At 44.5% G+C, this 56,184-nt stretch carries 63 protein-coding genes, 3 tRNA genes and 1 pseudogene (2 of these 67 only partly in view); 44 read left to right on the top strand and 23 right to left on the bottom strand.

Going from position 1 to position 56,184, the window contains the following annotated elements:
* The 4 genes in view from BOQ04_RS03225 to ftsB are tightly spaced (at most 33 nt apart) and all read left to right on the top strand, a layout consistent with a single transcriptional unit that may run on beyond the window.
* On the top strand, positions 1-141 hold the end of the coding sequence (locus BOQ04_RS03225) for a CTP synthase (RefSeq protein WP_076023335.1). 1,521 nt of this gene lie to the left of the window's left edge; the window shows 141 of its 1,662 coding nt (coding positions 1,522-1,662); its start codon lies beyond the left edge, outside the window; the stop codon is at positions 139-141.
* Between the two features lie 6 nt (positions 142-147).
* Complete coding sequence (gene kdsA / locus BOQ04_RS03230) at positions 148-1,011, top strand: 3-deoxy-8-phosphooctulonate synthase (protein ID WP_076023336.1); 864 nt, start codon at positions 148-150, stop codon at positions 1,009-1,011.
* A 33-nt stretch (positions 1,012-1,044) separates the two neighbouring features.
* The gene (gene eno, locus BOQ04_RS03235) at positions 1,045-2,337 is read left to right on the top strand and encodes a phosphopyruvate hydratase (protein ID WP_076023337.1); all 1,293 of its coding nucleotides are present in this window, start codon (positions 1,045-1,047) and stop codon (positions 2,335-2,337) included.
* A 20-nt stretch (positions 2,338-2,357) separates the two neighbouring features.
* Positions 2,358-2,690: a cell division protein FtsB gene (ftsB, locus tag BOQ04_RS03240; RefSeq protein WP_076023338.1), complete on the top strand. Its 333-nt coding sequence runs from the start codon at positions 2,358-2,360 to the stop codon at positions 2,688-2,690.
* Positions 2,691-2,706: 16 nt separating this feature from the next.
* Here ftsB and hslO read toward each other — a convergent pair whose 3' ends face one another.
* Complete coding sequence (gene hslO / locus BOQ04_RS03245) at positions 2,707-3,672, bottom strand: Hsp33 family molecular chaperone HslO (RefSeq protein ID WP_076023339.1); 966 nt, start codon at positions 3,670-3,672, stop codon at positions 2,707-2,709.
* Between the two features lie 56 nt (positions 3,673-3,728).
* Between hslO and gltX the strand changes: the two are divergent.
* The 4 genes and pseudogenes from gltX to BOQ04_RS03265 all read left to right on the top strand — a co-directional run bounded on the left by gltX (position 3,729) and on the right by BOQ04_RS03265 (position 5,530).
* Positions 3,729-5,136: pseudogene (gene gltX / locus BOQ04_RS03250) on the top strand (glutamate--tRNA ligase).
* Between the two features lie 78 nt (positions 5,137-5,214).
* Positions 5,215-5,290 (top strand) — tRNA-Ala (locus BOQ04_RS03255).
* A gap of 36 nt (positions 5,291-5,326) precedes the next feature.
* Positions 5,327-5,402: transfer RNA gene (locus BOQ04_RS03260), tRNA-Glu, on the top strand.
* A gap of 51 nt (positions 5,403-5,453) precedes the next feature.
* A tRNA-Asp gene (locus BOQ04_RS03265) sits at positions 5,454-5,530 on the top strand.
* Positions 5,531-5,594: 64 nt separating this feature from the next.
* Here BOQ04_RS03265 and BOQ04_RS03270 read toward each other — a convergent pair.
* Complete coding sequence (locus BOQ04_RS03270; RefSeq protein WP_083657498.1) at positions 5,595-6,473, bottom strand: alpha/beta hydrolase; 879 nt, start codon at positions 6,471-6,473, stop codon at positions 5,595-5,597.
* Positions 6,474-6,524: 51 nt separating this feature from the next.
* Between BOQ04_RS03270 and BOQ04_RS03275 the strand changes: the two genes are divergently transcribed.
* Together BOQ04_RS03275 and BOQ04_RS03280 are read left to right on the top strand one after the other, a co-directional pair.
* Complete coding sequence (locus BOQ04_RS03275) at positions 6,525-6,983, top strand: DUF4118 domain-containing protein (protein ID WP_076023340.1); 459 nt, start codon at positions 6,525-6,527, stop codon at positions 6,981-6,983.
* 62 nt (positions 6,984-7,045) lie between these two features.
* A complete protein-coding gene (locus BOQ04_RS03280; protein ID WP_076023341.1) occupies positions 7,046-8,515 on the top strand; it encodes an MmgE/PrpD family protein in 1,470 nt (489 codons plus the stop codon).
* A 34-nt stretch (positions 8,516-8,549) separates the two neighbouring features.
* Here the strand turns inward: BOQ04_RS03280 and BOQ04_RS03285 are convergent, their stop codons facing one another.
* The 3 genes from BOQ04_RS03285 to BOQ04_RS03295 all read right to left on the bottom strand — a co-directional run bounded on the left by BOQ04_RS03285 (position 8,550) and on the right by BOQ04_RS03295 (position 10,271).
* Positions 8,550-9,287, bottom strand: coding sequence for a sterol desaturase family protein (locus tag BOQ04_RS03285; protein ID WP_076023342.1), 738 nt, complete (start codon positions 9,285-9,287; stop codon positions 8,550-8,552).
* A 15-nt stretch (positions 9,288-9,302) separates the two neighbouring features.
* Entirely contained in the window at positions 9,303-9,437 is a 135-nt protein-coding gene (locus tag BOQ04_RS10985) for a hypothetical protein (RefSeq protein ID WP_269844382.1), read from the bottom strand.
* Positions 9,438-9,683: 246 nt separating this feature from the next.
* Positions 9,684-10,271, bottom strand: a complete 588-nt coding sequence (locus BOQ04_RS03295) for a hypothetical protein (protein WP_076023344.1) — start codon at positions 10,269-10,271, stop codon at positions 9,684-9,686.
* A 150-nt stretch (positions 10,272-10,421) separates the two neighbouring features.
* Here BOQ04_RS03295 and hyi point away from each other — a divergent pair, with 150 nt between their 5' ends.
* The 3 genes from hyi to BOQ04_RS03310 all read left to right on the top strand — a co-directional run bounded on the left by hyi (position 10,422) and on the right by BOQ04_RS03310 (position 12,777).
* Entirely contained in the window at positions 10,422-11,198 is a 777-nt protein-coding gene (gene hyi / locus BOQ04_RS03300; RefSeq protein ID WP_076023345.1) for a hydroxypyruvate isomerase, read from the top strand.
* Between the two features lie 15 nt (positions 11,199-11,213).
* Positions 11,214-11,801, top strand: a complete 588-nt coding sequence (locus BOQ04_RS03305; protein ID WP_083657499.1) for a YqiA/YcfP family alpha/beta fold hydrolase — start codon at positions 11,214-11,216, stop codon at positions 11,799-11,801.
* Positions 11,802-11,976: 175 nt separating this feature from the next.
* Positions 11,977-12,777, top strand: coding sequence for a DUF3108 domain-containing protein (locus tag BOQ04_RS03310; protein ID WP_233126619.1), 801 nt, complete (start codon positions 11,977-11,979; stop codon positions 12,775-12,777).
* Between the two features lie 8 nt (positions 12,778-12,785).
* Here the strand turns inward: BOQ04_RS03310 and BOQ04_RS03315 are convergent, their stop codons facing one another.
* Positions 12,786-13,340, bottom strand: a complete 555-nt coding sequence (locus BOQ04_RS03315; RefSeq protein WP_076023432.1) for a phasin family protein — start codon at positions 13,338-13,340, stop codon at positions 12,786-12,788.
* 193 nt (positions 13,341-13,533) lie between these two features.
* Between BOQ04_RS03315 and BOQ04_RS03320 the strand changes: the two genes are divergently transcribed.
* Together BOQ04_RS03320 and BOQ04_RS03325 are read left to right on the top strand one after the other, a co-directional pair.
* Positions 13,534-14,421, top strand: coding sequence for a DMT family transporter (locus tag BOQ04_RS03320; protein ID WP_076023347.1), 888 nt, complete (start codon positions 13,534-13,536; stop codon positions 14,419-14,421).
* An 88-nt stretch (positions 14,422-14,509) separates the two neighbouring features.
* A complete protein-coding gene (locus tag BOQ04_RS03325) occupies positions 14,510-15,532 on the top strand; it encodes a serine hydrolase (RefSeq protein ID WP_076023348.1) in 1,023 nt (340 codons plus the stop codon).
* A gap of 3 nt (positions 15,533-15,535) precedes the next feature.
* Here BOQ04_RS03325 and BOQ04_RS03330 read toward each other — a convergent pair whose 3' ends face one another.
* From BOQ04_RS03330 to BOQ04_RS03390, 13 genes are all read right to left on the bottom strand, one after another.
* Complete coding sequence (locus BOQ04_RS03330; protein ID WP_076023433.1) at positions 15,536-16,354, bottom strand: IclR family transcriptional regulator; 819 nt, start codon at positions 16,352-16,354, stop codon at positions 15,536-15,538.
* Positions 16,355-16,429: 75 nt separating this feature from the next.
* On the bottom strand, positions 16,430-17,458 hold the full coding sequence (locus BOQ04_RS03335; RefSeq protein ID WP_076023349.1) for a quinone-dependent dihydroorotate dehydrogenase: 1,029 nt from the start codon (positions 17,456-17,458) through the stop codon (positions 16,430-16,432).
* Between the two features lie 8 nt (positions 17,459-17,466).
* Positions 17,467-18,213, bottom strand: a complete 747-nt coding sequence (locus tag BOQ04_RS03340) for an arginyltransferase (protein WP_076023350.1) — start codon at positions 18,211-18,213, stop codon at positions 17,467-17,469.
* Positions 18,210-18,947, bottom strand: coding sequence for a leucyl/phenylalanyl-tRNA--protein transferase (aat, locus tag BOQ04_RS03345; protein ID WP_076023351.1), 738 nt, complete (start codon positions 18,945-18,947; stop codon positions 18,210-18,212). Before aat ends, BOQ04_RS03340 begins: the two co-directional genes overlap by 4 nt.
* 14 nt (positions 18,948-18,961) lie before the next feature.
* Positions 18,962-19,522: an NUDIX hydrolase gene (locus BOQ04_RS03350; protein WP_076023352.1), complete on the bottom strand. Its 561-nt coding sequence runs from the start codon at positions 19,520-19,522 to the stop codon at positions 18,962-18,964.
* Positions 19,523-19,529: 7 nt separating this feature from the next.
* Entirely contained in the window at positions 19,530-21,362 is a 1,833-nt protein-coding gene (locus tag BOQ04_RS03355; protein ID WP_076023353.1) for a bifunctional chorismate-binding protein/class IV aminotransferase, read from the bottom strand.
* A 21-nt stretch (positions 21,363-21,383) separates the two neighbouring features.
* Positions 21,384-21,953 carry a peptidylprolyl isomerase gene (locus tag BOQ04_RS03360; RefSeq protein ID WP_076023354.1) on the bottom strand — a complete coding sequence of 190 codons (570 nt, stop codon included), beginning with the start codon at positions 21,951-21,953 and terminating at the stop codon, positions 21,384-21,386.
* Positions 21,954-21,990: 37 nt separating this feature from the next.
* Positions 21,991-22,623 (bottom strand): 2-hydroxychromene-2-carboxylate isomerase, encoded by a 633-nt coding sequence (locus tag BOQ04_RS03365; protein ID WP_076023355.1) that lies wholly within the window; start codon positions 22,621-22,623, stop codon positions 21,991-21,993.
* Complete coding sequence (locus tag BOQ04_RS03370) at positions 22,620-23,933, bottom strand: replication-associated recombination protein A (protein ID WP_076023356.1); 1,314 nt, start codon at positions 23,931-23,933, stop codon at positions 22,620-22,622. Before BOQ04_RS03370 ends, BOQ04_RS03365 begins: the two co-directional genes overlap by 4 nt.
* A 7-nt stretch (positions 23,934-23,940) precedes the next feature.
* The gene (locus tag BOQ04_RS03375) at positions 23,941-24,420 is read right to left on the bottom strand and encodes a DUF3429 domain-containing protein (protein ID WP_076023357.1); all 480 of its coding nucleotides are present in this window, start codon (positions 24,418-24,420) and stop codon (positions 23,941-23,943) included.
* 35 nt (positions 24,421-24,455) lie between these two features.
* Positions 24,456-25,310: a 3-hydroxybutyryl-CoA dehydrogenase gene (locus BOQ04_RS03380; protein WP_076023358.1), complete on the bottom strand. Its 855-nt coding sequence runs from the start codon at positions 25,308-25,310 to the stop codon at positions 24,456-24,458.
* Position 25,311: 1 nt separating this feature from the next.
* A complete protein-coding gene (locus BOQ04_RS03385) occupies positions 25,312-26,052 on the bottom strand; it encodes a glutathione binding-like protein (protein ID WP_076023359.1) in 741 nt (246 codons plus the stop codon).
* Between the two features lie 6 nt (positions 26,053-26,058).
* A complete protein-coding gene (locus BOQ04_RS03390; protein ID WP_076023360.1) occupies positions 26,059-27,252 on the bottom strand; it encodes a pyridoxal phosphate-dependent aminotransferase in 1,194 nt (397 codons plus the stop codon).
* Between the two features lie 66 nt (positions 27,253-27,318).
* On the opposite strand from BOQ04_RS03390, the gene yaaA reads away from it, so the two are divergent.
* Positions 27,319-28,095, top strand: coding sequence for a peroxide stress protein YaaA (gene yaaA, locus BOQ04_RS03395; RefSeq protein WP_076023361.1), 777 nt, complete (start codon positions 27,319-27,321; stop codon positions 28,093-28,095).
* A 2-nt stretch (positions 28,096-28,097) separates the two neighbouring features.
* On the top strand, positions 28,098-29,309 hold the full coding sequence (locus BOQ04_RS03400) for a DUF2863 family protein (RefSeq protein WP_076023362.1): 1,212 nt from the start codon (positions 28,098-28,100) through the stop codon (positions 29,307-29,309).
* A gap of 67 nt (positions 29,310-29,376) precedes the next feature.
* Here BOQ04_RS03400 and BOQ04_RS03405 read toward each other — a convergent pair whose 3' ends face one another.
* Together BOQ04_RS03405 and BOQ04_RS03410 are read right to left on the bottom strand one after the other, a co-directional pair.
* Positions 29,377-29,745 carry a hypothetical protein gene (locus BOQ04_RS03405; RefSeq protein WP_076023363.1) on the bottom strand — a complete coding sequence of 123 codons (369 nt, stop codon included), beginning with the start codon at positions 29,743-29,745 and terminating at the stop codon, positions 29,377-29,379.
* A 12-nt stretch (positions 29,746-29,757) separates the two neighbouring features.
* On the bottom strand, positions 29,758-30,747 hold the full coding sequence (locus tag BOQ04_RS03410) for a malate dehydrogenase (RefSeq protein ID WP_076023364.1): 990 nt from the start codon (positions 30,745-30,747) through the stop codon (positions 29,758-29,760).
* A 150-nt stretch (positions 30,748-30,897) separates the two neighbouring features.
* Here BOQ04_RS03410 and BOQ04_RS03415 point away from each other — a divergent pair, with 150 nt between their 5' ends.
* From BOQ04_RS03415 to BOQ04_RS03530, 24 genes are all read left to right on the top strand, one after another.
* Positions 30,898-31,635, top strand: coding sequence for a GntR family transcriptional regulator (locus BOQ04_RS03415; RefSeq protein ID WP_076023365.1), 738 nt, complete (start codon positions 30,898-30,900; stop codon positions 31,633-31,635).
* Positions 31,636-31,759: 124 nt separating this feature from the next.
* Positions 31,760-32,179, top strand: a complete 420-nt coding sequence (gene sdhC / locus BOQ04_RS03420; protein WP_076023366.1) for a succinate dehydrogenase, cytochrome b556 subunit — start codon at positions 31,760-31,762, stop codon at positions 32,177-32,179.
* A 24-nt stretch (positions 32,180-32,203) separates the two neighbouring features.
* Positions 32,204-32,569: a succinate dehydrogenase, hydrophobic membrane anchor protein gene (gene sdhD, locus BOQ04_RS03425; protein WP_076023367.1), complete on the top strand. Its 366-nt coding sequence runs from the start codon at positions 32,204-32,206 to the stop codon at positions 32,567-32,569.
* Positions 32,570-32,573: 4 nt separating this feature from the next.
* A complete protein-coding gene (gene sdhA, locus BOQ04_RS03430; protein WP_076023368.1) occupies positions 32,574-34,352 on the top strand; it encodes a succinate dehydrogenase flavoprotein subunit in 1,779 nt (592 codons plus the stop codon).
* Positions 34,353-34,368: 16 nt separating this feature from the next.
* Complete coding sequence (locus BOQ04_RS03435) at positions 34,369-35,073, top strand: succinate dehydrogenase iron-sulfur subunit (RefSeq protein WP_076023369.1); 705 nt, start codon at positions 34,369-34,371, stop codon at positions 35,071-35,073.
* Complete coding sequence (locus BOQ04_RS03440; protein WP_076023370.1) at positions 35,070-35,339, top strand: succinate dehydrogenase assembly factor 2; 270 nt, start codon at positions 35,070-35,072, stop codon at positions 35,337-35,339. The genes BOQ04_RS03435 and BOQ04_RS03440 overlap by 4 nt, the downstream gene beginning before the upstream one ends.
* Positions 35,340-35,421: 82 nt before the next feature.
* On the top strand, positions 35,422-36,735 hold the full coding sequence (gene gltA / locus BOQ04_RS03445) for a citrate synthase (protein WP_076023371.1): 1,314 nt from the start codon (positions 35,422-35,424) through the stop codon (positions 36,733-36,735).
* Positions 36,736-36,750: 15 nt separating this feature from the next.
* Positions 36,751-38,160 carry a 3-isopropylmalate dehydratase large subunit gene (gene leuC, locus BOQ04_RS03450; protein ID WP_076023372.1) on the top strand — a complete coding sequence of 470 codons (1,410 nt, stop codon included), beginning with the start codon at positions 36,751-36,753 and terminating at the stop codon, positions 38,158-38,160.
* 10 nt (positions 38,161-38,170) lie between these two features.
* Positions 38,171-38,380, top strand: a complete 210-nt coding sequence (locus tag BOQ04_RS03455; protein WP_076023373.1) for a hypothetical protein — start codon at positions 38,171-38,173, stop codon at positions 38,378-38,380.
* 9 nt (positions 38,381-38,389) lie between these two features.
* Positions 38,390-39,037: a 3-isopropylmalate dehydratase small subunit gene (gene leuD / locus BOQ04_RS03460; protein WP_076023374.1), complete on the top strand. Its 648-nt coding sequence runs from the start codon at positions 38,390-38,392 to the stop codon at positions 39,035-39,037.
* 20 nt (positions 39,038-39,057) lie between these two features.
* Positions 39,058-40,128, top strand: a complete 1,071-nt coding sequence (gene leuB / locus BOQ04_RS03465) for a 3-isopropylmalate dehydrogenase (RefSeq protein WP_076023375.1) — start codon at positions 39,058-39,060, stop codon at positions 40,126-40,128.
* A 36-nt stretch (positions 40,129-40,164) separates the two neighbouring features.
* The gene (asd, locus tag BOQ04_RS03470) at positions 40,165-41,322 is read left to right on the top strand and encodes an aspartate-semialdehyde dehydrogenase (protein ID WP_076023376.1); all 1,158 of its coding nucleotides are present in this window, start codon (positions 40,165-40,167) and stop codon (positions 41,320-41,322) included.
* A 17-nt stretch (positions 41,323-41,339) separates the two neighbouring features.
* Positions 41,340-42,680 carry a FimV/HubP family polar landmark protein gene (locus BOQ04_RS03475; RefSeq protein WP_233126621.1) on the top strand — a complete coding sequence of 447 codons (1,341 nt, stop codon included), beginning with the start codon at positions 41,340-41,342 and terminating at the stop codon, positions 42,678-42,680.
* 5 nt (positions 42,681-42,685) lie between these two features.
* Complete coding sequence (gene truA / locus BOQ04_RS03480; RefSeq protein WP_076023378.1) at positions 42,686-43,519, top strand: tRNA pseudouridine(38-40) synthase TruA; 834 nt, start codon at positions 42,686-42,688, stop codon at positions 43,517-43,519.
* A gap of 27 nt (positions 43,520-43,546) precedes the next feature.
* A complete protein-coding gene (locus BOQ04_RS03485) occupies positions 43,547-44,221 on the top strand; it encodes a phosphoribosylanthranilate isomerase (protein ID WP_076023379.1) in 675 nt (224 codons plus the stop codon).
* Positions 44,222-44,254: 33 nt separating this feature from the next.
* Positions 44,255-45,448 carry a tryptophan synthase subunit beta gene (gene trpB / locus BOQ04_RS03490; RefSeq protein ID WP_076023380.1) on the top strand — a complete coding sequence of 398 codons (1,194 nt, stop codon included), beginning with the start codon at positions 44,255-44,257 and terminating at the stop codon, positions 45,446-45,448.
* A gap of 12 nt (positions 45,449-45,460) precedes the next feature.
* Positions 45,461-46,258 (top strand): tryptophan synthase subunit alpha, encoded by a 798-nt coding sequence (trpA, locus tag BOQ04_RS03495; protein WP_076023381.1) that lies wholly within the window; start codon positions 45,461-45,463, stop codon positions 46,256-46,258.
* Positions 46,259-46,279: 21 nt separating this feature from the next.
* Positions 46,280-47,167: an acetyl-CoA carboxylase, carboxyltransferase subunit beta gene (accD, locus tag BOQ04_RS03500; protein WP_076023382.1), complete on the top strand. Its 888-nt coding sequence runs from the start codon at positions 46,280-46,282 to the stop codon at positions 47,165-47,167.
* A gap of 6 nt (positions 47,168-47,173) precedes the next feature.
* Positions 47,174-48,499 carry a bifunctional tetrahydrofolate synthase/dihydrofolate synthase gene (gene folC / locus BOQ04_RS03505; protein WP_198929277.1) on the top strand — a complete coding sequence of 442 codons (1,326 nt, stop codon included), beginning with the start codon at positions 47,174-47,176 and terminating at the stop codon, positions 48,497-48,499.
* Positions 48,500-48,502: 3 nt separating this feature from the next.
* Entirely contained in the window at positions 48,503-49,324 is an 822-nt protein-coding gene (locus BOQ04_RS03510; protein ID WP_076023383.1) for an SPOR domain-containing protein, read from the top strand.
* Positions 49,324-49,890, top strand: a complete 567-nt coding sequence (locus BOQ04_RS03515; RefSeq protein WP_076023384.1) for a CvpA family protein — start codon at positions 49,324-49,326, stop codon at positions 49,888-49,890. Before BOQ04_RS03510 ends, BOQ04_RS03515 begins: the two co-directional genes overlap by 1 nt.
* Before the next feature lie 4 nt (positions 49,891-49,894).
* A complete protein-coding gene (gene purF / locus BOQ04_RS03520; RefSeq protein ID WP_076023385.1) occupies positions 49,895-51,433 on the top strand; it encodes an amidophosphoribosyltransferase in 1,539 nt (512 codons plus the stop codon).
* 59 nt (positions 51,434-51,492) lie between these two features.
* Positions 51,493-52,701 carry an O-succinylhomoserine sulfhydrylase gene (locus tag BOQ04_RS03525; RefSeq protein ID WP_076023386.1) on the top strand — a complete coding sequence of 403 codons (1,209 nt, stop codon included), beginning with the start codon at positions 51,493-51,495 and terminating at the stop codon, positions 52,699-52,701.
* A 25-nt stretch (positions 52,702-52,726) separates the two neighbouring features.
* Positions 52,727-53,350: a class I SAM-dependent methyltransferase gene (locus BOQ04_RS03530; RefSeq protein WP_076023435.1), complete on the top strand. Its 624-nt coding sequence runs from the start codon at positions 52,727-52,729 to the stop codon at positions 53,348-53,350.
* A gap of 14 nt (positions 53,351-53,364) precedes the next feature.
* Here BOQ04_RS03530 and BOQ04_RS03535 read toward each other — a convergent pair whose 3' ends face one another.
* Together BOQ04_RS03535 and modB are read right to left on the bottom strand one after the other, a co-directional pair.
* On the bottom strand, positions 53,365-54,474 hold the full coding sequence (locus tag BOQ04_RS03535) for an ABC transporter ATP-binding protein (RefSeq protein ID WP_076023387.1): 1,110 nt from the start codon (positions 54,472-54,474) through the stop codon (positions 53,365-53,367).
* Entirely contained in the window at positions 54,474-55,139 is a 666-nt protein-coding gene (gene modB, locus BOQ04_RS03540) for a molybdate ABC transporter permease subunit (RefSeq protein ID WP_233126622.1), read from the bottom strand. The genes BOQ04_RS03535 and modB overlap by 1 nt, the downstream gene beginning before the upstream one ends.
* A gap of 154 nt (positions 55,140-55,293) precedes the next feature.
* On the opposite strand from modB, the gene soxY reads away from it, so the two are divergent.
* From soxY to soxA, 3 genes are all read left to right on the top strand, one after another.
* Entirely contained in the window at positions 55,294-55,749 is a 456-nt protein-coding gene (gene soxY, locus BOQ04_RS03545; RefSeq protein WP_076023388.1) for a thiosulfate oxidation carrier protein SoxY, read from the top strand.
* 44 nt (positions 55,750-55,793) lie between these two features.
* A complete protein-coding gene (gene soxZ, locus BOQ04_RS03550) occupies positions 55,794-56,102 on the top strand; it encodes a thiosulfate oxidation carrier complex protein SoxZ (protein ID WP_076023389.1) in 309 nt (102 codons plus the stop codon).
* A gap of 63 nt (positions 56,103-56,165) precedes the next feature.
* Positions 56,166-56,184, top strand: partial view of a sulfur oxidation c-type cytochrome SoxA gene (gene soxA / locus BOQ04_RS03555; RefSeq protein WP_233126623.1) — the start only. 737 nt of this gene lie beyond the right edge of the window; only the first 19 of its 756 coding nucleotides appear in the window; the start codon lies at positions 56,166-56,168; its stop codon lies off the right edge, out of view.

Genomic DNA, 56,184 nt, shown 5'->3' on the forward strand with positions numbered 1-56,184 from the left:
TCTGCTATGCATCCTTGGTTCTTTGGGGTGCAATTTCATCCAGAGTTCACCTCTACACCACGCGATGGTCACCCCTTATTTTCTGCTTTTATTAAAGCCTCGCTTGATCATCAACAACAAGCAAGCAAAAAGGCGGCTTAATTACTTATGAGCTCATTTAAATTATGCGGATTTGATGTTGGTTTAGAGCATCGTTTTTTCCTGATTGCAGGCACTTGTGTGATTGAGTCTGAACAATCAGCAATGGATGTCGCTGGACAGCTAAAGGAAATTGCTAAGACTTTGCAGATCCCCTTTATTTTTAAAGCTTCGTTTGATAAAGCCAACCGTTCATCTGGAAACTCTTACCGCGGTTTGGGTATGGAGAAGGGTCTTGAAATTTTGGCAAAGGTGAAGCGAGATATCGGCGTGCCCGTCTTAACGGACATACACGATATCAGCGAAATTGAACCAGTAGCTAAAGTCGTTGACGTTTTGCAAACCCCGGCCTTCTTATGTCGACAGACTGATTTCATTCGTGCATGCGCTCAAAGTGGTAAGCCCGTTAACTTCAAGAAGGGACAGTTCTTATCTCCACATGAAATGCTCAATGTGATTGAAAAGGCGCGTGCAGCCGCAGCTGAAAAGAATCTTCCGGATCAATTTATGGTCTGTGAACGTGGTGCATCTTTTGGCTATAACAATTTAGTATCAGATATGCGCAGTTTGGCGATTCTGCGTCAATCCCATGCCCCTGTTGTTTTTGATGCAACGCATTCGGTTCAGTTGCCTGGTGGCCAAGGTAATTCAAGTGGTGGTCAACGCGAATTCGTACCGGTATTAGCCAGAGCAGCGGTTGCTGTAGGTGTCAGCGGCTTGTTTATGGAAACCCACCCAGACCCTGCCAAAGCCTTATCCGATGGCCCAAATGCAGTGCCATTACATAAGATGCACGAGTTGCTTGAGTCCTTAGTAACAATCGATTCCGCCGTCAAGAAGAGCGGCTCTTTTTTAGAAGATAGTTTTAATTAAACCCAATTTCATATTGCTTGAAGGAGAAGGTGCATGAGCGCCATTGTTGACATTATTGGTAGAGAAGTTCTTGATTCACGCGGCAACCCAACCGTTGAGTGTGATGTATTGCTAGAGTCTGGTGTAATGGGTCGTGCTGCCGTGCCATCAGGGGCATCTACTGGCTCGCGCGAGGCAATTGAATTGCGTGATGGCGATCAAGCCCGCTATCTCGGTAAAGGCGTTCTAAAAGCTGTTCAAAATATTAATATTGAGATTGCAGAAACCATTCTAGGTTTAGATGCCAGTGAGCAAGCATTCCTAGATCACACCCTCATTGAGTTGGATGGCACTCATAACAAAGCGCGCCTTGGTGCCAATGCGACCTTGGCCGTATCTATGGCTGTTGCTAGGGCTGCAGCTGAAGAGGCTGGTTTGCCTTTGTATCGTTATTTTGGTGGATCAGGCGGCATGCAGTTGCCAGTGCCCATGATGAATATTGTTAATGGCGGCGCGCATGCTAATAACAGTTTAGATATTCAAGAGTTCATGATCATGCCTGTTGGCGCCAATAGCTTCCGTGAAGCCTTGCGTTGTGGCGCTGAAATCTTTCATGAACTCAAGAAAATTCTAGCCGCTCAAGGTATGCCAACCTCAGTAGGTGATGAGGGCGGTTTCGCGCCAAACTTCAAAAGTAATCATGAGTGTCTGCAAACCATTTTGAAGGCCATTGAAGGTGCGGGATATCAGGCCGGAGAAGATGTTTTATTGGCATTGGATTGCGCTGCCAGTGAATTTTATAAAGATGGTAAATATCATTTGTCGGGTGAGGGCTTGCAACTATCCTCTAGCGAGTTCTCTGATTATCTCGGTCAATTGGCCGATCAATTCCCTATTGTTTCCATCGAAGATGGTATGCACGAAGCGGATTGGGATGGATGGGCGGATATCACTAAAAAATTGGGTAAAAAAATTCAATTGGTAGGTGACGATCTCTTTGTGACTAATACACGCATCCTACAAGAAGGTATCGACAAAGGAATTGCTAACTCTATTTTGATTAAGATAAATCAGATTGGTACTTTGACTGAAACCTTTGCTGCCATTGAAATGGCTAAACGGGCTAATTACACCAATGTGATTTCACATCGCTCCGGAGAGACTGAGGACAGCACTATTGCTGATATCGCAGTTGGCATCAATGCTGGTCAAATTAAAACAGGTTCTTTATCTCGTTCCGATCGTATTGCAAAATACAATCAGTTGCTGCGTATCGAAGAAGATTTGGGGGATGTTGCTAAATATCCTGGTAAATCGGTCTTTTATAACTTAAAGCACCAGAGCTAATTTCTAGTTTTTAACAGATCATGCGCCTTGTCATCTACTCCATGCTCTTATTGCTGATAGCAATACAGTACCCCCTTTGGTTGGGGAAGGGTGGATGGCTCAAGGTATATGAGATGGAAAGACAGTTGCAGCTTCAAGAGGCAAAAAACAGTTTGTTGGCCCTGCGCAATGCTAAATTGGCAGGTGACGTAAAGGATCTGAAAGAAGGCACTCGTGCCATAGAAGAACGCGCACGAGTGGAGCACGGCATGATCAAAGAGGGTGAGTACTTCGTGCAAATTCTGCCAACTGAAAAAGCGCCATCGAGTGCAAATTCACCTGATAGCCTTAAGCCGCCAACATCAAAACAGTAGTACTGGATTACATGCTTTAATGGCCGCTCGAGGGTGGCCGAGTTGCATCAGCCAATAAGTCAGTGGAGAAAACTTGGCGACAATCTACTGCATCAAAACGGTAGGTTTTGGTGCAAAAATCACACACTGTTTCCACTGCCCCTTGTTCTGCAAGAATACCTTCCACTTCCACCTCTCCGAGCATACGCAACACATCTGCCACTTTCTTGCGTGAACAGCGACATCCGAAACGAATTTGTCGGGATGGGAAACTGCGAACGCCATTCTCCGATGACTCTTCTAGGAATAAGCGACGCAAGATGGTTTCGGGAGGTAATGCGAGCAATTCCTCATCGGTGATGGTTTCACCTAGAGTTTGAATGCGATTCCAGCCTTCAGCGGCCATTTGTTGATCAATGTGGGCATGACCCCCTGAATTGGGTAGGCGCTGCAAGAGAAGACCGCCTATATGCGTTTCATTTGAGCTGAGCCAAATCCTGGTCTCCAGTTGTTCTGAATTTTGCATATACAAAGCAACTGCTTCGGCAGCGCTGGTAACTGGCTTGATTACTGTCCCTTGATGGTCTTGAAGAGCCACAATGCCTTGATAGGGGGCTTGGCCCGGTTGACGATCTGCTGGATCTAAGGTAATTACTAGGCGGCCAGAATTGCTGGCATCCAAAAGATCTCCCAATGTGGCGTCTGAAGCAATTTCAGATGGCTCAACAGATAATTTGACCGTAGCCCGCATGGAAAGGTCAGATTTGCATTCAACCACCAAAAGTTGAATTGGACCCTTGCTTTGTGCTTGAATGATCAAGGTGCCTTCAAATTTAAGACTAGCGCTCAGTAGGGTGGCTGCGCCAACAAAATCACCCAAAATTTTACGAATAGCAGGGGGGTAATTGCGGTTTTCAAGGACGGCCTGCCAGGCTGTGCCAATGGAAACGATTTCTCCGCGCACGGGGGCGCCATCACACATAAATACAAGTAGTTCATTCATAGGTCAAAGTATCCACTTTTTTAGGGTTTTCGTCTTTTCAATCTCGACCTGAGATAATGATATTCATGCATATTCGTACACGTTTCGCCCCCAGTCCCACGGGCTTTATTCATCTGGGCAACCTGCGCAGCGCACTCTACCCCTGGGCGTTTGCAAGGCATCATGATGGTGAGTTCATCCTGCGCATTGAAGATACCGACTTAGAGCGTTCCAGCCAAGAGGCGGTGGATGTCATCATCGAGGGCATGGCCTGGCTTGGCCTCGATTTTGATGAGGGCCCCATTTATCAAATGCAGCGCATTGATCGATATCGCGCAGTGCTTAAACAACTAGTCGAAGCTGGTTATGCCTACCCCTGTTACATGAGTGAGAATGAGCTCAATAAGTTACGTGATGAGCAAATGGACTAAAAAAGAAAAGCCTCGCTATAACGGTTTATGGCGTCCTGAGCCCGGTAAAACATTGCCGGCGATACCGGAGGGAGTATTGCCTGTATTACGGTTTAAGAACCCGATTGGGGGCTCTGTAGTTTGGGATGACGCCGTTAAGGGTCGCATCGAGATTAGCAATGATGAGTTAGATGATTTAATTATTGCAAGGCCAGACGGTACGCCTACTTATAATTTTTGCGTAGTAGTTGACGATCTAGATATGAAAATCACTCACGTAATTCGTGGCGATGATCATGTGAACAACACACCAAGGCAAATTAATATCATGAAGGCCTTAGGGGCTACACCACCAGTCTATGCGCATTTACCTACTGTATTAAATGACTTGGGTGAGAAGATGAGTAAGCGCAATGGGGCTATGAGTGTGCGTGATTATCAAAAAGCAGGCTACTTACCTGAAGCAATTTTGAACTACTTGGCTCGTTTAGGTTGGTCACATGGTGATGCTGAAGTTTTCAGTAAAGAGCAATTTGTAAATTGGTTTGAATTAGAGAGTTTGGGTAGATCGCCAGCCCAGCACAACCCGGAAAAATTACTTTGGCTAAATCACCAATATATTCAACAGGCCGATCCTGAAGAGCTAGCCAAAGCGACCAAACCATTTGCCCATGCTATTGGCATCGATACAGAAAGCGGTCCTAACTTTACACAAGTGGTTGCATTGCTAAAAGATAGAGCAAACACCTTGATAGAACTCGCTGAAGGCGCCAAGTTGTTTTATATTCCGGCACCAGTACATAGCAAGGATGCCATTGCTGAAAATATTCCTGCTGCGATCGCTCCAGCTCTAACAGAGTTATTCGAAATGATTAAAGCAACCGAGCCAAGTAAGGAGGCTTACGGGGCCGCTTTTAAACAGGTCTTAGCCAGCCACAAGATTAAAATGCCGGCACTAGCTATGCCTGTACGTTATGCCCTATTTGCAACTACGCAAACGCCAGCAATTGATTCTGTCTTAGTTGTTTTGGGGAAAGATGAGGTCTTAAAGCGTTTATCTGCAGTGCTTGAGTAATAAATTCGACAAGCCCAGGAAAAATAGTATAAAATCTTGGATTGTTTTGAGTGTCTTGTAGCTTTAACGCGAGATTACGGGGGTATAGCTCAGCTGGGAGAGCGCTTGCATGGCATGCAAGAGGTCAGCGGTTCGATCCCGCTTATCTCCACCAAGCATTTGAAGTACGGTAGTAAACGTAGTAGTCCAGGTCCCCATCGTCTAGAGGCCTAGGACATCACCCTTTCACGGTGAGTACGGGGGTTCGAATCCCCCTGGGGACGCCAAGATTTTGGCTAGTTGTTGAAGTAAGTGACACAAGTAGCGCGTTGTAATTTGGAGCGGTAGTTCAGTTGGTTAGAATATCGGCCTGTCACGCCGAGGGTCGCGGGTTCGAGTCCCGTCCGCTCCGCCAAATTAAAAAACCCAGTAAATTTATGTTTACTGGGTTTTTTGTTTTTAGAAACTGCGGCTTGCTTTTAGTCGGTACGATCTTTTATCACCAAACTAATTGCTGGCGATTTTGTTTGCTTTTTAAGTTGATGTGACTGTTGAATTTGAGTGATGAAATTAATGGTTTCATTTACAACAATTTCTCGCTCGTTATCAACGGTGATCATGTGGTAACAATTGCCTAGCCATATGATTTTACGAATGTCAGAGGAAACCTCTTTAAGAATTAAGTCTGGGTTTTTGGGGGATGCAGTTTCATCGTCAACTGAATGGATGATGAATAGTGGGACAACCACTTCATGTAAATTTCTTTTTACATCGCCAATCATTCGTAGGGCTTGATATAAGCTATGGGCTGGTAGGTGGGCCGCACCAAGCTCACTCACTTCATTATTTTTTACGGATTTTTCAATTCTGCGCCGAAGCTCTCTATTTTTGACGCCATACGGGGCAGTTTCTTTGTAGTGCCAATTGCGAAAGCCAATGGCATAAATGAACTTTAGTAAGGGCTGATACCAGGAAACTGACCAGCCATCAAAAAAGAGTACTGGGGACAAAAGAACTAAGCCATCAATACCATCATTTCTCTCAGCAACGGCAAGTGCTAGGGTGGCACCCATGCTCATACCTACAATCGAGACCGTTTTGTAGTTCTTTTTAAGAGCGATGACAATGTCATCTACTTGTTCTATCCAATTTTCGTATTGACTAATTCCGGTATGGGCCAAATATCCTGAAATGCGAGGAATGACATAGCTGCAATTCATTTTCTTCAGTTGGCGCGGAATGGTGCCAAGCTCCAATTCTGATCCACATAAGCCAGGAAGGAGAATGACTACATTCCCGCTGCTACCTTGGTAGAATGATTCGTAGGTCTGATCATTGGGCAATATATTGTTTTCCATTACAGCTTATTCATCCAAAGGGTGATTTTATCAATAGAAGGATTATTACTCATGCAAATCCACAATGTAAAACGTTGGTCTGAGCCTGGTCTGAAGCCCTATATTGTTGCTTCTTTTGGGATACTGTTCGCATTCTGCCTGCGGTACACTTTACATGACTATCTGCAGACGGGTCTCCCTATGACCTTTTTTATTGTAAATACAGTCATCATTACGCTACTGTATGGATACAAACCCAGTATTTTTACGATGGTCATATCAGTCCCTCTGGCATCCTACTTCTTTCTTCAGCCTTTTGCTGCCTATACAGTCCCCACGTCACAAGACATATTCCATTTTTTTGCTTACATATTAATTGGGCTTATCGCAGTTGGCGTAATTGAATGGCTTCAAAGGGCTCGCTATAAGGCCATTTTAATTTCCAGAGTGGCAACGAGCCGCTATCGTCTTTTAGCTAAAGCCAGCTCATCCTTAAAAAAGTTTGAGGCTGACTCAGTGGATCTTGAGTAATTCTGGCACATTAATGTATAAATACTTCCTAAAACACTAAAACCAACAGTTGGAGACAAAAAATGAGTGAATTAAATCGGCGTCAGCTATTAAAAATGGGGGCACTCGTTGCCGCAATGGCGCCTGCGATGAGTGGCACCGCAAATGCAGGGGATGCCCCTGCTGCAACCATGACACCACCCGATTCGCCTGCAGCTAAAGGCGCTACACATAAATTAGCGCATTACATTGTGAATGCACGGTATGAAGATCTTCCCCTAAACGTGCGCAAAGAGGGTGTTCGCACCCTGTTCAATTGGGTGGGTGTGGCTGTAGGTGGCTCTGGTCATGAAACTATTCAATGCGCCATTAAAGCTTTAAATCCTTTTTCTGGGCCAAGACAGGCAAGCTTGCTGGGAAGACGCGAGCATTTTGACATCATGAATGCGGCCTTTATTAATGGCGTGAGTAGCCATATTTTTGATTATGACGACACCCATCTAAAAACCATTATTCATCCAGCTGGCCCAGTGGTATCTGCGCTGATTGCTTTATCACAGCACCAAGCGATCACTGGTAAAGATTTTTTAAATGCCTTGGTATTGGGTGTGGAAACTGAGTGCCGTATTGGTAATATGGTTTGGCCCAATCATTATGATGTTGGCTGGCATATTACTGGAACTGCAGGAGTGTTTGGTGCAGCAGCTGCTGTTGGTAAGGTGCTGGGCTTAAGTGAGCAGCAAATGGTTTGGGCCCTTGGTCTTGCAGCTTCCCAACCAGTTGGTTTGCGTGAATCTTTTGGCTCAATGAATAAGAGCTTTAACCCAGGACGAGCAGCAAGTAATGGCTTGTTTAGTGCATTACTGGCGCAGCAGAACTTTACCAGCTCAGACGGCATGATCGAAGCTAAGCGGGGTTGGGCTAATACCATCAGCACCAAACAAGACTACAGTCAAATTACGGAAGGCTTAGGTACCCATTATGAATCTGCACTTAATACCTATAAGCCATTTGCTTGCGGTATTGTGATTCATCCTGCAATTGATGCCGCTATTCAATTGCGCAACCAATATCATCTCAAGCCCGATCAAATAGCAAGCATTCAGTTAAAAGTAAATCCACTGGTAATTGAATTAACTGGCAAAAAAACTCCTCAAATTGGCTTGGAGGGTAAATTTAGTATTTATCACTCCGTAGCTGTTGCGATTGTTGATGGGGCTGCTGGAGAAAAGCAATACAGCAATTCCAAGGTACAAAATGCTCAAATTATTGCAGTTCGCGATAAGGTGACTGCCATCATTGATGACAATATGAAACCTGAGCAGGTTGATATGACAATAGTGACGACAGATGGGCGCACTTTGCATATTTTCATTGAGCATGCAATTGGAAGCGTTGAAAAACCAATGACAGATGCTCAGCTTGAGGTCAAGTTCATTGATCTAGTGGAAGATATATTGCCATCAGCCCAAGTACAGAAGTTAATCAAACTTTGCTGGAATATTGAGCAACTTTCATCGGCAGCATTGATCCCGCAAACTGCATCTTTGTAGTAATTGATAAACCCCCTGGGTTGTACCAGGGGGTTTATTCAACGGCTTTACATGCCAGCATGGCTGTCAACTTCTTTTCGGACTCCATCTCAAAACCACATTCCACTTTTCGTGAAGAGTTTTCATATGTGGCAAATAATATATCCCAAATAGGTAAGCCGTAATTATTATGGTGACGCCCACGTTCATGATGAATGCGGTGCATTTCAGGTCTCACAATGAAATAGCCAAGCCAATGGGGTGTTTGGATATTTGTGTGCTCCCAAAACTCAAAAATTCCAACCCAAAGTGCTGCCCAGGCTGCAGAATTGATGTCAAAGCCTAAGAGGCAATAGCAGACGATATTAATAATCAAGGCATTGGCAACAAAGTCACTAGGGTGACCATATAAGGCGGTAAGAGCCTCGAGTCGATATGTGCTGTGGTGTATTTGATGAAATATTTTCCACAATACATCGCTGTGATGCCGCAGTCGATGCCACCAATACACAAAGAAGCTTATACAAAAATACCCAATTAAGCCATTGACCCAGGCTGGAACAAGATTAAATAGCTTCCCCAGCGCTGGATATATAGCAACACCGCCAAGCAAGGGCAATAGATAGATCCCGGTGATTTCAGTTAATGCTACCCCAAGACTGCCAAGTATTATCAGACGCAGTACCCAGAAGGCATCCTTGGTATATAGATGCATGGGTCTAATGCGCTCAAGTATCATCATGATGCTAACTGCACCAAGAGTAATGAGGATTGCATTTAAAGGGCTAAGCATTACTTATAACCGGATTCAATTTGGCTTATTGAGTAGTTTGGCGGTGAGTTCTTGGTACCAAAGAACGCCCAGCGTCATTCCGGTTACCAAAACCTCCATATCGCTGACTAAACCATGGAAATTATCGGCAGCATAGGAATCAGAGTTCATGTTGATAGTTAATTCAAGGAGTATCAGCGAGGCTGTGAAGGTTAGTCTTGCACACTTAAATCCTGTACCCATTTGGCCCACCAATTGTTTAGCATGGATTATTAGGTAAACAACACAAACCGCATTTATAAGCCAAAAGAATAAAATCAAAGGGGTCAGAACAAATGGGGCGCTAACATAATAGATAGCGGATATTAAAAGCTGCAAAGGGAGGAGAATGAGTCTGACCATGTTCATTAGGGGCCATTATTTTTTTGGGGAGGTAATTGAAGCTGCCATTGCATCGTAGTAAATTACTTTCACTTGCTCGCCAGCATTGACATCAGCCAATATTGCGGGGTTCTTCACCTTCACTACAGTAATTTTTCCACTTGGACCCTTAACGGAAACCATTTGTGTGGTGCGATTCACATCGACGATATCGGCAATGATTGTGGTTTTATTCGCAATCACCTGAGAAGGCTTTTGATTTTCCTTAGAAATCTTATCGGCCTCCGTTTCCACTTTACTGCGAATGCCGTCATTTTTGGTTTTAATTAGTTCAATAGCTACTGCTAATTCATAACTTACGCTGAGGTGATCACCCTTTTTAATCTGATCAAAGTTTTTAATTTCGGGCCCAGCAACAAATTGAGATTCGCCCTCATTATTTTTAAAGGTGATAGTGCGAGTTTTTTTATCAATCTTCACAACATCTCCTTCATAGAGCTCGTATTTATGATCTGTGACGGCAGCATCAATGACGACAGGCTTATCTGTTTGTGCAAAGGCGAAAAGTGGTGAGCTGAGTGCGCTTAAAGCGAGGATGATGTAAGCGGCAAATGCTTTATTCATGACAATTCCTTTAACTATAGGTTATCAGTGCATATTAGCGCATTTCGTTATAAATTAAATTACAGGTCCTAACCATTGGGGTTATAAAATCATCTCAATGTTTGTTAACATCTGCTCATATATTGTGCAGTTTTTTATAGAGGGTAAAAAATGCCACGCTTTGCAGCCAATCTGACAATGCTATTTAACGAAGACCCCTTTATGGAGCGTTTTGCGCGTGCCAAGATCGCTGGATTTAATGCAGTTGAGTTCTTATTTCCTTATGCATTTCCAGCGCAAGAAATTAAAGCAAAATTGGATCAGTATGCTTTACAGCTTGTTTTGCACAATTTGCCCGCAGGAAATTGGGACGCGGGTGAGCGTGGCATAGCTTGCCTGCCTGACCGAGTTGAGGAATTCCGGCAGGGAGTTTCTAAGGCGATTGAATATGCCAAGGTATTAGAGGTTCCACAACTCAATTGTTTGGCGGGTATCGCTCCAGCAAACGTTAGCCCAGAACTCTTGCGCAGCACTTTTTTAGATAATTTGAAATACGCTGCAGCTGAGTTAAAGAAAGCGGATTTAAAACTATTAATCGAACCCATTAATACATTCGACATTCCTCATTTTTACCTATCCAAAACTCAACAGGGCATTGATATTCTCAAGGAGGTAGGTGCTGATAATGCCTATCTTCAATATGATATCTATCACGCCCAACGGATGGAGGGTGAGATAGCGAATACTATTGAAAAGAATCTAACAAGAATTGGACATATTCAACTCGCCGATTCCCCTGGTCGTCATGAGCCTGGGACGGGTGAAATTAACTATGATTTCCTATTTGAATTTCTGGACCGTCTTCCTTATGAGGGATGGGTGGGTTGCGAATATAAGCCTCTGACCAATACTGATGACGGTCTGTCTTGGATCGCCAAACATCTATAAATAAGGTTTTATGAAATGGCTTCAACCTTGGTTGTTTACTTACATGGCTTTCGTTCCTCACCAAACTCTAGTAAGGCCGTAAAAACGAAAGAGGCTATCAAAGCCCATTCAACAATGAGTGATCCAATTCATTGGTATTGCCCACAACTACTTGCATCGCCTAAACAAAGTATGGATATGGTGATTGAGTATATTCAAGCCAATCCAGTCGACCGGTTGATTGTGATTGGGTCTTCTTTGGGCGGTTTTTATGCTAATTATTTAGCCGAGCGTTATCAATGTAAGGCGGTCACTCTAAATCCTGCTGTGAGGGCGCCTCGTGAGCTAGCGCCTCATGTCGGGGTGATGACTGCCTATGATAGTGACGAGCCATTTGATTTTCGCCCTGAATACATTGATGAGTTATGCGCATTACAGGTTGAGCGTTTAACGCGGCCAGAGAACTATTTTTTGATTGCTGCTAAGGGTGATGAGTTGCTGGATTGGAAAGAAATGGTTGATTTTTATTCTGGTGCGCAGCAATTGGTACTTGAGGGCAGTGATCATGGTATTTCTGAGTATTCTGAGTATTTACCTCAAGTGATGCGTTTTATCAGTAACTAATGCTTTGAAACGATACTCCCCTTTTTGGGTATTCTGCTGTGCCTTGATGCTCTCTCTATTGGGGCATTTCCTTCTTTTTTTCGGCCTCCCTTTTTATCAAATAATCTACACGGAACCAACTGAAGATGGCGTTTTAAAAGCGGAGCTCAAGGTCGAGCCACCTACAAAAATCAAAATGTCTAGACATGCAGCAAAGCGTGTTTCCTCAAACACTTCTCAAATTGGCTTGCCTAGCAATATCATCGGTGAGGATCTGTTAGAGCAGGGTGACTCAACTAATCAGAAAGGTCAGGCATTTCGTTTGCCTGAGCCTGGTATATTTTATTTTGATGCCTATGTTGACGGTCAGCTGTATCAACGGGGTGAGCTCCGCTGGTTTGTAGATGGCAATAACTACCACTTGTCTATTAACATTCCTTATGCATTTGTCGGGCCTTTTGTATTTGAATCACGTGGTACGGTAGATTCTTATGGTTTGGCTCCTGCTATTTACTGGTCGCAAAGGGGCTCAAATGCACCCCGGTTTTCACGCTTTGATAGGGACGGGCTTGGTGCTGGAAAGATGTATTTTTCCGAAAAGCCGGACTATACTCCAGATCTTTTACCAGGAACCCAAGACCGGTTTAGTTTGATGTTTCAATTTGCATCACTATTAAATGGTAGTGACAAAATAGATGAACCTGAGAGTGTTCGATCCGTTCCGGTGGTAGATTACAACTCCTTAGAGTTATGGCAATTTAAAAGTTATGGCGAGGTCATTTCAGAAGATGTGCCCACTCTAGGGCTCAGCAAGATTAGGCATTATGCTTTGATTGCACGAGAAAACGATCCTTATAAAAGACAGATCGATTTTTGGTTGGCGAAGGATTTGGATTGGTTGCCAGGCCGCATTCGCTCAAAGGAGGCTAACGGCAGGGTCTTAGAGCTTATTTTTAAACAAAAAAGTCCTGCTCCTTCTCAAGGAGGCGATCTATGATCGATTGCTTATTTTTTCTTAGTCGATTTATCAAAAGCGGAGACGGACTTGAGTGCGGTTTCAGCCGTGCTATTTAAATTCGTTTGTGCAATATTAATCGCATGTGTTACTGATTTCTGACTAGTTTCGTAGACCTTGGTGGCTGAAGCGATTGCCTGCTTCATTGCTAACACTGCTGCATCAGATCCAGCTGGTGCATTCTTGGTCCAGTCTTCTACTAGCGCATTCATTTTTTTCTGCCCATCATGTAATTCTTTTTCAGCAGACTTTGTAAAATTGGCCTGAGTTTCATGGGCTAATTCATATAGATGCCTACTGTAGGCCATGATTTTTTCAGCCATGGGTTGCACTGTTTCAGCTTGATTTGCCAATAGCTGCTGAATATCTTTAATTTCAAGTGCTTTCTTTGCGCTGCTCATACTATCGCTCAGACTTTGTTTTGCAATATGCATATTGAGCTCAACCAACTTTTCAATGCTTTGCAAGGCTTGATTGGTTAAGCCGCTCAATGTCTCTAAATTTGCCTTTTGTGCCGCCGCAATTTGCTCTGGAGTTAAGTTCATTGGCATATTTTTCAATAGGGTGGTTAATTCATCCTACTATGATCCTTTATGGTGATTAATTCAATTGGGAGTTGAGCGGATTGAGATTGACGCATTGCAACAATATAGTTGATGCCATAGACACATAAAAGCCTCGTGGTTGAAAAGAGCCTAAAATTACCCCTGCACAAACCATTATTCCAGTAATTTACTCATGAAATTAAAGCTAGACAATGTAATAGCGCCATTATTTGTTCTCATATGGAGCACTGGATTCATCATTGCGCGTCTGGCGATGCCCTATGTCGAGCCGGCGACATTTCTATTTTGGCGTTTTACTGGGGTCATCATGGCCATGATCGCATTTAGTTTGGTCTGGAAAATCAATTGGCCTACGCGCTCTCAAATTAAGCATATTGCCATTGCAGGGCTCATGCTTCAATTTGGTTATCTCATTGGCGTTTGGTGGGCGGTCCGTCTTGGAATGACAGCGGGTTTAGTTGCCATTATTGTGGGCCTGCAGCCCATATTGACCGCTTGGTTTGCGGCTTGGGTTTCAGAAAAGGTAACGCCGAGGCAGTGGCTCGGTCTAGGTTTCGGATTTATGGGTGTTGCATTGGTAGTGGCTGAAAAATTAGGCTTTGCCCACATACCCTTTGCAAGCTATGTCCTTGCATTTGGTGCATTACTGTCCATTACTTTTGGGACTTTATATCAAAAGAAGTTCTGCCCAGTATTTGATCTCAGAGCGGGATCTTCCATCCAATTTGGGGTATCAGCGGTAGTATGCTTTGCCTGTATGTATTTTTTTGAGTCTGGTGTCATGATTTGGAATGTGCCAGTGATTACAGCATTGCTTTGGGCTATTTTCCCGCTCTCGATTGGCTCGATTAGTTTGCTCTTTATGATGATTCGTAAGGGTGCAGCAACTAAGGTAACGAGCTTGCTATATTTGACTCCGCCAACTACGGCTGTGATGGCCTGGATTTTTTTTAATGAACCATTTACCTTGATGATGGGGATTGGATTGGGTCTAACCATGACTGGAGTTGTTTTGGTGAATGCGCGGCAATCGAATGCTTTAGCAACCATTCCAGAATAAATTTATCGCTCGTAAGCGATTATCCCTCCTCAAATGAGGAAAATTAATTATCATCTCGTATGTTGAAAGTTTTGGAAGGTATGCTTGGATGTATTTAAATCGTTTTTGGCTTTCAGCCACTACCTGTGCCTTAGTAGCCGTAACCGTCTTTTGCAATCCTGCGCTTGCAGCCAACAGCGATCAGCAGGTCAAAAGTAAATCGCAGGCAGCAACAAAGACGGCCACCAAAACAGCGAAGGCTCCAAAACGACCAAAGCGAGTGCGTGTGGCAGTTACTCGTTCCATGGAGCCAGTTGTGCCAGCAATGCCATCCTTGGCAACGGCTTTGGGTTTACGTAATCAACATGATCAACTTAACTTAAAGTCCACCGTTGTCTTGGTGGTAAATCAAGACACTAAAGACGTTTATTACGAAAAAAATCCTTCCGTCAGCCTGCCTATTGCATCCATTTCTAAGTTGATGACGGCGATGGTAATGCTTGATGCAAAGTTACCTATGGATGAAGCTTTGGTAATTAATGCCGAAGATGCTCATATCTACAAACATTCCCGCTTGGCAGAGGGAACTATATTGACTCGGGAGGATGCCTTACATCTTGCATTGATGTCTTCTGAAAATAGAGCCGCATACACCTTGGCCCGAAACTATCCTGGTGGTCTGCCAGCATTTATTGTTGCTATGAATCACAAGGCCAAAGAGCTTGGGATGGAGCATACGCACTTTGAAGATCCTACTGGGTTAACTAGTGAGAACGTTGCTTCTGCTGAAGATTTAACTCGTATGCTCAATGCCGCCTATCAGTACAAGATTATTCGCGAGTTTTCAACTTGGCCCGACATGACCATGATGATTGCTAATCGCCCCCAAAAATTCCTCAACACAAATCGTTTGGTTCGTGCTGGGGATATGGACATTGGATTACAAAAGACGGGCTTCATTAATGCGGCAGGGCGTTGCTTGGTCATGCAGGCCAGAATTAATAACACCCCTTTACTGCTCGTGTTCTTAGATTCAGTTGGAACTCAGTCCCGATTCGCTGACGCAGTAAGAGTGCGAGATTGGTATGAACGTATGCCCTCAGGTGCTCAACCTATCCGTCGTTTAATGTAAATCCTAGGAGGATGGGTTTGCGCTTTTTGGTTTGTAACCCATTCCTTTAGAAATTTGTAAGGCTGTATCTTGCAGTGATTTAATCCAATCAGCTTGTATTCGATCGGTTGGTGCACTCAAGGACAACCCAGCAACTAATTTGCCAGTGTCATCGAGGATGGCTGCAGCTACGCAACTAACGCCAAGCTCAAGCTCTTCATTATCTTGTGCATTGCCAAGTCGGCGCACTTGATTTAATTCATCTTCCAGTTTTGATAACTCGGTAATGCTATTGCGCGTATGTCCTGAGAGTCCTGTGCGAGTAACGTAAGCGCGGACTTGACTTGGATCGTCGCTAGCGAGAAAAAGTTTACCAACCGAAGTTAGGTGCAAAGGAGCGCGTCCACCTATCGCTCGAACCACTTGCATGCCTGATCGCTCGCTATACGCACGATCAACATACACAATTTCATCTCCTTGGCGAACTGATAAATTAATCGTTTCACCAGTGAGCTTATGTAGAGCGCGCATCGGGGATTGAGCTGCATCACGAACGGATAAACGTGCCTTTACTAAATTGCCTAATTCAAGCAATTTAAGACCCAATCGATATGTACCACCATCGCCTCTTTCAACCATTCTGCAGGCGACTAAATCATTCAGAATGCGGTGCGCTGTTGAAGCGTGTAGATGGGTTTTTTCAGCAAGAAGCTTGAGGCTGCTTGACTCTTCTTGTTCGGCCAAGGCATCCACTAAATTCATCATGCGCTCAACAACCTGGATAGCAGTTTTTCCTGCTTCACCACTGGCTTTAATAGATTTGCTTGGCTTCGGGGTACTCATATTAATGATTGTATCCAATCTTTTGGGCATTGCATATTATGAAATTCAATTTCAAAACAGCAAAAACAGGTGTTTTTAGTGCCTCAAAGCAGTAACACACTCTTCAATCAACTCGGGACCCTTGTAAATCAGTCCACTGTAGAGCTGAATGAGACTTGCCCCAGCTGCAATCTTTTCTTTTGCATCAGCCCCAGACAGGATGCCGCCAACCCCAATGATTGGCAGTGCATCGCCTAATTTAGACCTTAAGGCATGAATGACCTGATTGGAGGTGTTTTTTACTGGAGTGCCAGAAAGGCCGCCAGTCTCTTTGCCATATTTCAGGTGCCTTACAGATTCACGTGCAACTGTTGTATTAGTTGCGATGATGGCGTCAATGCCAAATTCAAGCAGTAGATCTGCAATTAAATGAATGTCGGCTTGTTCCAAATCTGGTGCAATTTTTAAGAAAAGCGGCTTACGCACACCAAAGCGATCGCAAAGTCGATCTCTCGCGATATCGATTGATCCGAGAAGAGCGCGCAGCATCTCTTCGCCCTGAAGCGCACGCAGATTTTGGGTATTAGGAGAGGAGATATTGACGGTGATATAGGATGCGATTTCATAAACAGCATCCATTGCTTTGACATAATCTGAAGCAGCATTTTCAATTGGGGTGCTTGCATTCTTGCCTATATTCAAACCTAAAACTCCGCCTTCTTGCCAGTATCGAGATTGGCGAACGCGTTCAACGCATGCAGTCACTCCATCATTATTAAAACCCATCCGATTGATGATTGCTTGAGCCTGCGGAAGTCGAAACATTCGCGGCTTCGGGTTTCCCGGTTGTGGAAGCGGTGTAACAGTACCTATTTCTAGAAAGCCAAACCCAAGTGCGGCTAGCGCGTCGATGTGTTTACCGTCTTTATCTAATCCTGCCGCCAAGCCAACCGGATTTGGGAATTCAATACCAGCAAAATGGCTTGGGTCTGATTTAGGTTTCGGAAAAAGACTTGATAGAAGACCGAGTTGTTCAGCTTTATCCAAGCTGCTTAAAGCGAGATTGTGGGCTTGCTCTGGATCAAGGAAAAAAAGCAGGGGACGCAAAAGAGAGTAACTATTCATGAACGATATTATGAACGAGCTAGTGCTTGCCAATGATCATTGATCAGCCCCTCAATTGGCTGGTAATTGATTTTATAGGCCATTTTGCCGCTATTTTTAATGTAATAGCCGAGGTAAATGTAGGGCAACTTCAGTAGTTTGGCTTGCTCAATTTGCCAAAGGATGCTGTAGCTACCTAGGCTTGTCGATTGCTCGCTAGCATCATAAAAAGTGTAAACAGAAGAAATGCCTTGCTCTAATATGTCTATCATGCTGATCATGCGTAAGCGACCGGGATGGGCGTCGAGTGGACCATCTCGAAATTCTATTAAGCGAGAATTGACTCTGCTTTGCAATAAGAACTGAATATATTGATCCCGATCACCACTATCCATCTCGCTGCCGCTATGACGCTGTTGCTGGTAGCGATGGTATAGCTGATAGTGTTCTTCTTGGAAACCGAGATTTAGAGTGCGCACTTCTAAACCGCTATGTTTTTTAGTGGTGCGTCTTTGAGTGCGATTTGGTTTGAATTGATCAACTGGGATTCGAGTAGATATACATTCCTTACAGGCATCACAGTAGGGTCTATATGTATGCAGTCCGCTGCGCCGGAAACCTGCATTGACTAGTTCACCGTAAATAGCCTCGTGAATAAGGTGTGAGGGTGTTGCAACTTGGGATCGGGCTTCCTTGCCGGGCAGATAGCTGCAAGGATAGGGTGCCGTTGCATAAAACTGGAGCGCAGCAAGAGGGAGTTCTTTTAAATTCGTCATAGCCAGAATCGGAGGATATCTTTATTGAAATTCCATGTTCTCGTTATATTAGTTTGATTTACTGCAAACTGCACATGCTCAAGAAACTGTCGACGAGAAATTGGCCTTGCTCCAAGTGACTTGAGGTGTTCTGTTTCTTGTTGGCAATCAATCCATTCAATTTGATTGCGAATGCACCAGGCACAAAGAGCAGCCAACGCTATTTTGGAGGCATTCGGTTTGCGGCTAAACATCGACTCCCCGAAGACCATCTCCCCAAATGAAACGCAATATAGACCGCCAATCAGGGCGCCATTTTCAACTACGGCGATGCTATGGGCATGCCCCCCTTGAAAAAGAGCTTCATAAGCGCTCGCAATTTCATGTGTAATCCATGTTCCATCTTGATGTTTGCGCTCAATCGTCGCGCAGGCACGTAAGACAGCACCAAAATCCTGATCTAACACTATCTGCTTGTTTTGATCATCCAGAAATTGATTGATCGTTTTTTGTAGGGAGGAGGAGCATTTAAAGGCACTTGCTTTGAGCACCATCCTTGGGTCAGGCGACCACCATAAAACCGGTTGGTTATCAGAATACCAAGGGAATATCCCCAATTTATAAGCCGATTCAAGCTGACCTGGGTATATCTGTTGGCTAACGGCAATTAAACCTGGCACACTGGAATCGGGGTCTGCCACCACCAGTGGATTTGGAAAAGGATCTTTAGCGCCTAGCCAGGAAATATTACTCATAGAGAAGCAGGCAATTAAATCCTCTCGCTCGGGTCGATATCACGGGTTCTTAAGGCAATCGGTGATGAATCATTGAATAAGCCCTTAGCTCGATCTTCGAAAAACCATATCAGTGTTTGTTTCACCGTCGGGAAGGCCAATTGATCCCAGGGAATTTCATTTTCACTAAATAATGCCACCTCTAGACTCTCTTCACCTGCACAAAAATCAGGATTAATCATCTGAGCCAAATAAAAAAGATGAACTTGTTCGGCGTGCGGTACATTAAGAAGGGAGAACAGTGGACCCATCTCAACAACTGCCCCCGCTTCTTCCATCGTTTCTCTTGCGGCACCGGCCGAAGTGCTTTCACCTAGCTCCATAAACCCTGCTGGTAAAGTCCAATAACCCAAACGGGGCTCTATGGCTCGTTTGCATAGCAAGACTTTATCGCCATACACCGAAATGCTGCCAACAACGTTACGCGGGTTTTGGTAGTGAATGCTGCCGCATGAATCGCAAACATGACGTAGCCTAGTGTCATCCGTTGGCACTTTAAGTGAGAGAGGGGCTGCGCAATCAGAGCAGTATTTCATTGGAACCTTATTTTATGTATGCAGTTAATGCACCGCGCAGAGAATTGGTTAACATAATCGCATCTGCCGATAAAACATCTTCGGGGGTAAAGTTTGCTTCTTTTGCATTCCACCTGGGATCACTTAGTATCCTTGATCGCATCACTCCAGGCAAAACCCCGGCACCAATAGGGGGTGTTATCCATTCATTCTGATCGGCTAATTTAATAAAAATACTACTTCGGCCCCCTTCGGTGACAAAGCCGAGTTCATTGGTAAATAAGGCATCAAATCCGCCATGTACTTCTGCTGCAGACCATGCCTCATCATAAATTTTTCTGTGACTAATTTTGTGCCTAAGGAGGGGATTTTGAGACTGGACAATGGCAGATAAAGGATTTTTCAAGATATTTTTAGCCCAAAAGATTGCAACCTTAGTAGGCAGTTGTGCCAATAGGCCTTTGCTAATTGTTTGCTGCCCATCTGGTGATAGGTCTAAACGAATGCGATATTGATTGGAGGTATCTAAGGAGCTGATGACGCTTGAAATAAGACCTTTGGCCTTGATCAGATCAAAGGGGATATTTAAATATTCTGCTGAACGCGCCATCCGATCTAAATGACACTCTAAAGCTTGAACTAGACCGCTAGTAACTAAAATGGTCTCAAAGATTCCTGTGGGGCTTGGAAGATCAACTAAGAATGAAGATTTAATTCGACATTCTTCCCATTCATTTACGGGGTTTGATTCTATGGTGATACCAGCACCCACCCCCATAATTAAATCACTTGAATTGGATTGTGGTTGATGCTCCATTTCGATTGTCCGGATCGGAACACTGAATGCCAAATCACCATTTGGATCCATCCATCCCAGGGCGCCGCAGTAGTAGCCCCGTCTTTCGCTTTCCAATTCATTGATGATTTCCATACTACGTTTTTTTGGGGCACCCGTCACCGAACCACATGGAAATACTGCTTCTAGTATTTCCTGGAGGGATAGATTGGGTTTTGTAATAGCCTCGATGGTTGATGTCATCTGCAATACATCGCCGTGACGCCGAACATCAAAGAGGCTGGTTACCGATATTCCATTTACTTGGGCTAATTGACTAAGGTCATTCCTTAACAAATCAACAATCATGACATTCTCAGTTTGATTTTTTAAATCAGCAGATAAATGCTCAAGTGGTTGTAGTAAGGCGTTTGCCGTGCCTTTCATCGGCATCGCTCTTATCGTTTCACCTTCCTTTTGAATGAACAACTCTGGGGAGAGTGAAAGAATATATTGATTGTCATTTTCAATATATGCGCTAAATCGCACTGGCTGGCGCTCTCTTAAACGCCGGTAAAGGGCTATCGGCGATCCAAAAGCGTGCGCATGGATGCGATAAGTGTGATTTATTTGATAGGAATCACCAGCGCGCAAATAATCTAAGATGCGTTCAATGTCACTCTCAAATTGTTCAAATGAGAGGCTGTTATGAACATGACTCAAGCCGGCAACTTGGGCGTGCTCATCCAGATTTATAAAACGTGCCTCTAGCCATGCATCTACCTCAATTTTGCTTAGCTTTATGTATTCCTTAAAAGCCCAAGCTTGAATTAATGGTTGATAAGAGCGCTTGGCTGATAATCCCTTGAAATGATTACCCAATTCATAAGTAAATGCGGTGATGATGTATTCACCCCGATCTCGGGATGAGGAGATTTCAGCCAAGCATTGCTTAATTGCTGCATCAGTTTTTAGCGGGTCTTGTTGGCAATTTATCACCCATGAAGACAGGGGATTTTCATAAAGACGGCTCGTAGGATGGTTGATGGTACTATCCGCATCATCGAGCAAAATCGTCAGAGCCATCTCATTCGATTTGGAGATGTTTTATTTCAAGATGGTGGCTGATTCAATGACTACCGGTGTAGTGGGTACATCATCTAAGCGGCCGCCACGTGGTGCGGGCGTCGACATTGTTGGAACCTTGCGAATCGCATCAATGGTTTGGGTACCCGAAATCACTTTGCCAAAAACAGTGTAACCGCCACCTCTTGGGTAATCTAAATTAAAGTTATCAGTAGTATTAATAAAAAACTGAGAAGTTGCAGAATTAATTGCAGCCGTTCTTGCCATTGCAATGGTGTATTTCTGATTTTTTAAACCATTTTGAGCCTCAGAAACAACGGGATCATTGGTTTTCTTTTGAGTCAAATCAGCCGTGAATCCACCGCCTTGAATCATGAAGCCATCGATGACGCGATGAAAGATCGTCCCGTTATAAAAACCACTTTTTACATAATCCAGGAAATTGGCGCTTGTTTTGGGCGCTAATTCAGGATCAAGCTCTACTACAAAATTTCCCATACTGGTTTTGAACTCAACTTTTGGGCCAGCAAAAGCAAAGCTACTGAACAGGCAACTTGCTATGATGAAAATACTAACTAATAATTTACGCATGTTATTTCCTTTGGATTAATGGATGTAATAAAAGAGTCTAAGCCCTAGTCAGCCCATTGGGCACATTAATGGCTTGAAGGTAGTGGGCCTCCGAAAACATACCTGGAGAGTGCAAATAATCCAAGGTCCAAGCAATCGTATCAACACCCCAGAAGCATTGGCCATCAACAACTAAAGACGGCACACCAAATGCACCCTCCTTTTTAGCCTCTTCTGTATTTGATATTAATTGCGCTTTAACTTCTGGGTTATCAGGCATAGATGTTAAGCCGGATAGTCCAAGGTGTTCGCAAAATTCTGCCCAGGATAAGTTGGGATCTTTGCCTTGCACCCATATGAAATCGAATGCTTTTTCAACCATTTCCCAATCAGCATGTTCTTGAACGAGAAGACGTTGGGCTGCAACGGTCATGAATGGATGATGTTGTGGAAATTGAAAAGGTATATTTAATTTATGCGCTAACCATACGCAGTATTTATAAAGGTGTAGGCGCTTTGCAGGAATTTCTGCTGGACCTTTATTTTCAGTTGATCGTAATAAGCCACCAAGCAAAACTGGAACTGGCTTGATTATTAAATCTTCTTCTAATAGGTGCCGTTCCTTTACATAGAAATAGGCAAACGGGGAAATAATGTCATAGTAAAAATGAGCTAATTTTTTATCTTTCATTTCTTTTTTGACTCCTCATCTAATTTTCTTAAGAAGGCCATTTTCTCTGAAATTTGACTCTCTAGGCCTCGATCGACGGGTTCATACCAATTAGGCTCCTTCATACCTTCAGGAAGGTAAGTTTCACCAGCAGCATAAGCATGAGGCTCATCATGTGCATAGCGATATTCTTTACCATGCCCTAGTTCTTTCAGGAGTTTAGTTGGCGCATTGCGCAGATGAGTGGGTACAGTTTGACTTTGATCGTTTGCAACATAGGCTCGTGCAGCGTTATAGGCCTTATAACTAGCATTACTCTTTGCGGCTACAGCAAGATAAATAACAGCCTGGCCTAAAGAGAGCTCACCCTCTGGTGAACCCAAACGTTCATAAGTCTGTGCGGCATCATTTGCCAATTGAATTGCCCGTGGGTCAGCCAGGCCAATATCTTCCCAGGCCATGCGAATAATTCTTCTCGCTAGATATCTGGGGTCGGCGCCGCCGTCTAGCATACGGCATAGCCAATACAGGGCAGCATCCGGGTTTGATCCGCGTACTGATTTATGAAGCGCAGATATTTGATCATAAAAATGATCACCACCTTTATCAAAACGGCGTGCTTGAATGCTTATGGCATTTTCAATAAATGCATGATCCACTTTTTTGGCAATACTATTGGATCCTAAAATCGCATTGCGGATTTGCTCAAGCAGATTTAGAAGGCGACGCGCATCTCCATCAGCATGTGAAATAAGTGTTTCAATGGCAGCATCCTCGAACTCTATGTCTGTTAACGCATATTGTTTTGCTCTAGTAAATAACAGTCGTAGCTCACCGTGATTTAAAGATTTCAGTACATATACTTGTGCGCGGGACAGAAGGGCGGAATTAACCTCAAAGGATGGATTTTCAGTAGTAGCCCCAATAAAAGTAAACAGGCCAGACTCTACATGTGGCAGTAGAGCATCTTGTTGGCTTTTATTAAAGCGATGGATTTCATCTACAAATAAGATAGTTTGTTTCCCGTGTTCAGCCATACTCTGCTGAGCCTGATCGATTGCCTCTCGAATTTCTTTCACGCCAGCAAGTACAGCTGATATGGCAATGAACTGGCGATCAAATGCCTTCGCCGATAAGCGTGCCAAAGTCGTTTTTCCAACACCAGGAGGGCCCCATAAAATCATGGAGTGTGGCTTGCCAGAGGCAAAGGTTAGATTGAGTGGTTTACCGTCCGCTAGTAAATGCGACTGGCCAATGACTTCAGCAATTGTTTTGGGGCGTAATGCTTCTGCCAAAGGAGGTGGGGGATTGCTGGCAAACAGACCGTTCATCAATGATTTATGCCTGCATAAAAATGATAACAACAGCTGCCCATAGAAGACATGCTACAGCGGTGTAAGTTAATCGTTTTCTAATTTGAATAAATGCAAGGCGGGCTGCATCATTTGAAAAATAATAAGCATAAGTATCGACATCAATATTGCGTTGAATCAACAGCATCGAGGCAAGAATCACCAATCCTACTGGGATGTATACATGTAAGGCGACCCACGCTACTAAGGCTGGGATAACACCCCAGATCCATGCATTGCGATTTTCCCAGCGATCGCTTGGCGGTGTTTTTCCAAGGGTATGTAAATTAGCGCCCCAATGGATAGCCCCTAAAAAGGAGGTGATCACAGCACCATAGCCTGCAAGGGATTCGGCGCTAAGGTAGTTGACTGGGGTGGGTGCAAGTTGCACCATCAACGCCAGGGCAATAAAGGGAATAATTCCAGCGTAAGCTAGATTGCGGAGGAGGGGCGGTAACGGATTCACAAAATTATTTTCTGCAGAGGGTTAAAAAGATGATTTTAGTGATCGTAGGTGTAAATACCTCGACCAGTTTTGCGACCGAGATAGCCTGCGGCAACCATTTCACGCAAGAGTGGGCAGGGCCGATATTTTGAGTCGCTAAAGTTTCCAAAATAGACCTCCATTACTGCAAGGCAGGTATCAAGTCCGATGAGATCTGCTAATGCTAGGGGGCCAATGGGCTGGTTGCAGCCTAGCTTCATACCGGCATCAATATCTTCAGGACTTGCTAGACCTTCAGATAAGACAAAAAAGGCCTCATTAATCATAGGCAATAAAATTCTATTGACCACGAAGCCAGGAGAATTTTTAACAGTGATGGGTTCTTTGCCAATGTACCTTGCCATTTCAATAATTGCCAAATGGGTTTGATCGCTGGTCTGCAAGCCGCGTATTACTTCGACTAAAGCCATCAATGCTGGAGGATTAAAAAAATGCATTCCAATAAATCGCTCTGGATGTGAATCTAATGCGGCTAACTTGGTAATGGAAAGGGATGATGTGTTAGTGGCAATGATTGTATTTTTGCTCACAATCTCATCCACTTGCTTTAAGATTTTTTCTTTGATTGCTTGATTTTCAGTGGCTGCTTCAATAACTAAATCAAGACCATTCAAATCTTGGTATGCTGTACTGACTTTAATTAAATTCAAGCAAGACACTTTGGCTTCGCTTGTCAATGAACCTTTCTTGACCAAGCGATCCAAACTGTTACCAATTTGCTCTAGGCCTCGATCGACGGCAGCTTGATTGATGTCAAGCATCACTACCTGAAGACCTGCTGCTGCACATACCTGAGCAATGCCATTGCCCATGGTGCCAGCGCCAATGACTCCAACTGATTGAATCTTCATACTATTTCCCCTGCCGAGATTGACTGAATCCAAATAAAAGTTCTTTGGCTTTTGCATCATGCAATGGCTGTCGAAGGTTAGCTAATACCTCAACACCGCGCCTAACAGCTGGACGATCACCGACATTTTCAAACCATTCCTTAAAATATGGGTAATCGTTTATCTCAATGCCTTGATTTTTCCAATTCCGAGTCCATGGAAAAATGGCAATATCCGCAATTGAATAGGTTTTACCAGCTATGTACCGATTATCTTTCAGTTGCTGGTTAAGTACGCCATAAATTCTTTTTGCTTCATTTGTGTAGCGATTGATGGCGTACTCAATCTTTTCTGGTGCATAGAGGCGGAAATGGTGGTTTTGACCGAGCATGGGGCCCAATCCACCCATCTGGAACATGAGCCATTGCAAAACCTCAAACTTGCCCCTGGTGCTTTTGGGTAGAAATTTTCCAGTTTTGGCTGCCAAATAGAGCAATATAGCCCCAGATTCAAACACACTGATTAATTTGCCATCCGGTCCATAGGGGTCAATGATGGCTGGAATTTTATTGTTGGGACTAAATGCTAAAAACTCAGGTTTAAATTGATCGCCAGCCCCAATATCTACGGGTATGGCCAACCAATCTCGCCCAAGTTGGTAGCCACACTCTTCCAGCATGATGTGTACTTTATGACCATTAGGTGTGGCCCAGCTATATACCTTGATAGGCTCTTTAGTTAAATTATTTTTTAGTGGTTTCATTTATTTTTAAATACCCTGTAATCGTTTGACGGCTTCACTTAAGGTACTCTCTTTTTTCGCAAAACAAAAACGAATTACTTTTGATTCTGTCTTGTCTTGATAAAAAGCAGAGACGGGTATGGCGGCAACCCCAATTTCAGTGGTTAACCAAATACAAAAATCTTCCTCATTCAAATTTGATTGCCAATTTTTTAGACCTGAGTAATCCACGCACTGAAAATAGGTGCCTGGTGTAGGCAATAATTTGAATTCAGTTTCAGCGAGGCCTTGCCTAAAGAAATCGCGCTTTGCTTGATAGAATCTAGGTAACTCTAGGTAATGCATTGGATTATTTAGATATCGTGCAATTCCATATTGCATTGGGGAATTCACTGTAAATACATTGAATTGATGCACTTTACGAAACTCGCTCATCATCGCCTGAGGTGCAGCAACATAACCGACTTTCCACCCAGTGACATGATACGTTTTGCCAAAACTAGAGATAACAAAACTGCGCTCCACTAATTCAGGGTGGGACGATATACTGCAATGGTTGGCGCCATCAAAAACCATGTGCTCATAAACTTCATCACTCAGTATGAGCGCATTTGAGTCTCTAACAATGTGTGCGAGCCGCTCTAGATCAGAATTGGTCCAGACAATACCGGTTGGATTATTGGGCGTATTGATGATCAATAAACGCGTTTTAGTATTAATAGCATTTTCAAGATCTACCCAAGGAATTTGATATGACTGAACAAACCCAGAATCATCACGCTGAACCTCGAGAGAAATTGCTACGGGAATACCTCCTGCCAACTCTATTGATGGTCGATAGCTATCGTAAGCTGGCTCGATAATAATGACTTCATCTCCTGGGCTGACACATGACAACACAGCAGTGAGGATGGCTTGTGTGCCACCTGCAGTAATCGTTATTTCATGGTCGGGGTGATATTGGTGTCCATGCAAATTTGCCAGCTTTTGGGTTATACCTTGGCGTAATTCTTCAATACCAATCATTGGTGGATACTGATTGTGGTTAGCCAGCATCGCATCATTGACCATTTGAATCAGGTCTGGATCACAAGAAAAATCTGGAAATCCTTGCCCCAGGTTAATTGCACTATGTTTTGCCGCTAAAGCAGACATGACTGTAAATATGGTGGTGCCAACATTGGGTAGGCGACTTGGAAATGTGGGGGTGGTGAGGCTCATGGGCTATTTATTACGGCTTTTATGAGTTGTCGCTAGAATGGTGGATATACATTCTTAAATTGTGCCATGTTGATCGTTCTTTCACCCGCTAAATCACTAAATTATGAAACACCGGTTGAGCTTAAAACCGCGACATTGCCAGACTTTGTCTCTGATTCGGCCAAGCTAATTGCCGATCTAAAGAAACTCTCGCCTCAAGCAGTTTCAGAGCTAATGGGTATTTCAGATCAGCTAGCAGTCTTAAATGTGGGGCGCTATCGTGACTGGTCAAAGAAATTCACTGCAGAAAATAGCAAGCCCGCAATCTATGCTTTCAATGGCGATGTTTATGACGGCTTTGACGTGCAATCTTTAATGGCAAAAGATCTTGAATTTGCTCAAGAGCACATTCGAATTCTCTCTGGGCTTTATGGTGTTCTGCGTCCACTGGATTTAATGCAGCCTTACAGGCTCGAAATGGGCACTAGCTTTAAAAATATCCGAGGTAAAGATCTATATGCGTTTTGGAGTGATAGCGTAACCAAATCTCTCAATACGATTTTGGCTGCACAAAAAAAACCAGCATTATTGAATTTGGCATCCGAGGAATACTTTAAGGTTGTTAATCTCAAGGGTATAGCCTGTCCTGTAATTTCACCCATTTTTCAAGATGAAAAGGCGGGTAAGTACAAAATTATCTCTTTTTATGCAAAGAAGGCCCGGGGATTAATGGCACGTTTTGTAGTTGAAAATCGTTTGAAGGATGTGGCCGATATCACCCAATTTAATTTAGATGGCTATCGCTATTGCGCAGCGGAATCTAAGGACGGCAAACCGGTCTTTCGCCGCTCTGAGAGAAAATAATCATGGCAGTTCATCGCACTAAATCATCGCAACGTAGCTCGCCAGAGGTCGATAAGATTGTGTCTGACGCAATCTCTTTGGCTGCATCTGGCAGCCAGATTGAAGATCGATTTTGGGAGGCACGCTTGAACACGCGCTTGATGCGCTTACTAAAAAGCCAAAATCAAAATGTGATTGATGCTGCTCTAGATCAAACCTTTCGGATTAATACCGAAGCATTTGAGGTTCTTGCCGATATCGCTGAAACTCTGGCTGAATCATTAACCATGGAGAAGGATGGGCAATCTTGGGATGTTCTTTTGCTTGCTTTACCGGTGGTAGCGCATACTCGCTATCAAATTCCGTCAGGACCCTTACCAGTAAAGGCGGTTGAGGCTATCGCGATGGCTCTCCAAACTTCAATTGCTTCAATCGATACTCGGCTCGCTATCATTCCTTGGTTGTATAGCATTGATCAAATGCCTCATTCTCATTGTCAAACCCGCCTATTGACTGAGTCATTGGCTGCTGCTGCAATATCTGGTGAAGATATTAAGCTTGATTTAAAAGAGATGTCTGAAACAATTGCAGTTTTAGCTGATCCACGTTTCGTCATTGCAGCAATTTCGGCACCCAGTGGATCCCCAATATTTCGCTGGCAATCAGAGCCACCAATTAAGCAAGAGCGTGGAGTGAGCTTAATTAGCTGGCAAACAGCGCTAGCTGAAACGATGTCTTCATTGTTGCCTGGATGTGAGTTCGAATTAATTTTGCCGGAAGCCTATTTCACAAACTGTCGATTAGCTGATAAATATGTTCGTCCTTTAAGTATTCGTGCTGCCGCGAATTTTCTTGAGAGTACTTTGGGCGTTTTACCAGCGGGACTATCTTGTGTCGTTGCGGCTTTCGGTGAGGAGCAGGTAGATGAATATCGCATCTCCTTTAGTCTTAAAGGTTCGCCAGAAATTGTCTACGGCGTTATCTGGCCTTTATATGATCGTGAAAGCGTTGCGAATGATGCATTAAATGACATGTCAGATGATGAGAGTCCAATCAAGCGTATTTGTGATGCCTTGCATGATGCTGGCATTGAAGATGTGTTTCGCCACGCAATGTTATTTGATCCTGAGTTATGTGACGATTGTGGAGCGCCGTTATTTCCAGATCGATTGGGAGAGGCTGTTCATGCTGAATTGCCTGAGGATGCGCCTACACAGCAACCTTTATTTCATTAAATGGGTCTCTTTAGATTGAAAAAAAAGCCGAGGATCCCTCGGCTTTTTTAATTTCAATCAGCTTAACTTACTTAAAAGGTTCTGCATCTGCAAATAAATGCGGTAACTTGCCCGCTTTCATTTCTGCTGTTTGACAGAAATCAGCGAGGCGGGTGCCAGTTTTGATATTGAAGAGCATTGCTTTATTGCCTAAAACTACCAAATCATGTCCTGTACTTGAGTTCTTATAACGCAAACTTCCTGGCAGGGAGGTTTGACGGTCTAAGTCATAGGTACGTGACTCCCAAGTTAACTTAATTGACTCAGCACTTCCTGAGGTTTTAAATTGACGCCCTTCACTACATGTCCAGGTAAAAACTTCATCGCTAGCATTGGCATTGGAAATACCCACAATATTGACTAAGGACAAACCTACGATCAGAAGAATTTTCTTCATAAAATAATTTCCTTAAGCAAGAAGGTGTTTAACACCAGCTTGCTCTTCAAGTAATTCATTCAAAGTATGGTTCATGCGATCGCGTGAGAACTCGTCAATCTCAAGTCCTTCAACCATTTTGTATTCACCGTTTTCACATATCACGGGAAAGCCATAAATCACTTCTGCTGGAATACCGTATTCGCCTTTAGATGGGATGCCCATCGTGACCCATTTACCATTTGTGCCTAGGACCCAGTCATGAATGTGATCAATAGCAGCATTTGCAGCTGATGCTGCAGATGAAAGGCCGCGAGCTTCAATGATCGCTGCGCCACGCTTACCAACAGTAGGAATAAATACATCTTTATTCCATGCGGCATCGTTGATGCTATCTTTTACTGATTTGCCATCGATTGTTGCAAAGCGATAATCTGGATACATAGTGGGGCTATGGTTTCCCCAAACAACTAACTTTTCAATATCAGCAACGGGTTTGTTCAATTTGCCTGCCAACTGAGAGAGTGCGCGATTGTGATCTAAGCGTAACATCGCAGTAAAGTTTTTCGCAGGAATGTCTGGTGCTGATTTCATCGCAATGTACGCATTGGTGTTCGCAGGATTGCCAACTACCAACACTTTTACAGTACGTTTGGCAACCGCATTCAGGGCTTTGCCTTGAGCGGTAAAGATTTGCGCATTGGCAGACAATAAATCTTTGCGCTCCATGCCTGGGCCGCGTGGACGTGCACCAACTAAGAGTGCCACATCGATATCCTTAAACGCGGTCATTGGGTCGGAATGAGCGGTCATACCGGCAAGCAATGGGAATGCACAGTCTTCCAGCTCCATCATCACGCCTGCGAGGGCTTTTTGGGCTTTTTCATCTGGAATTTCTAGTAACTGAAGGATGACGGGCTGATCTTTGCCGAGCAAATCACCGTTGGCGATGCGAAAAAGGAGGGAATAACCGATTTGACCGGCTGCACCGGTTACAGCGACGCGCATTGGGGCTTTTGCCATTACTAAGAACTCCAGAGTGAGGTTAATCAATGAAAACTTTTCTATTATCCATTTATGTGAATGGATTTTCGAATTACACTGTCAATATGTCTTATATAAGACAACTGATCACAGTGAATTTTATCCAATAAAAAGCCCCTTGGAGTGAATTTGTCAAACATAGCGCTACCAGTTGCCTCATTTAGCCCGCTTTATCAGCAAATTAAGTCCATGATATTGGCCAGCCTTCAGGCATCAGAATGGCTTCCTGGGGAAGCCATACCGAGCGAAATTGAGCTGGCGACGCGTTATGCGGTTAGCCAAGGCACCGTTCGCAAGGCAATTGATGAGTTGGCGGCTGAAAATTTATTGGTAAGGCGCCAGGGTAAGGGCACTTTCGTGGCAACCCATCAAGAGGATGATTGGCAATATCGTTTTTTGAGATTGGAGCCTGATTCAGGAGAGAAAATCCACCTCAAAAATCAATTTTTGTCCTGTAAGAGCATCGATGCCTCAGATTTCGTTGCGCGCTTATTAAAGTTAAAGCAGGGTGAATCAGTTTTACAAATCGATCGCATCCAAACTTTTGCAGGTAAACCAGTTGTATTCGAGGAGATTTGGTTGCCGGAATCACGCTTTGCCGGCCTGAACCTAGAAGCCTTAAATACCTGGCCCGGCCCCATGTACGCGTTTTATGAGAGTCAATATGCGACCCATATGGTGCGAGCTGAGGAGAAAATTAAAGCCATTGCTGCCGACTCGATATTGGGCTCGCACCTCCATGTAGCCCAGGGCGCTCCCTTACTTTCTGTTGAGAGGGTGGCTTTTACCTACGGGAATAAACCAGTAGAAATTCGTTATGCTCGGTATGACACTATCGACCAGCACTATGTAAATAAATTGAATTGATCGGCCATTAGTAAAAACCATTAAAGACCCTAAAAAACCCCTGCGAGGTTAATGTTTCCCCAGTAGAATATGTTGCAATACAACAAAGTAATACTGAACCTCCACCTAAATATAGAGATTGCCCATGGTTGATGCACAGAACGAAGTAAAAAACACCAAACCGGTCTACCGGAACATTGGTTTAGCCCAATTAATCCATTACCGCCTGCCTTGGGCTGGAAAAGTGTCGATCCTACACCGCATCAGCGGCGCCGTTTTGTTCCTAATGCTTCCTTTTATCCTGTATCTCTTGGATCAGAGTCTGGCTTCCGAATTGAGTTATCAGAAGTTCCAAGCGATCACTAACCATATTTTGGTAAAGATCATTTGTCTTGGCTTGATCTGGTGTTTCTTACACCATTTCTGCGCTGGTATTCGCTACTTGCTGCTCGACCTAGAAATTGGCGTGGAAAAATCAGAATCAAACCGCTCAGCGATAGTTGTATTCGTATTAGGTGTAGCTTTGACAGCTGCAGTTGGTCTCAAATTATTCGGCCTGTACTAAGCGTTTCTATAACAAGGATTTCTCATGCCAATTTATCAAATCGGACCTAAACGCCTAGTAGTTGGTGCTCACTACGGCCTAAAAGAATGGATCATTCAGCGGATTACTGCTGTAGTGATGGTTGTTTTCACTATTGTTTTGTTAGTTGATTACTGCATTACTGGTAGCGCAACTTATGAGGGTTGGGCCAGTTTATTTAGCAATCAATTCATGAAGTTGTTAACGCTTTTGGCTCTTTTTAGTCTTTTCTATCATGCATGGATTGGTGTGCGTGATATTTGGATGGATTACATCAAGCCTGTGAGCATTCGTTTAACACTTCAAGTGTTAACTGTTCTGTACCTCGTAGCCTGTGCGGCTTATGCCGTTCAAATTTTGTGGAAAGTGTAATTCGATGACCGCTATTAAAAAAGCATTGCCACGTCGCCGTTTTGATGCGGTGATTGTTGGTGCTGGTGGTTCAGGTATGCGCGCCTCTTTGCAGCTAGCAGAAGCCGGCCTGAATGTTGCTGTTCTGACAAAGGTATTCCCAACCCGTTCACATACAGTAGCTGCGCAGGGTGGTATCGGCGCCTCATTGGGGAATATGAGCGAAGACAATTGGCACTATCACTTTTATGACACCATCAAGGGTTCAGATTGGCTTGGCGACCAAGACGTGATTGAATTCATGTGTCGCGAGGCTCCAAAAGTAGTTTATGAATTAGAGCATTTTGGTATGCCGTTTGACCGTAACCCTGATGGAACGATTTATCAGCGTCCATTTGGTGGACACACAGCAAATTATGGTGAAAAAGCAGTACAACGTGCTTGCGCTGCGGCAGACCGTACTGGCCATGCGATGTTGCATACCTTGTATCAGCGTAATGTTCGCGCAAAAACCAATTTCTTTGTTGAGTGGTTGGCGCTTGACTTGATCCGTGATGATGAGGGTGATGTGGTTGGGGTAACCGCTCTCGAAATGGAAACAGGTCAAGTTTATATTTTGGAAGCCAAAGTGGTGATGTTGGCTACTGGCGGTGCTGGCCGTATATGGGATGCCTCAACCAATGCGTTTATTAATACTGGCGACGGTATGGGCCTCGCTGCTCGCGCAAATATTCCTTTGGAAGATATGGAGTTTTGGCAGTTCCATCCAACCGGCGTTGCTGGTGCGGGTGTGCTGTTGACTGAAGGCTGCCGTGGAGAAGGTGGTATTTTGCGCAATAAGGATGGCGAGCGCTTCATGGAGCGTTATGCGCCAACCTATAAAGATTTAGCACCGCGCGATTTCGTTTCTCGCTGCATGGATCAAGAAATTAAAGAGGGTCGTGGTTGTGGCCCTAACGGTGACTATGTCGTGCTTGATTTGACGCACATTGGTGCCGAGACGATCATGAAGCGCTTACCTTCTGTTTATGAAATTGGGATTAACTTTGCAAACGTAGACGTGACCAAAGAACCGATTCCAGTAGTGCCAACAATTCACTACCAGATGGGCGGTATTCCTACAAACATTAATGGTCAAGTAGTTGTTCCTGCCAATGGTATTCACAATGAAATCGTCAATGGTTTATATGCAATTGGCGAATGCTCATGTGTTTCTGTACACGGCGCTAACCGCCTAGGCACCAACTCACTGCTCGATCTCTTGGTATTTGGTCGTGCTGCAGGTAATCACATCGTTGGTATGAATCTAAAGAACCGCGAGTTCAAGCCACTACCTGCAAACGCCGGAGAGCAAACTTTGGAGCGTATCGCAAAGTTAGATAACTCCACATCTGGTGAATATGCTCAAGACGTTGCTAACGATATCCGCAAGTGTATGCAGAAATACGCTGGCGTGTTCCGTAATCAAGAGTTGATGGACGAAGGTGTTCGTCAAATGGCGAAGTTGACTGAGCGTGCAAACAATTTGTGGCTTAAAGATAAATCAGAGATTTTTAATACCGCACGTATCGAGGCTCTTGAAGTAGCTAACTTGGTTGAGACTGCAAACGCAACAATGATTTCGGCTGCAGCTCGCAAGGAAAGTCGTGGCGCTCACTCCCATGACGATCACCAAGAGCGTGATGATGAGAATTGGATGAAGCATACCCTTTGGTATAGCGAAGGAAATAGGCTGTCTTATAAGCCAGTGGTGCTCAAGCCTTTAACTGTCGAGTCCTTCCCTCCTAAAGAACGTACTTTCTAAGCAAAAGAGATAGATGATGAGTGATATCCGTATATTTGAAATTTACCGTTACGACCCAGATGTCGATGCCGCACCACGTATGCAGCGGTATGAGCTTGAGTTGACTGGTGAACGCATGTTGTTAGATGCATTGATTTCATTGAAAAAGCAAGATGAAACGATTTCTTATCGTCGTTCCTGTCGTGAAGGTGTATGCGGTTCAGATGCAATGAACATTAACGGTAAAAACGGCTTGGCCTGCTTAACCAATATGTTGACTTTGCCTAAGGTAATTACGCTTCGCCCACTGCCAGGTCTGCCTGTTGTGCGCGACTTAATTGTTGATATGACTTTGTTCTTTAAGCAATATCTTTCGATTAAGCCTTATTTGGTAAACGATAATCCACCTCCTGAAAAGGAGCGTCTCCAGAGTCCTGAAGAGCGTGAAGAGTTAAACGGTTTGTATGAGTGCATCTTGTGCGCATCTTGCTCGACTTCGTGCCCATCTTTCTGGTGGAACCCTGACAAGTTTGTTGGCCCAGCTGGTTTACTTCAAGCTTATCGCTTTATTGCCGATAGCCGCGATGAAGAAACAGCTCAGCGCTTGGATAACTTGGAAGATCCTTATCGCTTGTTCCGCTGCCATACGATTATGAATTGCGTAGATGTATGTCCTAAGCATTTAAATCCAACAAAGGCTATTGGCAAGATCAAGGAGTTAATGGTTCGTCGCGCTGTATGACAATCGGTAATGCTGAGTTATATCGTCTAAAAAGTGATGCCCGCAGAGGTTTGCTTGAAAATGATCTGATTTTGCAGCGTTTTTTTGAACGCTTCGAGCGTCAATTGAGTAGTGAAGATGGAGTTGTTCTTAGTCATTTTTTGGCACTGGATGACAACGACCTGATGGATTTATTAATTGGTAGAAAAGATTCAGTGGCAACACTGGAAAAGGAGCTGCAGTCTGAGCCCTTTAAAAAGATTTTAATCATGCTAAGGCAGAAGTAATTCTGACTTTCGCTGCGTGAGCAGGAAACAAGCGTAATTAAAAGGTTTGTTAATCGTAAATTTGAATGACTAAGGACTAGAAATGATCGAATCAGATATCAAGGCAAAACTGTCGTTTTCGGATGGCACCCCAGATATTGACTTGCCTATCTACAAAGGCACAGTGGGTCCTGATGTGATTGATATTCGTAAGCTTTATGGTCAGACGGGTAAGTTCACTTACGATTCCGGCTTTTTATCTACAGCCTCTTGCAATAGCAAAATCACTTATATCGATGGCGACAAAGGGGAGTTGCTCTATCGTGGTTACCCTATCGAGGATTTGGCTGATAACTGCGACTTCTTAGAGGTTTGCTTTCTTCTGATCCATGGTGAATTACCAAACGCAACTGAGAAAAAAGAGTTTGAAGATCTTGTTATGCATCACACCATGGTGCATGAGCAAATGCAATTTTTCCTGCGCGGCTTCCGCCGTGATGCACACCCCATGGCAGTATTAACTGGTTTAGTCGGTGGCATGGCTGCTTTTTATCATGATCAAATTGACTATAGCGAGCCTATGGCTCGTGAAATTGCTCAAATTCGTTTGATTGCTAAGATGCCAACTCTAGTTGCAATGGCATACAAATACTCTGTGGGACAACCTTTTATCTATCCTGATAATTCTTTGTCTTACACTGCCAATTTCATGCGCATGATGTTCGCAACGCCGTGTGAGGAATACAAAGTAAACCCTGTTTTAGTTCGCGCATTGGATCGCATCTTTACCTTGCATGCAGACCACGAGCAAAATGCCTCAACTTCAACTGTGCGCTTGTGCGGCTCTTCTGGTACCAATCCTTTTGCAGCTATTTCTGCTGGTATTGCCTGTTTGTGGGGTCCTGCTCATGGTGGTGCGAATGAGGCTTGTTTACAAATGCTCAATGACATTGAGGCGAATGGCGGTGTAGAGCGCATTCATGAATTCATTGCGCAAGTAAAGGATAAAAACTCCGGCGTACGTTTGATGGGATTCGGTCACCGTGTTTATAAAAACTTTGACCCCCGCGCAAAATTGATGCGTGAAACCTGTTATGAAGTCCTAACAGAGTTGGGTCTTGAAAACGATCCTCTGTTTAAGCTTGCAATGACCTTGGAAAAGATTGCTTTGGAAGACGAGTATTTTGTTAGCCGTAAGCTGTATCCAAATGTGGATTTTTATTCAGGTATCGTGCAACGTGCTCTTGGTATTCCAACTGAAATGTTTACTTGTATTTTTGCTTTGGCAAGAACGGTTGGTTGGATTGCGCAATGGAAAGAGATGATCACTGATCCCGAGTATAAGATCGGTCGTCCACGTCAACTTTATGTTGGTGAAACATCACGTAAAGTTCCAAACATTACTGTTAGAAAATAAGGCTTTTAAGCACTCATGTTACGTACGCTTTATGACAAATTGTGGGATGACCATGTCGTCTATTCTGAGGATGACGGCACGGCCACAATCTATATCGACCGCCAACTTTTGCATGAGGTAACTAGCCCCCAGGCTTTTGAGGGCTTGAACTTGGCCAATAGACCTGTATGGCGTATCTCTGCTAATTTAGCTGTCTCAGACCATAATGTTCCAACGACTGATCGTGCACAAGGAATCACTGATCCAACTTCCAAGCTGCAAGTCGATACCTTGGACCAGAATTGTGATGCATTTGGAATTACGCAATATAAGATGAATGATGTTCGTCAGGGTATTGTTCATGTGATTGGGCCTGAGCAGGGCGCTACTTTGCCGGGTATGACTGTTGTCTGTGGAGATTCTCATACCAGTACACATGGAGCATTTGGTGCCTTGGCATTTGGCATTGGTACATCTGAAGTTGAGCATGTTCTAGCGACTCAAACTTTACTCATGAAAAAGAGTAAAAATATGCTGGTGAAGGTCGATGGTCGTTTGCAGCCTGGATCAACCGCAAAAGATATTGTTTTAGCTGTCATTGGAAAGATTGGCACAGCCGGCGGAACGGGATACACCATTGAGTTTGCGGGTGAAGCCATTCGCAATCTCTCAATGGAGGGTCGCATGACTATATGTAATATGGCAATTGAAGCGGGCGCACGCGCAGGTTTGGTTGCGGTTGATGAGACAACTATTGAGTATGTTAAAGATCGCCCATACTCACCGAAGGGTGAGGCCATGCGTCATGCTCTCCAATATTGGCGCTCGCTGCATTCTGATCCAGGAGCTCATTTTGATTCAGTGATCGAATTGCGCGCTGAGGAAATTGCCCCGCAGGTTACCTGGGGTACATCACCAGAGATGGTGCTGCCAATTAGTGATCGAGTTCCCGACCCAGAAAAGGAGCGCGACCCTAATAAACGCTCAGCAATGGAGCGTGCCTTGGAATACATGAAGTTAGAGCCGAACATGCCCTTAGAGACCATTTCTGTAGACAAGGTTTTTATTGGTTCTTGTACTAATAGCCGCATTGAAGATATTCGTGCTGCCGCTAAAGTAGTTGATCGTCTAGGTAAGAGAGTGGCCCCTAATGTGAAGTTGGCAATGGTTGTTCCTGGGTCAGGTTTGGTGAAGGCTCAAGCTGAACGTGAAGGTCTAGATCGCGTATTTAAGGCTGCTGGTTTTGAATGGCGTGAACCTGGCTGCTCAATGTGTTTGGCTATGAATGCTGACAGACTAGAACCTGGGGAGCGTTGTGCTTCAACCTCAAATCGCAATTTTGAGGGGCGTCAGGGCAATGGCGGAAGAACTCATTTAGTGAGCCCAGCAATGGCCGCAGCCGCAGCTATTGAAGGGCATTTTGTCGATATTCGCAAGATTTCATAAGGCTTATCTAATGCGATTTGTTTCCTCGTTAACCATGATTAAAAAACTATTGATTGTTGGAGTTCTTGGTCTATTCTTAGGGGCCTGCAGCAATATGATGGAGGGCCTGGGTAAGGATATGCAGAATATCGGCACATCTATGGGAGGCTCTAATTCTTCACAAAATAACAACCAAACCCAAACTAAGGGTAAGGATGTTGTTGTAACCCCAGTTCAATAACGATTTCTCATGGATAAATTTACTGTTTTTAAAGGCTTGGTAGCGCCGCTTAACCGCGAGAATGTGGATACGGATGCAATTATTCCCAAGCAATTTCTTAAATCCATTAAGAAGACGGGTTTTGGACAAAACTTATTTGATGAATGGCGCTACCTTGATCATGGTGAGCCAGGCCAAGATTGCTCAAATCGCCCTATAAATCCAGATTTTGCTTTGAACCAGCCCCGTTATAAGGGTGCGCAAATACTATTGGCTCGTAAGAATTTTGGTTGTGGCAGTTCTCGTGAGCACGCCCCTTGGGCGTTATCCCAATATGGCTTTAGAGTAATAATCGCCCCGAGCTTTGCTGATATTTTCTTCAACAATTGCTTTAAGAATGGCTTACTACCTATTGTTTTAACGGAACAACAGGTTGACCACCTTTTTAATGAAACAATGGCATTTGGTGGCTATCAGCTCACCATTGACTTAGAGCGTCAAGAAGTGATTGCTCCAGATAACCGTACATATAGCTTTGATGTAACCCCCTTTAGAAAGTATTGCCTCATCAATGGCCTCGATGACATTGGCTTAACCCTGCAACATGCAGATAAAATTAAGGCTTATGAAGCCGAGCGCATCTTAAAGATGCCTTGGCTTGCTACCCAATTGCCGTAATTTAGAGTTAAAGGCCTTAAATGAAAATTGCAGTTCTCCCGGGCGATGGAATCGGCCCGGAAATCGTTGCTGAAGCCGTAAAAGTACTTCAGGCTTTAGGTCCTCTGTTTGATTTAGAGTCAGCCCCAGTGGGTGGAGCTGCTTATGATCTTACTGGTCATCCACTACCGCCAGCAACGCTTGAATTGGCTAAAAATGCAGATGCCATTTTATTTGGCGCTGTGGGCGACTGGAAATATGATGCCTTGGCTAGAGAACTGCGACCTGAACAGGCTATTTTGGGTTTGCGTAAACATCTTAAGTTGTTCGCCAATTTCAGACCAGCCATTTGCTATCCAGAGTTGACCGCAGCTTCAAGTTTAAAAGCGGAGATTGTGGGCGGTCTTGATATTCTGATCATTCGAGAACTCAATGGTGACATCTATTTTGGTCAGCCCCGCGGAATTCGTACTTCTGAATTGCCACTTTTCAAGGGTACGCGCGAGGGATTCGACACCATGCATTACAGCGAGCCAGAGGTGGAGCGCATTGCACGCGTAGCATTCGAAGCGGCTCGAAAGCGCAACAAAAAGGTCTGTAGCGTTGATAAGGCTAATGTGCTCGAAACATCTCAATTATGGCGTGACGTGATGATTCGTATTGCAAAAGAGTATCCGGATATCGAGTTATCGCATATGTATGTAGATAACGCCGCAATGCAGCTGGTAAAGGCCCCTAAAGCATTTGACGTGGTTGTCACGGGTAATTTATTTGGCGATATTTTGTCGGACGAGGCAGCCATGTTGACCGGCTCGATTGGCATGCTTCCATCTGCCTCTTTAGATAAAAATAACAAGGGCTTATATGAGCCAAGTCACGGTTCTGCGCCTGATATTGCAGGCAAGGGCATAGCCAATCCTTTAGCTACCATCTTGTCCGCAGCCATGATGTTGCGTTATTCCTTAGGTATGCCAGAGCAAGCCGATCGCGTTGAGCGTGCAGTGCAAAAAGTCTTATCCCAAGGTTTGCGCACAGCAGATATTTATACAGAGGGCACGCAAAAAGTAACAACTGTACAAATGGGGGATGCGGTTGTAGCAGCCCTTATCTAATATTTTTAATTCGTCATCATTTAATAGTTGATCTTCATGTCAAATTCAAAAACACCTTTAGTAGGCTTAGTTGGTTGGCGCGGTATGGTTGGTAGCGTTCTCATGGAGAGAATGTTGGCCGAGAAGGATTTCGATCTGATTGAGCCTATATTTTTCAGTACCAGCCAGGCGGGTGGTCAGGTTCCCTTGTTAAATGGTCAAAAGGTAACCAAAGCTGAAAACGCTTTGCAAGATGCAAACGATATTAAGGCTTTGAGTCGTTGCGACATTATTTTGACCTGTCAGGGTGGTGACTACACCAACGACATATACCCTAAGCTCCGTGCGGCTAGTTGGAATGGGCACTGGATTGATGCTGCTAGTGCTTTGCGCATGAAAGATGATGCGGTTCTTATTTTGGATCCCGTCAATCGTCCGGTAATTGATAAAGCCCTTGCTTCGGGTGGCAAGAACTGGATTGGCAGTAATTGCACAGTGAGCCTGATGATGTTAGCCATGGGTGGTTTGGTTAAGGCTGATTTGGTTGAATGGATTAGCGCAATGACCTACCAAGCCGCCTCGGGTGCTGGCGCTCAAAATATGCGTGAACTTCTGTTACAAATGGGCGCACTACGCGATAGCGTTGCTGCAGAATTGGCTGATCCGTCATCATGGATTTTGGATATTGATCGCAAAGTAACTGCTACTTTACGTTCGGATGATTTTCCTAAAAAGAATTTTCGCAATACCGCCTTAGCTGGTAGTTTAATTCCATGGATTGATGTTCCTGTTGAGCATGGCCAGACCAAAGAGGAGTGGAAGGGCGGCGCTGAATTCAATAAGATTCTTGGTCGTCCAGCATTTAGATCACCAGGCAGTATTCCTATTGATGGCTTATGTGTGCGTGTTGGTGCAATGCGCTGCCACTCACAAGGTCTCACCGTCAAACTCAAAAAAGACATTCCTTTGCAAGAAATTGAATCGATTCTTGCAAATGACAATCAGTGGGTTAAGGTAGTGCCGAATGATCGCGAAGCAACTGAACGTGATTTATCTCCAGCCGCCGTCAGTGGCACCTTAACTGTACCAATCGGACGCTTGCATAAATTATCAATGGGCCCTGAATATTTGGGAGTCTTTACAGTTGGCGATCAATTACTTTGGGGTGCAGCTGAACCGCTTCGTCGTATGCTTCGCATCTTGCTTGAAAGCTAAGATTGCAATTATTTGGATTGACTATAAGGCGCTTATTTGTCCTAGCCTGTTTGGGTTGGGTTAATTTAGCTGCTGCAGTGTCATTGGGTGCCCCGCAGTTGCTCTCCCACCCAGGGGAGCCACTGCGTGTTGAAATTCCCATTCTCATTGGCTTAAATGAGGGGGAAGATCTCGATAGCTTGAAGGCAGCAATGCCTGCAAAAGAAGCTTATGAACGTTTAGGCATCTCATCCAAAGTTCTGGATTTCAATGCACAGTCTATGGTGTATCGAAATACTCAAGAAAAATTGCTAGTCTTAATTGAAACTGTCAATCCAATACCTCCTAGTGATGACCCTTTCCTTGATGTTTTGGTAAATCTCAAGTGGTCATCTGGAAGCTTGACTAAAACTTTCACCTTATTGATTGGCGACCCTCAGAAACTGATTGTTCGTCCTGGACAGAGTCTTTCAGAAATAGCAGCCCAGATGGCGCCTCAATATGAGGGGGCTTCATTAGACCAAACCATACTAGCCTTATACAAAGCCAATCCTGATGCTTTTGCAAGCGGCAGTATTAACCAGCTGGCAGCTGGTGCTGAGCTTGTTAAACCTAGTCAAGCTTTATTGCGTTCGATCAGCCCATCTGAAGCCCAGCAATTTGTTGCTCAGGCTAATGTGCAATGGCAAGCATCCCATTCAGTAAGCCCAAATAGTCAAAACAAGACTCGAGACACGCATGAACAAATACCTCAATCAAGCCCAAGAGACAGGCTAAAAATAGGTTCCAGCGCAGAGGGTAATGATCAGCAAAAACGTTATACAGAAGAGCTGGTAGCACAAGAAAAGGAACTGGAGCAGACTCGCGCGAAGGTGGCAGAGCTAGAGAAAAATATTGCTGACCTACAAATATTAATTGACAAGAAGAAGGGCGCTAATAGTAAAGCCGCGCATTTTGAGTTGGGTGTTTTTGGCCCAGCTTTATTGGCAATTGGATTGATGGCGCTAACTGCTGTTTTGCTGTGGCTGCTAGCGCGCAATGCTCGCCAATCTGAGTTAAAGACTTTTAGCCCACCACCATCTGTAAAAAGTTCTAAATCTGAAGCCACCATCCATCAAGAGGTGCCTCTTAGGACAAAAGCCTTGCTTGCTGGAATTGATCTTGATTTATCTAAGCCGCCGCCCAAGTCAACTATCAATCCTTTAGCCGATACTTTGCGAGTGAAATTAAATCTTGCACGTGCTTACATCACGATTGAAGACTATGAGGCTGCAAAAAAGTCTCTTGGAGAAGTGATTGTTATGGCTCCAACAATTGATCCGGTAATCGCTATCGATGCTCAAGCGCTACTCAATGAATTAACTCAGCGCAATAGCTAGAGCGAATTATGCGAATCGCCCTGGGCTTGCAATACGACGGTAGTTCATATTCTGGGTGGCAATCTCAAGTTCAGAGAAACACGGTTCAAGATGTATTGGAAGATGCAATTTCAGCATTTGTTGGTGAGCAAGCTATTAAGGATCAACCCATTCGAGTAATTACCGCCGGAAGAACGGATGCCGGGGTTCATGCATTAGGGCAAGTGGTTCACTTTGATACCAATGTTCAACGAGAAAATTGGTCCTGGGTGCGTGGTATTAATTCCTTCTTGCCAGATTCTATTGTGGTCAATTGGTCAAAGCCGGTATACGCGGAGTTTAGCGCTCGATTTTCTGCATATGAGCGCACTTATGTTTATGCATTACATGCAGGTCCTTGCCGCTCCCCGATGGCGGCAACTCGCGCTACATACTATATGCTGCCACCCGATCGCTGGTTTGATGTTGATGCAATGCGTGAAGCTGCACAATACATCATTGGCGAACATGATTTCAGTGCATTTAGATCTTCGGAGTGTCAAAGTAAAACTCCCATCAAAACAATTTACGCAATTGAAATCATCTCTAGACAACCATGGCTTTATTTCCGTATTCGCGGAAATGCATTTCTGCATCATATGGTGCGCAACTTGGTGGGTACTTTTTTGATGATTGGCGTAGGTAAGCAAGAGGCCGTTTGGATGCAAGAGCTTCTGCAAGCAAGAGACCGTAGCAAGGCAGCGCCCACATTTGCACCAGATGGCCTTTACTTGTTGAATATTGCATACCCCCCTGAATTTGAGATTCCCACGCCTTACCTTGCTAATTCATGGTTGCCTGGGGATATTCTTCAAGCCTAGGCTTTGCTAAAGCACTATTATTGATAGATGGGCCTACTTACATATTCTCCAAATCGAACACGTGTCAAGATCTGCGGTCTGAAAACGCCTGTAGATATTGATGCAGCCGTTGCCGCCGGGGTGGATGCTGTGGGTTTTGTCTTTTATCCGTCCAGCGTGAGGGCGGTAACACCCAATATAGCTGCTGCTTTAATACCCCGATTGCCTACTGGAGTGGATGCTGTGGGATTGGTCGTAAATGCCTCAAGAGCCCAATTTGAGGCTATACGCGCCACTTGCTCGATTACTTTATGGCAGTTTCATGGAGATGAAACCCCAGCGCAGTGTGAAGAATTAGCTGCCGGGGATCCATGGATGAGGGCGGCTCGCGTCGGAAAAGACTTCGCTTTTGATGATTTTTCCCTACAATATGGTCACGCAGATGCCTTTTTGCTTGATGCCCTGGTAGAGGGTTATGGTGGAGGGGGTGTCCCTTTTGATTGGCAAGGAATTCCACAAACATGGGCAAAAGAAAACGCGCCTCGGGTCGTTTTGAGTGGTGGATTGAACGCGCACAACGTGGGCGAGGCGATTTCTCGCCTACATCCTTGCGCAGTTGATGTTTCTAGTGGTGTAGAAATTACCCGCGGTGTTAAAGATCCAGCTCTGATGTCTCAGTTTGTCGAGGCTGTCAGAGCCGCAGATGCAAAAACACCAATCTAATAATTTGTAGCCAACAATTCTTAAGAGGTAGATATGTACGATAAGCCAGATGCAAGAGGGCACTTCGGTCCTTATGGCGGCGTATTCGTTTCAGAAACGCTCATGTATGCATTAAGTGAGCTTAAAGGGGCTTATGCAAAATACGAAAATGATCCAGAGTTTATTGAAGAATTTCATTACGAGCTGAAGCACTTCGTAGGACGCCCATCTCCTGTTTATCACGCTAAGCGTTGGAGCGATATGTTGGGTGGTGCGCAAATTTACCTCAAACGTGAAGATTTAAATCACACTGGTGCACATAAAATCAATAATGTTATTGGGCAGGCAATGCTGGCCAAGCGCATGGGTAAGCCTCGCATTATTGCTGAAACAGGGGCAGGTCAGCACGGAGTTGCAACCGCTACTATTTGTGCTCGCTTTGGTTTGGACTGTACTGTCTACCAGGGTTCAGTGGATGTAGCGCGTCAAGCTCAGAACGTCTATCGCATGAAGCTGTTAGGTGCAAAAGTTGTGCCAGTTGAATCTGGTACAAAAACGCTGAAGGATGCGCTAAACGAAGCAATGCGCGATTGGGTGACTAATGTAGATAATACTTTTTACATTATCGGCACCGTAGCAGGCCCTCATCCATATCCGATGATGGTGCGAGATTTTCAGAGTGTTATTGGTGAAGAGTGCAAGGTACAAATGCCAGAGCTAACAGGTCGTCAGCCAGATTTTGTGCTTGCCTGTGTGGGTGGTGGATCCAACGCAATGGGTATTTTCTATCCCTATATTGATCACTCAGGAGTGAGATTAATCGGCGTTGAAGCCGCCGGCCATGGCCTGAACAGCGGCCTTCATTCTGCAGCACTCTGTGTTGGTAAGCCAGGTGTACTTCATGGAAATCGTACTTACTTACTTCAGGATGAGAATGGCCAGATCTCAGAAACGCATTCAGTCTCAGCTGGAATGGATTACCCAGGAGTTGGGCCTGAACATGCGTGGTTAAAGGATTCGGGTCGCGCAGAATATGTGGCGGTAACGGATGAGGAGGCTCTGAAAGCGTTTCACGACTGTTGCCAAATTGAAGGAATCATCCCAGCACTAGAATCGGCTCATGCAATTGCTTACGCTTGTAAATTGGCGCCTACGCTGAGCAAAGATAAAACCATCCTAGTGAACTTATCTGGACGGGGTGATAAAGATATGCATACTGTTGCTCAAGCGACAGGATCTGAAGGATAAGCAAGCACTCTTATGTCAAAAATTTCTACACTTTTTAAAGAGCTCAAGCGTAACGGAAAAAAGGGTTTGATTCCCTTTATTACCGCGGGCGATCCCGATCCCAAACTCACTGTTGAATTAATGCATGCCTTGGTTCGTGGTGGTTCTAACGTCATCGAACTGGGCGTGCCGTTTTCTGATCCAATGGCCGATGGCCCTGTGATTCAAAGATCATCTGAAAGAGCCCTTACACAAGGCGTAACCTTACACCAGTGCCTTGAAATGGTGAAGGAGTTTCGCAAACAAGATCTGGAAACGCCGGTTGTTCTCATGGGTTATGCCAATCCAGTAGAGCAAATGGGCGCAGAACGTTTTGCAACTGAGGCTAAAGCAGCGGGTGTGGACGGAGTTCTAGTGGTTGATTACCCACCAGAGGAGTGCATTGATTTTGCAGCCAGAATGCGCATGGCTGGTGTAGACCCCATCTTCCTATTGGCGCCCACTTCATCACCAGAACGCATTAAAGAAGCTGCCAAAATTGCTTCGGGTTATATCTACTATGTTTCCATGCGCGGTGTTACAGGGGCTTCCCATCTGAATACCCATGACGTTGCAAGCATCATTCCCACAATTCGCCAGGAAACGGATATTCCAATAGCAGTGGGTTTTGGTATTAACGATGCGCAAAGCGCAAAAGCTGTCTCTAAAACAGCCGATGCGGTAGTCATTGGTAGTCGCATTATTCGACTTTTGGAAGAGGCCCCTCCTGGTCAGGCGGTACAATCACTTGAAGCCTTCATTCGAGAAATTCGTTTTGCTTTAGACAGCTAATGCCCAAAATAGTGAAAACAAATGAGTTGGATAGATAAATTACTGCCGCCGCAAATCCAGCACACCGATCCTGCTAATCGCAAGACGGTCCCGGAGGGTTTGTGGGTAAAGTGCCCAAGCTGCGAAACAGTCCTCTATAGCACTGATATTGAGGCCAACCTATCTGTTTGTCCAAAATGTAGTCATCATATGCGCATTGGCGCCCGCCAACGTTTAGAAAGTCTGCTTGATCCCAAGGGTCGATATGAAATTGGTGCTGACATTTACCCAATTGATCCCTTGAAGTTCCGAGATTCAAAAAAGTACCCCGATCGCATTAAGGAGGCAAATGATGCCTCAGGTGAAACTGAAGCATTGATCGTGATGGGCGGAAAAATTGAGTCGATTCCTGCTGTGGTTGCATGCTTTGAGTTTCAATATATGGGTGGATCGATGGGCTCAGTAGTAGGGGAGCGCTTTGCTCGAGGAGTACAGGCAGCCATCGATAAAAAATGTGCCTTTATATGCGTTACAGCAACGGGCGGCGCTCGCATGCAAGAAAGCCTCTTGTCGCTATTTCAGATGGCGAAAACGAATTCGATGCTAACTTTATTGTCGAAAAAAGGCTTGCCCTACATTAGTGTCCTGACTGATCCTACGATGGGCGGTATTTCAGCCAGCTTTGCGTTCATGGGTGATGTTGTCATTGCTGAGCCCAAGGCCTTGATTGGATTTGCCGGTCCACGCGTCATTGAGCAAACGGTTCGAGAAAAACTTCCTGAAGGTTTTCAGCGGGCTGAATTTTTAATGCAAAAAGGTGGCATCGATATGATTGTCGACCGTCGTCATATGCGTTCTGAAATTGCAAAATTATTAGCCTTACTTCAACAACTGCCTGACCCCGCTTTAGCGGGTGGCGCTGCTGCTTAAAAGCGTTTGAGTACATCCCAATCTGATCCAGTGATTTTCAGTAGCTTAGAAGCTTGGCTTAGCCACCTGGAAATAGCACATCCTGTGGGTATTGATATGGGTCTTGACCGCATCAATCGGGTCAAGTCTGCTCTGGATTTACGTTTTGATTGCCCAGTCATCACCGTTGCTGGAACGAATGGCAAAGGCTCAACGTGTGCTTACATTGAGAGTATTTTGCTTGCATCAGGTTATCGCGTTGGCTGCCACACCTCACCCCATTTATTAAGATTTAATGAGCGTGCCCGTATCAATGGTGCTGATGCCTCTGATGCACTCTTATTGGAGCATTTTTCTGCGGTTGAGCATGCGCGTGTTAGCTTAGAAAATCCCCCATCGCTAACTTATTTTGAGTTCACAACACTTGCAATCATGCATTTGTTTGCAAAAGAGTGTTTGGATGCGGTTATCTTGGAAGTTGGTATGGGTGGTCGTCTTGATGCGGTCAACATTGTGGATGCAGATTGCTCAATTGTTACAAGTATTGATATTGACCACGCTGAGTTTCTAGGGGATACGCGTGAGTCTATTGGCTTTGAAAAGGCTGGGATTTTTCGTCCAGGCAAGATTGCGGTCTGTGGAGATCCCGTGCCGCCACAATCATTAATTGATTTCGCCATGAAATTAGATTGTGACTTGTGGCTGCTTGGCCGCGATTACAACTTTCAAGGTGATAAGCAGCAATGGGGTTGGGCAGGGCGTACTAAGCGTTTTAGCGGCCTCGGTTACCCAGCCCTTCGTGGCGCTAACCAGCTTTTGAATGCCTCGGCCGTGATAGCCGCCTTAATGGCACTGCACCAGCGACTCCCGGTGAGTGCGCAAGACATTCGTAATGGTTTTGCAATGGTAGAGCTGCCAGGTCGCTTTCAGGTCCTGCCAGGGCAGCCTACGGTTGTTTTGGATGTTGCTCACAACCCCCATGCCGCTGCCACCCTTGGTCAGGGGCTCGATAAAATGGGTTATCACCCTTACACTTACGCTATTTTTGGGGCCATGGCCGATAAAGATATTGAAAATGTCATCAAGCCCCTATTAGGAAGTGTTGATTTTTGGTATTGCACCGACTTACCAACACCCCGTGCCGCAAAAGCAGATGCTTTGAGTCAAAAGCTGATATCACAGGGTGTTGCCATCAAAAATGGTGAGGATGGCGGAATTGAGTGCTTTCCAGGTCCTGCTGCAGCGTATCAAAAAGCCCTTTCAAAAGCAGGCGAGGGTGATAGAATTGTCATCTTCGGATCCTTCTACACCGTGGCCGGCGTAATGGCTTATCGAAACAACCAGGCGCATTGATCCATGATTCGTTTACCTAAGCTTTTTAAGCGAAAAACTCAATCTGATGATCTCGATAGAGACTCATTGGTGTCCAGGCGCACCGCTCGCAAATCGATTCCACGTCACATGCAACGCGTCACTGAAAGCGAAGATCTTGCCCTAACGGAGGATCCAGAACGCCAACGTGCCCGTCATCGTCTCATAGGTGCCACAGTATTGGTTTTTATTGCTGTGATTGGGTTGCCGCGCATTTTAGATAGCAAGCCCAAGGCTGTTAATAATGATATAGCCGTCAATATCGTGACGAGTTTGCCTGCACCAAATGCAATCCCCGCTGTATCCGAAACGAAGTCAGCGCCTCCTATGATTGCAGTAGAGAAGTCCAAGACCCCTGATGTTCCTGTAGAAGCTCCTAAAGATCCTGCACCTGCGGCTGAGGTGAAACCTGAACTTAAGCAAGCGCAAGGCGCAGTATCCGCTTCAAGCAATGCATCTACTACCAGTGGAACATCTAAAAATTTAGCATTGGGTCTTGCAGCAGGAGAAGAGGTAGTTGCAACCAGCCCTAAACCAAAAGTGGAGACCAAGGCATCTTCGGGATCAGGTAAGTATGTGATTCAAATAGGAGCCTTTGCTTCGGAGGATCGGGCTAAAGGTTGGACTGCCAAAATGAAGGAACAAAAGATTCCTAATTACACAAATTCAAAAACTGGCCCCGATGGCGGAAAACTCTTTTTGCTTCGCGCAGGGCCATTTGCAAGCAAAGAGTCGGCTGAGGCGGCGGAGAAAAAATTAAAATCAATGGGTTTGACTCCACATCTTGTTGAAGTGGGTGCTAATTAATGGAATTGCTCTCCACACTGAAGTTAACAACGGTGGATTACTTCACCCTAGTAGTTCTTTTGGTATCAGCCTTGGTGGGAATTTCTCGGGGTCTTTTTAAGGAAGTTCTTGCCTTAGCATCTTGGTTTGTCGCTGCATGGGTTGCCTATCATTATGCTAACTATCTTTCTGTAGAATGGCTCTCCACTTTTCATCTAGATGAGCTTTTAAGTCTGGGGCTGAGTTTTTTAATTCTTTTTATCCTGACCTTGATTATTTGTGGATTGCTCGGGAATATTGTGCAAAAAATAATCTTGTCAGCAGGCCTTAGCATGACAGACCGCTTCTTAGGTTTGGTGTTCGGCCTGATACGTGGAGGCCTGGTGATTGTGGTGTTGGCAACCTTAGCGGCGTTAACACCCATCCCTCAAAGCATGGCCTGGCAAAAAGCAATTACTCGTCCCGCCATTGATGCGGCGACAAGTTTTATTAAGGGCTGGTTGCCAGTCGACTGGGCAAAACAATTGGGTGATGTAGTTCCTAAAATTACTCCGTCAGTCAAACCAACATTAACAATAGGGATCTAGGTCTATGTGCGGCGTCGTTGGAACAGTTTCCCATTCACCAGTAAATCAATTGCTTTACGATGCACTCTTGTTATTACAGCATCGCGGTCAAGATGCTGCCGGCATTGCTACGATGAATGGTAATTCATTCACGATGCACAAAGCTAATGGCTTGGTGCGGGACGTTTTTAGAACTCGTAATATGCGTAGCCTCTTGGGTAACGCGGGCATTGGTCAGGTGCGCTATCCAACTGCTGGATCTGCCAGCAGTGAAGAAGAAGCTCAACCGTTTTATGTGAGTGCACCTTACGGAATTATTTTGGCTCATAACGGCAATCTGACAAATGCACCAAGTCTTCGCGTGGAAATGGCTTATCGCGATCGTCGTCATATCAACACCAGTTCAGATACAGAGGTGTTGTTAAACGTTCTTGCTGATGAATTGCAAAAGGAAACGAATAGCGCAGCCCTTGATGAGGGTGCAATGTTCAATGCTGTCACTCAAGTTGCTAAAAGGGTTAAGGGTTCATATGCAGTTGTTTCTCTCATTGCGGGCTATGGCTTGCTTGCATTTAGAGATCCATTTGGCATTCGCCCTCTCTGCATCGGCCGTATTGATACACCTCAAGGACCAGAGTGGATGGTTGCCTCTGAATCGGTTGCCTTAGAGGGTCTTGGATTTACATTTGTGCGTGACGTCAATCCGGGTGAAGCTATTTACATTGATCTCGATGGTAATTTCTATTCACGTCAGTGCGTAAATGATGCTGTGTTGACGCCATGTATCTTTGAATATGTATACATGGCACGTCCGGATTCAACCATTGATGGTGTAACGGTTTATAACGTTCGCATGCGGATGGGCGACTACCTAGCTGAAAAAATACGCAAAGAAACGAATGTTGGTGAAATCGATGTTGTAATGCCTATTCCTGATTCAAGTCGTCCAGCTGCAATGCAAGTCGCTAAAAAATTAGGCGTTGATTATCGAGAAGGTTTCTTTAAGAATCGTTATATCGGTAGAACATTCATCATGCCTGGTCAGGCAGTTCGTAAAAAATCAGTCCGCCAAAAATTGAACGCCATGCGAATTGAGTTCAAAGACAAAACTGTTTTGATTGTTGATGACTCCATTGTGCGGGGTACAACCTCCTATGAAATTGTTCAGATGGCACGTGAATCCGGTGCAAAGAAAGTAATTTTCGCTTCGGCTGCACCACCAGTTCGATTTCCTAATGTTTATGGCATAGATATGCCAACTCGGAGTGAGTTAGTTGCATATGGCCGTACCGATGAAGAGATCAACAAGATGATTGGCGCCGATCAGTTGATCTATCAAAGTGTAGAAGACATGAAGCAAGCTGTTCGCGATATCAATCCCGATATCCTAAACTTTGAGGCATCCTGCTTTGACGGTAATTACATTACCGGCGATATCAATGAGTCTTATTTAGATGCGCTTGAGGCTGCACGCAATACTTCTGCTGCAAAGGCTGATAGGCAACGTGATCCAGCGGATTTTGCGCGTTCTCAGCTACACCTTCACCTGGCAACTGAAGACTAAAAGCCAGACAGAAATGCCTTGAAAAAGGCATTTCCCTCATTCAGTGTCAAAATAGCGTAATGAAGAACTCTAAACGCCAAAAACCTGACTTTTCCAAGCTAGCGCTCGAGACCATTGCAGTGCGTGCTGGAACGAGACGTACCGCGGAATTTCAAGAACATTCTGAAGCGATGTTTCTTACTTCGAGCTTTTGCTTTGATAGTGCCGAATTGGCTGAAGATGGTTTTGCGCATGCTGACCAAGGTTTTATCTATTCCCGTTTCACAAACCCTACTGTGAGTATGTTTCAAGACCGCTTGGCAGCACTAGAGGGTGGTGAAGCTTGCATTGCCACTGCATCTGGCATGGCAGCAATCCTGACTACTGCAATGGCGCATCTACAGGCGGGTGATCATGTCATTTGCTCCCGATCTGTATTTGGTGCGACCATTCAATTATTCTCTTCGATCCTGGGTCGCTTTGGCATCACTACGACATATGTTGATTTAACGGATCTGAAGGCTTGGCAAGCTGCTGTCCAAGCAAATACCAGGCTATTTTATTTGGAAACGCCTTCTAATCCATTAACCGAAATTGCTGATATCAAGGCCATTAGCAAAATCGCCAAAAAAGCAAATGCCTTACTTGCGGTGGACAACTGCTTCTGCACTCCGGCTTTGCAAAAACCATTGGCATTGGGTGCTGATGTTGTCATTCACTCTGCAACAAAATATCTTGACGGCCAAGGCAGGGTCGTTGGTGGAGCAATCGTTGGAAGTAAGGAGTTTGTTACCGGTAAGGTGTTCCCTTTTGTTCGCACTGCAGGACCTACTTTGTCTGCTTTTAATGCTTGGGTTTTCTTAAAAGGTTTAGAGACACTTGAATTGCGTATGAAACAGCAAAGTCAAAATGCTTTGCAACTTGCGCAATGGCTCGAGAAGCAATCCGGAGTAGAGCGCGTTTATCATCCAGGCCTTAAATCTCATCCTCAACATGCATTGGCCAAGCGCCAACAAAAAGCTGGGGGTGCAATTCTTTCCTTCACTCTAAAAGGTGGAAAGAGGGCAGCATTTCGCTTAATTAATCAAACGAAACTTTGCTCAATTACTGCCAATTTGGGTGATACGCGTACTACCATTACCCATCCAGCAAGCACTACACATTGCAGGGTAAGCCCGGAGGCTCGAAAGGCTGCTGGAATTAGCGATGGATTGGTCCGAATAGCGGTTGGCCTAGAAAATGTTACTGACTTAATCAATGATCTACGCGGCGGCTTTAAAAGCCGTTAATCAGCGCACCCAAAAGATTACTCCTATGGCTTTTGAAAATGCAAACCAATTTTGGAATGAGCGATTTGATAAAGAAGAATTTATCTTCGGTAAGCTACCTAATACATACCTTGTTGAAAAGGTTGCCGAATATTTGCATCAACCCCAAAACATTCTCTGTATTGCTGATGGTGAGGGACGTAACGGTGTATGGTTAGCAAAGCAGGGCCATTCAGTAGATGGTTTTGATGTATCCGATATCGCTTTAAAAAAAGCACAAGAATTTGCGGCGGAAAATAAGGTTTCCATCAATTATGAATTAAGCGATGCCGATTCATATCATTGGCAGGCCAACACATATGATGCTGTTGTTGCAATTTTTATCCAGTTTGCTGATCCAGAAATGCGTGCGCGCCTTTTTAAAAATATCGTGACGTCTCTCAAGCCTGGTGGAGTATTAATATTGCAAGGCTACACCCAAAAGCAACTTGAATACAAAACAGGTGGTCCCATCCTGTTAGATCATCTCTATTCGGAACAACTTGTTCGAGACCTGGTTTCTAATCTTGAAATCTTAGAGCTCAAATCTTACGAAGCCAATTTGAATGAAGGTACGAGACATGTGGGGATTTCTGCGCTACTTGGCCTAGTAGCCAAAAAGCTAGATTAGGACCCCCAATCTTTTTATATATTTTGCAATCGCCGAGGATCATTTATCGGTCGCAGTGGCATGATATGGATTTGCTGCGGATCTATCTCTAAATAGACATGTTCTCCCGCCTCTAATCCCAGGCGTTTAAGCTCAGCAGAAGAAGCATCCCAATTGATTGACAACCCGCTATCTCGTATTGCCAACTCCACAGAGGCAATTTGACCTAAGGTACTTACCTGTTTAATAGTTACTGGAAGGGTTGCGTGATTCGCTTGTCGATGAACACTTAAGCCAGACTGTGGCACTACCCATGCAACATCCATTCCCGCGGGAATTTTTCCTTTGTCAATAACATCAAGTATATAGTTTGTTCCTTCCCAAGATAGTTTTCCAGCATTAAATTTGCCCTGAAACGTGTTGCTGATTCCGACCAATTGAGCTACGCGAGTATTTCTGGGCTTTTGAAATAAAGCACTTGGCGTGGCCGTTTGTAGTGCAATACCCTGATCTATTACGGTTATATTGTCCGCCAATAATTCTGCCTCACGCAGGTCATGAGTAACCAATAAAATTGGAATAGAGAGATCTTGGCGAATATCTGCCAATGTCCTGTATAGACTTTGTCGTGTAGGCACATCAATTGCAGAAAAGGGTTCGTCTAACAAAAGGACCTCGGGTTGACGTGCCAAAGCCCTGGCCAATGCCACACGTTGTTGTTGGCCCCCAGAGAGCTGATGAGGTCTTCGATCTGCTAGGTTGTCTATACCCATTTGCTCTAACCACTGCAATGCTAATAATCGTTTACGTTCAAAATCAATGCCAGAATTTTGCAGAGCAATCAACACATTCTGAAGCGCATTGAGGTGCGGGAAGAGTGCGTATTGTTGAAATAAAAACCCACACGATCGCTTAGCAACCGGAACAGACAAAAAATTCTTTCTGTATTCGTCAGCGTTAAACCATACACTTTCAGCGCATTCAATTTTCCCAATTTCAGGATTGCTCAGCCCAGCAATCATTCTTAGAACGGTAGTCTTTCCACTGCCGGATGGACCAACCAGAGCGTGAATCTGACCATCCATACATTCCAAACTAACCTGAATCGGCATCGGAATATGTTGGGAAATTTTGATCTTGAGCATCAAGGCTGCCCTCTCGAAGATTGGCCTGGCATTTTTCCGAATACGCCATATGAAAACGCAATAGCGCAAAGCGATATCACAACTAGCAATAAAGAAAGTAGGCCTGCACCCGCAGAATCAAAACCCTGCACCTTGTCGTAAATCGAGATCGAAACTGTCTTGGTTTCACCAGGGATAGCGCCTCCTACCATCAATACAACGCCAAATTCCCCTAATGTGTGGGCAAATGTGATGACTGCTGCACTTGTAATCCCTCGCCAAGCAAGGGGAAGTTGAATTAAGCGAAACATTTGCCAGCCGGATAATCCACTTACTTGAGCGGCCTCAAGGATATCTGGATGAATTGCCTCAAAGGCTCTCTGAATTGGTTGAATTGCAAATGGAAGATTAACTATTAGGGATGCTATTAATATTCCCGCAAATGAAAAAACCAGAGGAATGCCGTAAATAGTTTTATCGCTGAACCCCACTAAGAAGAAATAACCGAGCACGGTGGGGGGTAGCACTAAGGGAAGCGCTATTAAACCCTCTATCCAGGGTTTGGATTTATTCAGCTGGATGATCTGATGTGCAAATAAAACGCCAAAAGGCAATAAGATTGCATTGGTCCACAAAGCTAATTTGAAGGACAAAAGAGTGGCTTCTAGATCAAACATGCGGCCCATTAAATTTTAATTTATGCATTTCAAGCATTTTCCATCATGTACCTCAAATAACTATAAAACTTCCAGCCAACTCGGTGCTCAAAAGACAAATTCCCATTAAAGTAGAGGTTTCACAGAATTTAAGTGTTTTATAGCGTCAACTTGAAAGAATGCAATGAATCATCATCGTCGTAACCTGGTTCAATTTACCGCAATTTTTACCTTAATGGCTTCTGCTGGTTTAATTACTGAGGCTCAGGCTGAAGAATGGAATAAAGCTGCTTTTGATGGAAAATCCTTGGATGAGGTCTTTAAGGCTTTGGGCAGCACTAGCACCCCTGAAAAATCCTCTTTAATTTCAATGAATGCCCCGGATATTGCTGAAAATGGAGCGGTAGTACCCGTTTCCATTAGCAGCAATCTCAAGGCGCAGCAAATTGCTATTTTGGTCGAAAAAAACCCAAGCACTTTAGCTGCGCAATTTTTTATACCTGCAGGTACTGAATCTTTTGTCAGCACTCGCATTAAGATGGCTCAAACATCCACCGTCTTCGGGCTAGTTAAGGTCGATGGTAAGTGGTTGATGACTTCAAAGGAAATTAAAGTCACTCTTGGCGGTTGCGGTGGCTAATTACATTTCACGCAAAAACATATTAGTTAATAAGGGGAATATACATGGGTGATCCGATGCGCATTCGGGCGGCCGAAACCAATGGAGTGGTTGATGTCAAAATCTTGATGAAGCATGATATGGAGTCGGGCCAACGAAAAGATGCTTCTGGAAAGTTAATTCCCGCCTGGTTTATCACTATGGTGAATGTAAAGGCTCAAGGGAAAGATGTTTTCAATGCAGAGTTTGGTTCAGCCGTATCAAAAGATCCTTTTTTGAATTTCAAATACAAGGGCTCAAAAGGCGACAAGCTTCTTGTAAGTTGGATTGATCTTCGCGGTGACAAGAGGTCTGATGAGGCAACGGTTTCTTGATTGCATATGAAAAACTCTAGGGCATTGAAAATTCAATTCATTAGCGCAATTTTTTTGCTGCTTATGACCCCATTTTCTTTTG

It is taken from the genome of Polynucleobacter sphagniphilus (genome assembly GCF_001953355.1).
GTDB lineage: Bacteria > Pseudomonadota > Gammaproteobacteria > Burkholderiales > Burkholderiaceae > Polynucleobacter > Polynucleobacter sphagniphilus.

Coding starts and splice junctions, on each gene's coding strand:
- kdsA (WP_076023336.1), top strand. CDS start 148: ATGAGCTCATTTAAATTATGCGGATTTGATGTTGGTTTAGAGCATCGT.
- eno (WP_076023337.1), top strand. CDS start 1,045: ATGAGCGCCATTGTTGACATTATTGGTAGAGAAGTTCTTGATTCACGC.
- ftsB (WP_076023338.1), top strand. CDS start 2,358: ATGCGCCTTGTCATCTACTCCATGCTCTTATTGCTGATAGCAATACAG.
- hslO (WP_076023339.1), bottom strand. CDS start 3,672: ATGAATGAACTACTTGTATTTATGTGTGATGGCGCCCCCGTGCGCGGA.
- BOQ04_RS03270 (WP_083657498.1), bottom strand. CDS start 6,473: ATGGAAAACAATATATTGCCCAATGATCAGACCTACGAATCATTCTAC.
- BOQ04_RS03275 (WP_076023340.1), top strand. CDS start 6,525: ATGCAAATCCACAATGTAAAACGTTGGTCTGAGCCTGGTCTGAAGCCC.
- BOQ04_RS03280 (WP_076023341.1), top strand. CDS start 7,046: ATGAGTGAATTAAATCGGCGTCAGCTATTAAAAATGGGGGCACTCGTT.
- BOQ04_RS03285 (WP_076023342.1), bottom strand. CDS start 9,287: ATGCTTAGCCCTTTAAATGCAATCCTCATTACTCTTGGTGCAGTTAGC.
- BOQ04_RS10985 (WP_269844382.1), bottom strand. CDS start 9,437: ATGAACTCTGATTCCTATGCTGCCGATAATTTCCATGGTTTAGTCAGC.
- BOQ04_RS03295 (WP_076023344.1), bottom strand. CDS start 10,271: ATGAATAAAGCATTTGCCGCTTACATCATCCTCGCTTTAAGCGCACTC.
- hyi (WP_076023345.1), top strand. CDS start 10,422: ATGCCACGCTTTGCAGCCAATCTGACAATGCTATTTAACGAAGACCCC.
- BOQ04_RS03305 (WP_083657499.1), top strand. CDS start 11,214: ATGGCTTCAACCTTGGTTGTTTACTTACATGGCTTTCGTTCCTCACCA.
- BOQ04_RS03310 (WP_233126619.1), top strand. CDS start 11,977: ATGTCTAGACATGCAGCAAAGCGTGTTTCCTCAAACACTTCTCAAATT.
- BOQ04_RS03315 (WP_076023432.1), bottom strand. CDS start 13,340: ATGAACTTAACTCCAGAGCAAATTGCGGCGGCACAAAAGGCAAATTTA.
- BOQ04_RS03320 (WP_076023347.1), top strand. CDS start 13,534: ATGAAATTAAAGCTAGACAATGTAATAGCGCCATTATTTGTTCTCATA.
- BOQ04_RS03325 (WP_076023348.1), top strand. CDS start 14,510: ATGTATTTAAATCGTTTTTGGCTTTCAGCCACTACCTGTGCCTTAGTA.
- BOQ04_RS03330 (WP_076023433.1), bottom strand. CDS start 16,354: ATGAGTACCCCGAAGCCAAGCAAATCTATTAAAGCCAGTGGTGAAGCA.
- BOQ04_RS03335 (WP_076023349.1), bottom strand. CDS start 17,458: ATGAATAGTTACTCTCTTTTGCGTCCCCTGCTTTTTTTCCTTGATCCA.
- BOQ04_RS03340 (WP_076023350.1), bottom strand. CDS start 18,213: ATGACGAATTTAAAAGAACTCCCTCTTGCTGCGCTCCAGTTTTATGCA.
- aat (WP_076023351.1), bottom strand. CDS start 18,947: ATGAGTAATATTTCCTGGCTAGGCGCTAAAGATCCTTTTCCAAATCCA.
- BOQ04_RS03350 (WP_076023352.1), bottom strand. CDS start 19,522: ATGAAATACTGCTCTGATTGCGCAGCCCCTCTCTCACTTAAAGTGCCA.
- BOQ04_RS03355 (WP_076023353.1), bottom strand. CDS start 21,362: ATGGCTCTGACGATTTTGCTCGATGATGCGGATAGTACCATCAACCAT.
- BOQ04_RS03360 (WP_076023354.1), bottom strand. CDS start 21,953: ATGCGTAAATTATTAGTTAGTATTTTCATCATAGCAAGTTGCCTGTTC.
- BOQ04_RS03365 (WP_076023355.1), bottom strand. CDS start 22,623: ATGAAAGATAAAAAATTAGCTCATTTTTACTATGACATTATTTCCCCG.
- BOQ04_RS03370 (WP_076023356.1), bottom strand. CDS start 23,933: ATGAACGGTCTGTTTGCCAGCAATCCCCCACCTCCTTTGGCAGAAGCA.
- BOQ04_RS03380 (WP_076023358.1), bottom strand. CDS start 25,310: ATGAAGATTCAATCAGTTGGAGTCATTGGCGCTGGCACCATGGGCAAT.
- BOQ04_RS03385 (WP_076023359.1), bottom strand. CDS start 26,052: ATGAAACCACTAAAAAATAATTTAACTAAAGAGCCTATCAAGGTATAT.
- BOQ04_RS03390 (WP_076023360.1), bottom strand. CDS start 27,252: ATGAGCCTCACCACCCCCACATTTCCAAGTCGCCTACCCAATGTTGGC.
- yaaA (WP_076023361.1), top strand. CDS start 27,319: ATGTTGATCGTTCTTTCACCCGCTAAATCACTAAATTATGAAACACCG.
- BOQ04_RS03400 (WP_076023362.1), top strand. CDS start 28,098: ATGGCAGTTCATCGCACTAAATCATCGCAACGTAGCTCGCCAGAGGTC.
- BOQ04_RS03405 (WP_076023363.1), bottom strand. CDS start 29,745: ATGAAGAAAATTCTTCTGATCGTAGGTTTGTCCTTAGTCAATATTGTG.
- BOQ04_RS03410 (WP_076023364.1), bottom strand. CDS start 30,747: ATGGCAAAAGCCCCAATGCGCGTCGCTGTAACCGGTGCAGCCGGTCAA.
- sdhC (WP_076023366.1), top strand. CDS start 31,760: ATGGTTGATGCACAGAACGAAGTAAAAAACACCAAACCGGTCTACCGG.
- sdhD (WP_076023367.1), top strand. CDS start 32,204: ATGCCAATTTATCAAATCGGACCTAAACGCCTAGTAGTTGGTGCTCAC.
- sdhA (WP_076023368.1), top strand. CDS start 32,574: ATGACCGCTATTAAAAAAGCATTGCCACGTCGCCGTTTTGATGCGGTG.
- BOQ04_RS03435 (WP_076023369.1), top strand. CDS start 34,369: ATGAGTGATATCCGTATATTTGAAATTTACCGTTACGACCCAGATGTC.
- BOQ04_RS03440 (WP_076023370.1), top strand. CDS start 35,070: ATGACAATCGGTAATGCTGAGTTATATCGTCTAAAAAGTGATGCCCGC.
- gltA (WP_076023371.1), top strand. CDS start 35,422: ATGATCGAATCAGATATCAAGGCAAAACTGTCGTTTTCGGATGGCACC.
- leuC (WP_076023372.1), top strand. CDS start 36,751: ATGTTACGTACGCTTTATGACAAATTGTGGGATGACCATGTCGTCTAT.
- BOQ04_RS03455 (WP_076023373.1), top strand. CDS start 38,171: ATGCGATTTGTTTCCTCGTTAACCATGATTAAAAAACTATTGATTGTT.
- leuD (WP_076023374.1), top strand. CDS start 38,390: ATGGATAAATTTACTGTTTTTAAAGGCTTGGTAGCGCCGCTTAACCGC.
- leuB (WP_076023375.1), top strand. CDS start 39,058: ATGAAAATTGCAGTTCTCCCGGGCGATGGAATCGGCCCGGAAATCGTT.
- asd (WP_076023376.1), top strand. CDS start 40,165: ATGTCAAATTCAAAAACACCTTTAGTAGGCTTAGTTGGTTGGCGCGGT.
- BOQ04_RS03485 (WP_076023379.1), top strand. CDS start 43,547: ATGGGCCTACTTACATATTCTCCAAATCGAACACGTGTCAAGATCTGC.
- trpB (WP_076023380.1), top strand. CDS start 44,255: ATGTACGATAAGCCAGATGCAAGAGGGCACTTCGGTCCTTATGGCGGC.
- trpA (WP_076023381.1), top strand. CDS start 45,461: ATGTCAAAAATTTCTACACTTTTTAAAGAGCTCAAGCGTAACGGAAAA.
- accD (WP_076023382.1), top strand. CDS start 46,280: ATGAGTTGGATAGATAAATTACTGCCGCCGCAAATCCAGCACACCGAT.
- BOQ04_RS03510 (WP_076023383.1), top strand. CDS start 48,503: ATGATTCGTTTACCTAAGCTTTTTAAGCGAAAAACTCAATCTGATGAT.
- BOQ04_RS03515 (WP_076023384.1), top strand. CDS start 49,324: ATGGAATTGCTCTCCACACTGAAGTTAACAACGGTGGATTACTTCACC.
- purF (WP_076023385.1), top strand. CDS start 49,895: ATGTGCGGCGTCGTTGGAACAGTTTCCCATTCACCAGTAAATCAATTG.
- BOQ04_RS03525 (WP_076023386.1), top strand. CDS start 51,493: ATGAAGAACTCTAAACGCCAAAAACCTGACTTTTCCAAGCTAGCGCTC.
- BOQ04_RS03530 (WP_076023435.1), top strand. CDS start 52,727: ATGGCTTTTGAAAATGCAAACCAATTTTGGAATGAGCGATTTGATAAA.
- BOQ04_RS03535 (WP_076023387.1), bottom strand. CDS start 54,474: ATGCTCAAGATCAAAATTTCCCAACATATTCCGATGCCGATTCAGGTT.
- modB (WP_233126622.1), bottom strand. CDS start 55,139: ATGGGCCGCATGTTTGATCTAGAAGCCACTCTTTTGTCCTTCAAATTA.
- soxY (WP_076023388.1), top strand. CDS start 55,294: ATGAATCATCATCGTCGTAACCTGGTTCAATTTACCGCAATTTTTACC.
- soxZ (WP_076023389.1), top strand. CDS start 55,794: ATGGGTGATCCGATGCGCATTCGGGCGGCCGAAACCAATGGAGTGGTT.